The sequence below is a fragment of the Thioalkalivibrio sp. ALJ3 genome, assembly GCF_000377205.1.
In the GTDB taxonomy this organism is placed as follows: Bacteria; Pseudomonadota; Gammaproteobacteria; order Ectothiorhodospirales; family Ectothiorhodospiraceae; genus Thioalkalivibrio.
In genome coordinates, this window is record NZ_KB897905.1 from 526238 (window position 1) to 583908 (window position 57671).

Consider the following 57671-nt stretch of genomic DNA (forward strand, 5'->3'; position numbering starts at 1 on the left):
ACGGATGGACCTGAAGCCAGCGCCGTATCAATGGCACACTATCGGCCTTCATTGCAACGACACCCCGGAACGAACATGCGTTCATGCAAGGCCCAGTGGCTCCTGATTGCGGTCGTGGTCGTGCTTGGCACGATGCAAATGCTCGCCTCCTGCGGACAGAAGGGCGATCTGTACCTGCCCGATGACGACGACGCCACCGAGGAGCGCCGCTGAATGGATTACTTCGACTATCACGGTGACACCCTTTACTGCGAAGGCGTCGCCCTCGACAGCCTCGCGGAACTGGTGGGCACACCCGCCTACGTTTATTCCCGCGCCACGCTGGAGCGGCACTATCGCGCGTTCAGCGAGGCCCTGATCGGCACCCCGCACCAGGTCTGCTTCGCGGTGAAGGCGAACTCCGCGCTGGGGGTGCTGAACGTGCTCGCACGCCTGGGCGCCGGCTTCGACATCGTCTCCGGCGGCGAACTGGAACGCGTGCTGCGCGCCGGCGGCGACCCGGCAAAGGTCGTGTTCTCCGGCGTCGGCAAGACCGCGGCCGAGATGCGCCGCGCGCTGGACGTCGGCATCCACTGCTTCAATGTCGAGTCCGCCTCGGAGCTGGAACGGCTGGAGTCCGTTGCGGCCGAGGTGGGCGCGGCCGCGCCGGTCTCGATCCGCGTCAATCCGGACGTCGATGCCGAGACCCACCCCTATATCGCCACCGGCCTGCGCGAGAACAAGTTCGGCGTCGCCATCGAGGAGGCGCCGGCCCTGTATGCTCGGGTGCGTAACAGCCAGCACCTGGAGGCCACCGGCGTCGATTTCCACATCGGCTCGCAGCTGACCCGCATCGATCCGTTCACCGATGCCCTGAAGCGGGTGCTGGCACTGGTCGACCAGCTGGCGGCAGACGGCATCGAGCTCGAACATATCGATGTCGGCGGCGGGCTGGGCGTGCGCTACCGCGACGAGACGCCACCAGAGCCGGACGCCTGGGCCAGCGCCCTGCGCGAGGTGATGGGCGAGCGCCCGCTGAAGGTATTGCTGGAGCCGGGCCGCGCGATCGCGGCGAACGCCGGCGTGTTCCTGACCCGGGTGGAGTACCTGAAGCATACCGAGGCCCACGACTTCGCGATCGTCGACGGGGCGATGAATGACCTGCTGCGCCCGGCCCTGTACGGCGCCTGGCAGGAGATCATCCCGGTGGTGCAGCGCAAGGACACCGAGACCCGCACCTACGACATCGTCGGCCCGGTCTGCGAGACCGGCGACTTCCTCGGCCGCGAGCGCGAATTGGCGCTGGCCGCCGGTGACCTGCTGGCCGTGCGCTCGGCCGGTGCCTACGGCTATGTCATGGCCGGCAACTACAACTCGCGCCCGCGCCCTCCGGAAATCATGGTCGACGGCGACCACTTCCAGGTCATCAACCGACGCGAGCAGGTCGATCACTTGATGATGCGCGAGAGCATGCTGCCCCAGGACCCGGACGACGACGCCCCGCCCGGGAGGGTGGACCCGTGATCCCGCGCCGGCCCGAACCAGAGCTGATGCTGGAGCAGGAGCAGGCCCGCGCCTATGCCGAGGCCGACTTCGCCACGCCGCACGAAGGCTTCGTGGACGCCTTCGCCGAGGCCTTCCCGGGCCCGATCAGCGGCCCTGTGCTCGATCTCGGCTGCGGGCCGGGCGATGTCTCGCTGCGCTTCGCCGCACGCTACCCGGCCTGCGAGGTCGACGGGCTCGACGGCGCGCCCGCGATGCTGGCCGCCGGTGACGTGCTGATGGCCGACCACCCGGCCGCCCCGCGCGTACACCTGGCCGAGGGCTGCCTGCCCGCGGCGCGCGGCCCGCGCGCCCCGTATGCCACGATCATCAGCAATTCCCTGCTGCATCACCTGCATGACCCGACCGTGCTGTGGCAGGCCATCCGGCGCGATGGCGCGTCCGGCGCAGCCGTGTTCGTCATGGACCTGCGGCGACCCAACTCGGAGACAGCGGTCAAAGCCCTGGTCGCGGAGTACGCAGCCAACGACCCGGACGTGCTGCGCCGCGACTTCGAACACTCCCTGCACGCGGCCTTCACGCCCGACGAGGTACGCGCGCAGCTGGCCGACGCAGGACTCGACGGCTTCACCGTCCGCGCCACCTCGGACCGGCACATGATCATCTTCGGGCAGCTGCCGGAGGCCACCTGATGCGCCTGGAATTCACCAAGATGCACGGGCTGGGCAACGACTTCGTGGTCATCGACGGCACGCGCCAGGACGTCCACCTGGACGAAGCGACGCTGCGTCATCTGGCGGATCGCCACTTCGGCATCGGCTGCGACCAGATCCTGCTGGTGGAGCCCCCGGGCGACCCGGTGCAGGCCCTGTTCCGCTACCGCATCTTCAATGCCGATGGCTCCGAGGTGGAGCAGTGCGGCAACGGTGCGCGCTGCTTCGCCCGCTTCGTGCGCGAGCAGGGCCTGACCGAGGCCCGCGAGATCCCGGTCGAGACCCTGGGCGGACGCATCGTGCTGCATGTGGAGGACGACGAGCGCGTGCGGGTCAACATGGGGCGGCCGGTGTTCACGCCCGAGCAGATCCCGCTGGTCGCCGAACACGAGGCCGATGCCTACACCCTGGACGTGCAGGGCCACGCGATCACGCTGGGCGCGGTGTCCATGGGCAATCCCCATGCGGTGCTGCTGGTCGACAACGTCGCGAGCGCGCCCGTGGCCGAGGTCGGGCCGCTGATCGAACGGCATGAGTGCTTCCCACGCCGCGTGAATGTCGGCTTTGCCGCGCTGCGCGACCGCGGCCATGTGGACCTGCGGGTCTTCGAGCGCGGGGTCGGCGAGACGCTGGCCTGCGGCAGCGGCGCGGCCGCCGCGATGGCCATCCTGCGCCGGCGCGACCTGGTCGACGACGAGGTTGAAGTCTCGCTGCCGGGCGGTACCCTTGTGCTAAGCTGGAACGCACAGGCCGAAGCCCCGGTTTGGCTAACCGGACCGGCCACCACGGTTTTCAACGGCTGGATCGATCTATGACTGGGCAATCCTCCAACGCCTCTGCTACTACGAAGACCCCCAAGCCGCAGGCGACGGACGACAAGAACAACAAAACGCTTACCGCGGCCGACGTCGAGGCCTACCTGCGCGATCACCCCGATTTCTTCCAGGACCACCTGCCACTGCTGGACATCCTGCGCCTGCCGCACCCGGCCGGCGGGGCGGTATCGCTGATGGAGCGCCAGGTCGCCCTGCTGCGCGAGAAGCACCGCGCGATGGAGCAGCACATGGGCGAACTGGTCGAACGCGCCCGCGACAACGAGCGCATGGGCCAGCACCTGCACGAACTGGCCAAGACCCTGATGCGCGCCGAGAACCTGGATGCCGTACTGGCACTAACCCAGGACGCCCTGCGCAACGAGCTGGGCGCCGAGCGCGTCAGCATCCGCCTGGCCGACCGCGAGGTGGACGACCTGCATGCCCTGGAATCCGGCGAACTGAGCACGTTCGACCCGCTGTTCGCGCGCGGCAAGGCTCAGTGCGGTCGCGTTCCGGGCGAGATGCTGGACGTGCTGTTCGACTCGGCCGACGGCATCGGCTCCGCGATCCTGATGCCACTGGGCGACGAGTCCGACCGCATCGGGGTACTGGGGCTGGCCAGCGACTCCCCGGACCGTTTCCAGCCCGACATGGGCATCTATTTCGTCACCCATATCGGCGACCTGCTGGCCGAATCGATCCGCTGCCATGTCGAGCGGACCCACGCCGCCGCCTGAGGCGGCGACCGATTCTATCCCTCCACAGGATGCGGACATCGCGGCCTTTCTGGGGCATTTAAGCGATGTTCGCGGACATTCGCCGCATACCGTCAATGCCTACCGGCGCGACCTGAATCGCCTGCGCAACCTGCACACGGGCCCGTGGGCCGATCTCAAGGCCGCGGACATGCGCCGCATCGCCGGACAGCTCGCCCGCCAGGGCCGCCACCCGCGCTCCATCCAGCGCTTCCTGTCCGCCGCGCGCGGCTTCTTCGCCTATCAGGTCGAACACAACCGCATGCCGGCCAACCCCGCCGCCGGCCTGCGCGGACCGCGCGCAGGACGCGCCCTGCCGCGCGATCTCGACGTCGACCAGACCCAGCAGGCCCTGACCCCGGCCGAGGACCTCGACCCGATCCTGGCCGCCCGCGACCAGGCCATGCTGGAGCTGCTGTACTCCTCCGGGCTGCGCCTGTCCGAGCTGACCGGGCTGGACCTGATGGATCTCGACCTCGATACCGGGCTGGTACGCGTACTCGGCAAGGGCCGGCGCGAGCGCAGCGTCCCGGTGGGGCGGGTGGCACGTGATGCGATCCGCAGCTGGCTCAAGCGCCGGGGCGACTGGGCCGCACCCGACGAACGCGCCCTGTTCGTGACCCGCCGCGGCGCCCGCATCGGCAACCGCGCAGTCCAGCGCCGCGTGGCCGAGGCCGGCCGGCGCGCCGGGCTGGACGTGCGCCTGCATCCGCACCGGTTGCGCCATGCCTTCGCCAGTCATCTGCTGGAATCGAGTGGCGATTTGCGAGCCATTCAGGAACTTCTTGGTCACGCCAACCTTGAAACCACCCAGATCTATACCCATCTCGACTATCAGCACCTGGCACAGGTGTATGATGCCGCCCACCCGCGTGCCCGGAGAGACCGTTCGCCAGGCAAACGCTGAGTCCAGCTTTCTCCGGGCGGGGAACCAACAGCAACGACCGGGACCCAACCGCTTCCGGACCGCAAAAACCCCGGGCGTCGCCACAGCCTGACTCCCTAGTGTTTGCGAGCAGCCCCTGGCGGCCTCGCAGAGCAACGAGGCAGGCGGCCGACCCCCACCGCAGCACAAAGGAGAGCGCCCGTGGAACAGTTTCGCGGCACCACCATCGTCTGCGTCCGCAAGGACGGCGCCGTCACCCTCGGAGGCGACGGCCAGGTATCGCTTGGCAACACCGTGATGAAGGGCAACGCGCGCAAGGTGCGCCGTGTCTACCACGACCGCATCCTGGCCGGCTTTGCCGGCGGCACGGCCGATGCCTTCACCCTGTTCGAGCGCTTCGAGGGCATGCTGGAGAAGCACTCCGGCAACCTCACCCGCTCCGCGGTCGAACTGGCCAAGGACTGGCGCACCGACCGCGCCCTGCGCCGGCTGGAGGCCCTGCTGGCCGTGTCCGACCGCGAGAACTCCTTCGTGATCTCCGGCAACGGCGACGTGATCGAGCCGGAAAACGCGCTGATCGCGATCGGCTCCGGCGGTCCGTACGCCCAGGCCTCCGCCCAGGCCCTGCTGCAGAACACCGACCTGTCGGCCCGCGACATCGTGGAGAAGTCGCTGAACATTGCCGCCGACATCTGCGTGTACACCAACCACAACATCTCACTGGAGAGCCTGGACGCGGAATAACGCGCCCGGCCCCACACGAACGATTCGACCAAGGCCCCTTTTGCCATGACCGACATGACCCCCCGCGAGATCGTCCAGGAACTGGACCGCTACATCATCGGCCAGGACGAGGCCAAGCGCTCCGTCGCCATCGCCCTGCGCAACCGCTGGCGCCGCCGCCAGCTCCCCCCGGAGCTGCAACCGGAGGTCACCCCCAAGAACATCCTGATGATCGGCCCGACCGGCGTCGGCAAGACCGAGATCGCCCGGCGTCTGGCCAAGCTGGCCCGCGCGCCGTTCATCAAGATCGAGGCGACCAAGTTCACCGAGGTCGGCTATGTCGGCCGCGACGTCGAATCGATCATCCGCGACCTCGCCGAGGCCGCGGTGAAGCAGCTGCGCGACGAGGCCATCAAGGAGAACCGCGTCAAGGCCGAAGACGCAGCGGAGGAGCGCATCCTCGATGCCCTGCTGCCCCGCCCGCGCAACGCCGGCTTCACCGAATCCGCGCAGGACGACTCCAACAGCGACACCCGACAGAAGCTGCGCAAGCGCCTGCGCGAGGGCGACCTGGACGAGCGCGAAATCGACATCGAGGTGCAGCAGAACCCGCACGGCGTGGAGATCATGACACCGCCGGGCATGGAGGAGATGGCCAGCCAGCTGCAATCGATGTTCCAGAACATTGGCGGCCAAAAGACCCGCTCGCGCCGGCTGCAGATCGCCGAGGCACGCAAGCTGCTGATCGAGGAAGAGGCCGCGCGCCTGATCAACGAAGAAGAGCTGAAGCTGCAGGCGATCGACCGCGTCGAACAAAGCGGCATCGTCTTTCTCGACGAGATCGACAAGGTCGCCAAGGGCAGCGACAAGGGCAGCAGCGGCGAGGTCTCGCGCGAGGGCGTGCAGCGGGACCTGCTGCCTCTGATCGAGGGCACCACCGTCTCCACCAAGCTGGGCATGGTGCGCACCGACCACATCCTGTTCATCGCCTCCGGCGCCTTCCACCTGTCCAAGCCGTCCGACCTCGTGCCGGAGCTGCAGGGCCGACTCCCGATCCGCGTCGAACTGGGCCCGCTGTCGGTGGACGCCTTCGTGCGCATCCTGACAGAACCCACCGCCTCGCTGACCGAGCAGTACACCGAACTGATGAAGACCGAAGGCGTGGAACTGCGCTTCGAGGAAGACGGCGTGCGCCGCCTCGCCGAGATCGCCTTTGATGTGAACGCGCGCACCGAGAACATCGGCGCCCGCCGCCTGCACACCGTGCTCGAACGCCTGCTGCAGGATGTCGCCTACCGCGCCCCGGACGTCGACGGCGCCGTCGTAGTCGACCGCAGCTTCGTCGACGAACGCCTCGGCGACCTGGTCGAAAACGAAGACCTCTCCCGCTACATCCTCTAAAGCCCGGCCCTGCCGACCGTCCCCTACCCCGAGCGGCAGGGCCAACAAGTTCACGCCGGGGACGCTGGCGAGTTTGGCTCGCCTCCATCCACTCCCCCCGTGGCGTGGGGCCACAGGGCGACACCATCAGCAGAATGGTGGCGGCCTTCAGCGCCCATTTCACGGAATGCTCAACCCCCCCCGAAATAGGCGCGGTCCGTTACGCATAAACCGGCCGGCGAAACACAAACAGGGCACGGACCATATACGGCGCACAAGCGGGAGGTAGAACGCCAACGTCATCTCGAGCCATCGTGGCACGCCTTCGGGCGCATACCAGACACCCAGAGCCCCCAAGAAGAACACCACAAACGGGGCCAGCAAGGTCAGACCTGCGTAGGACATCCGCGCCCCCAGGCCAGCGCGTCTACGGGACCCAAGAATGATCAGGCTGAAAAGGGCCTCCCAGACAAAAAGAAAAGACAGTCATAGCGAAAAACAAGCCACGGTGTACATGGACGATTACCTTCCTGGATCCGCTAGCAAGGGAGGTCAACCAACGCGGGCGGCCCTGAGAAGCCTCGGAATCTCCGCGATCATCGAGAGATGGACCCCGATGAAGGAACCGCAGAACAAGGCCAGCGGCACCCAGACAGTCGCAACACCCATCTCGGTCTCGAAAAACAAACCGTAATGCCGGTACGATCGCTCACTCGGGCTCGAAACCGCCTCCAGATCGGAAGAAAGGACGAAAAAGGCAACGGCGTAGTACACGATGGGCATCGCGACGAGGATAACCCCCTGCCTAAAGATCCCCTCTTGGAGAAAATTGACTGCCATGCCGAAGATCGATCCGCGGCGATTACAGCAGGCTACCAGCGCAGCAGTAGCGACCACCAAGACGAAAAACACCACAAATACGTACGGCATCTGTGCGCGAAGGCCGTAGGAGCTGTTCGTGAACCCACGCGCGGCGGGAACATGCTCCCATAGCCAGCCCGCCGGAGCGGCCAGCCAGAATGGCGGCGCTGCAGGGTCCATGTAATAAAGGATGTAGACGAGGACCCCTTCGGCGAGAAGCGCGAACGCACCCATTGCCATCAGGGCGTACCGCCAACGGCGGGCCTCGGCCTCTGTCGGCCCGGGGTATCTCGTCAGAAGCTCGATGAGCGATTCACGAATGCTCACGGGCCCTCTTCTGCGTTCTCCACGGAGTCCACCTCAAGGCCCAGAATGAGATCGCGCACGGCCACCTTCATTTCGCGCCACGCGACAAGCTTGTCGCGTGGAAACCGAAACGCTACGCGGGCCCCCCATTCAGGAATGGTGAACTTATAGCGGCATGTATGAATAAAATCGGGATTCGCCGCACTTCCGGCCCGGCATTGGAAATAGTCGGTCACAACACCGTCGACGTCACCCTTCCAATAAAGCGTCTGGTTCCATAACTCGAGCTTATCCGTCCCCGGCCCCACAGGCTGCGCCCACTGGAGCCCGGTTTCGGGGTCGCGCCCCCTCATTTCATACCGAACATTTTTCAGATATTTGTAACGCCCCTTCTCATCATCCCACTCATGAGTGATGCGCTCACCCTCGTCGAGTCTCTGCATGACTCCTCGAAGGGCGGGGGCCCAATCACCGCGCTCACGGAGAAGTTCATACGAAAACTGGCCATCGCGACGAAAGTCGGAAATCGCCACCACGCCGATTAACAGCCAGACATCGCCATCAGGGTCATCCCTGGTCCAGAAGCTGGACTGTGTCTCCGGGCTTCTCGGGACCATGTCTGGCCAGCGAACGTATAGGGAGAAGGCCTGCGCATCGTCCTCGAAGGTGAGCTCATCGGGCTTCGGTGTATCCGGACTTCGTGGCGCCCAGGCGCTCTGATCCTTGTACTCGATGCCGACCAGAGCAAGGTAATTGGAGGGAATCGCAATCGGCACGCCGTTGATGTTCGCCTTGCGGATCGAGGCCGTTGAATCGTGGGGACCGACATCAAGGCTCTCCACCACGACATAGCCGTGGAGCCATTGAGTAACACGATTATGGGTCAGCATCACGCCAACGAAGACAAAGGCCGCGATACCCAAGAACAGGATGTGCCGGTGCCAGGCCCCGACGAAAGGGCGGAAACTCCTCAGGTCCCGGTCGGCGGTCCCAGGATGAGGGTGTCGAAGCAGGAAGTGCCAGGCAATCAGCCAGGGAACAACCACGAAGGCCAGCAGGGTCAGTGCGATCATGGCGATTACCGCGGACTCCGGCCCGAAAAAGGCCTTGCCGGCAACCATCAGCGCCGGGGGCGCCGCCAGCACCACTAGCGCGTAGATCATGCGTGTGCGGGACGGTGCCCGGCAGCGCTCGGAGAGGATCCCGACGGCCGTCAAAAAGGCGATGACATAGGGGATCAGCCACACCATGGCAACACCTCGGCAAGTGGGGCGGCATCAGGCAATGTGGTCATCCTTTTCCCTGCCAGATGAAAACACGAACTGAGCCGATCCAGCCGCGCCCAGGGCCGCATGGAGTGGCGACGCCCCGGCAATATATGCACGCGATTCGAGATCAACTGAACCTAATCCGAAGCGTCACCAACGTCAGCAGGCGCCCGGAGTTGGTCGACGAGTTTTTTTACGTCATGATCGATTCGGCGCCAGTCCGAGAGGTAATTATTGGAGTAGCGGTACTCCAGAACCACGGCGTCTCGGAAATTGCTCTTTACCCTACAGCTCGGATATGGCACCTCCCTCGGATCCACGCAGCTAATGGAAAGCTGAGGCGATTTCGTCCGTGGTATGTATCTCACGCCCATTGCGGATGAGAATGCCTTAAGCTCGTGACCGACAGCATCAACACCGTAAGCCTCCGCTTCCACGTTTGACATGCGACGGTCACCTTCTTCATCCAGACGCTGGCGGATCGCCTCATACCAGTTAGGCGCCCTGTTTTTGGTAATCATCACGTCAAGACGATCTCCACGACCGCCCCCGTCGAGATTCCAGAGGTGTTTCTCCTCGGGATCGTAAGGCCTCAGGTCGGGCAGAAGGACGCTGATGCTCAGTACATCAACGTCCACACGCCCTTCCTTTGCCCGGGGCCAGTAGCCGCGTTTGGCATACCCCTCCATGAAGAAATATCTCATCGGGATGTCGAAGTGCTGGCCCGCGACCTCGGCACGGACCACCTCCTGTTCAAGATGGTCCGCACCGATACGGTCGTAGACGAGCTGCGTCAGAGGATTGAGACTCCCCATCACCCCCGCGACCACGAAAGCCAGGATGCCCAGGATCGTGACGTGGCGCGGCCACGCACCGACCGAGAGCCGGAAGCTCTTGAGCCCGGGGTCGGGCGTGCCCGGATGAGGGTGGCGGCGGAGGAAATGCCACGCCAAGGCCAGCGGGGCGACTACAAAAGCCAGCAGAACCACGACGACGAACGCGCCTTCGCCGGGGCTTGACCCCAGAAAAGTGCCGACACCAACCATCAAGGCTGGAGGCGTCACCAAAACCACTGCCGCGTATCTCACCCGAGTGGGGAGTAATGCCCGGCGGCGCTCGGAGAGGATCCCGACGGCCGCCAAAAAGGCGATCACATAGGGGATCAGCCACGCCATGGCAACACCCTGGTAATTGAGAAAGTCTCGCTACTCATCAGTCGCTCTCCGGATGGCCTGAATTGGAAGGTTCCTCGCGTGCATCAACGGGCTTCGCCTCGAAAGCGAGGATGAGTTCGCGCACGCTGCTTCGAATCTCCCGCCACTGCGGCAACTGGTCGCGTGGATAGGTGACTGCGAGCTGCGCGCCCCACTCGGGCAACTTGAATCGGTGCCGGCAAACCGGGCGGCTGTCGGGCCTTGGCATCTGCCCGTTGTAGCAACGAATCATGTCACTCACGTAGCCGTCGAGATCGCCTTTCCAGTGGAGTGTCTGGTTCCAGGTTTCGAAGCACGCCGTTCCCGGCCCCACGGGTTCCGCCCATTGCAGACCGGTGTCGGAGGCCTCTCCTCTCATCTCGAAATGAACTGATACTTCTTCGTGACCGCCGCCGATGCCGCAAACGGGACCATCTGGTGAAGACAAATGACGCCTCTGTGGGCGCTCCTCAAGCCGCCCGATCCTTCCACGCACAACCGGCGCCCAACCAAGATCCCGCCCGATCGCCTCCGGATCGTTGTAGGCACTGAGACCGATCCTTAGCCAGACATCGCCATCCGGATGGTCGCGGTTTCGGTAGCTCTCCAATGTCTCCGGGGTCTGCGGCGTCATGTCTGGCCATCGGACATCAACCGCAAAGGCATGGGCGTCATCCTCGAAGGTGCGTTCGTCTGGCTTCGGCGTATCCGGGCCGCGCGGGGCCCAGGTGCTCTGGTCCTTGTATTCGATGCCGACCAGCGCGAGATAGTTGGACGGGATCGCAATCGGCACACCATTGATGTTGGCCTTGCGGATCGGAGGCGAAAATTCCTGGATCTCGAGCCGTGGCGGTTCGCCATAGATTTCGTGCAGGGCGTCGAACATCCCCAACTCGGAGAGCCAGGGCCGCGCGAGGCCCGACCACAGGGCGGAGCCCGCCAGCCAGATCGCCACCAGGACGACCACAATCAGGGCCAGCCGGCCGGCGCCACTCATGCGCCCCGTCCCCGGTTCTTCCCGCTCGCCGAAAACGAATCGCTCGCCAGGGTTCCCAGCATAAAGAGCCACGCGGAAGCCATCGTCGTGGATAAGTACAGCACGAAAAAGAGGGAGGTCGCCGCGACCGCCGGTATCTCGAACAGAGGATCAAGGTTTTCGGTCATGCGACCCGATGGACCAGGCCCTGCCGCTGGCAGGACGGCATACAGCTGGGCGAAGACGACAAACGCAAAAAACGCAAAGAACCAGGTGAGCGATCCAATCAGCTTCAGAAGCGCCATGCCGGAAGGCCGCTCGGGGCGTACGGATCTGGACATCCTGAAAAGCAGGTAAACGAACAGAAACGGCTGAAATGCGATGGCTGCCGCCACGGCTACCCGGATGCCCTCGGTGTCCCGACGGGATTCAGCGATCGTGTCGATCATGGGAAGCCCGCCGGCAACCCCGTCAGAAAGCCACCGAACGGCCGTAGCGATGCCTGCATCCCCTGCGAGACCCACCTGCGAAACCAGGACCGTCACAACCAGAGGCACCCAGAACACGAGGCCAAAGGCTCCGAGCTTTTGGTAATTGAAAAAGGGCTTGGGCGGCTTCGCCTGACGCGTCATGAGTCCACGCCCCGATTCTGCGCCCGGATCACGAGGACGGGGTCGATAGTGAAACGGGACAGCCGATCACGGGGGATGGAAAAACACGCGAAAGGCCTCATGACGCTTCACCCTCGACTGAAAGGGAGTCCAGGAGCTGTCGGACCTCACGATCTATCCGCTGCCAGTCCGGAAGGTGCTCGAGGCTGAAGCGATAGGTCAATGCGAGATCGTCGCGAAAGGCGGTCATGGCCATGCATTCAGAAGCGGGCTGCTCGCCTGGCGGGGTACACCGGATTACGAGGTCCTTTGATGCGTCCTCGGGCACAAAAAGCGACGACGAACCCGGGCCCTTCGGGTCGGTCTCCTGTGGATCGATCTCGAACATGACGAGGCCATCATCGGATGTCCGGCCGTCCTGAGGCTTCTCCCTGGCGAGCCGTCCCATCGGGGCAATAAATCCGGGAGGCGGCTCGTTCAAGAGCATGATTTCCACCCGGTCTCCGAGGGCGTCGTCATCCCGAACCCAGCGATCCCGGTCTTCGTGGTGAAAAGGCCGCAGATCTGGCAGGAGGGTGCTCAACTGGAGGGTCGCCGGTTCATGTCGCCCCTCTCTGGGTCGCGGCCAGTGCCCCAGCTCTTCATGGACAAAGTAGAAAAACCGCACCGGCACATCGAATTGGTGGCCTGACAAGTCGAAATGCGCCGTTGCGACCTTCAGGTGAATCCGGCCCGCATAGTCATTAAGCATGCGCGAGGCCGGGTTCTCCGTGAAGACGACCAGCACCAGCAGGGCTACGAGGGCCAGCTCCAGCCGCCAGTAGCGAAACGTAAGGCGGAAGCTGCGCGGTGCGGGGTCGGCGGGCGCGCCCGTCTCCAACCGCACTGGGTGACGCCGCCGAAACCACCAGACGACCATCAGCGGGATGCCAATGAACGCGAACAGGGCCAACGGCAGTCCCGTGGACACCTCGCGCGCATACTCTTCCAGAAGGAGCATGAACCCCAGCATCACGGCCACCGGCAGGGCCAGTACGAGCAGGGCATAGCCGATCCTGACAGCGGCCGGCGCGCGACGGACGGCCACCAACATCCCACTGGCCGCAACAATGGCAACCGCCAGGGGAATCAGGGCGATGAGCACTGATCCCATCAGGCCGACAACGTTCACAGGGCAATCCTGGACCGAGGTAGGCACCCGAAACGCGGCCCCAGAACGTCGACGCGCCGAAGACAGACGCGTGCAAACGTGGGCGCACGAAAGACAATGGGGGCTGCGAGATCGAGGTGTGCCGGTGCGGCGAACGCGCCAGTCCGTGGCGAGGTCATGGACATTCCCTTTCCATGAGTAAGGCTGCAGATGCTGAGTGGCCTTTCAATCCGTGTCAAGGCACGCCCTGGTATGTCGCCCCGAAGGACACAACTCACTCCAATCGCAGATGTGTCCAGCCGCACAGTCATCGTGTGGTTCGGTGAGGGCGGCTTCGCTCCTGTGTCCACGACCTTCTCTGGACCATGTATCGTGCATGGGCTGAAGGCAGGATGCGGGAACCTTTTCAGACAACGGTCCGGTTGGGCTCTTGGCCGCCTGCACGTAAATCTCGGCTACGTTTCGTCCCCGATGGCGGCCCGTTCCGTACAACAATCGAAGGGAGATCTTGATGGGCCTGGGTGTGGGACTCGTGGTGCTGGCAGCCTTTTTCTGGGGGCTGTCGGGCGGGATCGGCGGCATCCTGATGGCCGAGGGCTGGGACGCCTTTGTGGTCTCGTTCTACCGCGGCGCCATTGGCCTGTTGTTTGTGCTGATCTGGCTGGCCTGGCGGCCAGGGGGCAGCGGGCTGGGCAGCGCCCGGATGTGGTTCTGGTCGGCCGTGGCCGGCCTGGGTGTGGCCGGCAACTTCGCGTTCTACTTCCTCAGCATCGCGCACGGCAGCGTGGCGGTCGCGGCCACGCTGATGTACTGCGCCCCGGTGTTTGTCTACATCATTTCCTTCGCCCTGAAGCTGGAGACCCCAACCACGCTCAAGCTGGTGGCCATCGCGATGGTCATGGTCGGCATCGTCCTGCTCACCCAGATCTACGACACTGGAGCGGGCGGCGTAACGCTGATCGGTGCCGCTGCCGGCCTGCTGGCGGGCCTGTCCTACGCGATCTTCATCTTCGGCTTCAAGTACGCCGGCCAGCACGGCAGCCCCCAGGCGATTCTCGCGATCGCCTTCGGCGTGCTCGTCATCCTGCTGATGCTGCCCGGCGACAACACCCAGATGGCCGCCGTGCTGACTACCACCGACTGGCCGCTGTTCCTGGCCCTCGGCATCTTCGGCGCCGGCCTGTCGTTCGCCTTCTACATCAACGGACTTCGGACTACCGTCCCCGCCGTCGCCTCGATTGTCGCAATGATCGAGCCGGTCACCGCCACGCTGTTCGGCGTCGTGATCCTGCACGAAAGCCTGGCAATGGTGCAGATCATCGGCATGGCCCTGATCCTGGTCACCGTCACCGCCCTCAGCGTGTCCTCCCGCGCCACCCCGCCCCCCGTCCCCGAGCGGGGCCGCGACGCCGAGTAGCCCGGCATCAGTCCGCGCCGATCGAAGGCGGTTTCCACGGCATCCGAGCGGTATAGCCCGGATGCAGGCTGGCCTCAGCGCTCGTTCAGGCTTTCGCGTGCGGCACGCAGCAGCGGCGCCAGGAAATACTCGATGATCCGGCGATAGCCGGTCTTGATCTCGACGGTGGCCATCATCCCCGGGGCGATGCGGACATCCTCGCCATGAACGTCCACAGTGTCCTTTTCCAGACGCACACGCACCACGAACACGAGGCCCTGGTGTTCATCCTGTACCGCGTCCTGTGATACGTCCGTGACCACACCATCGATCGTGCCGTAGCGGGTGTAGGGGAAGGTCTGCAGTTTCACCTCGGCCTCCTGGCCCGCCCTCACGAACCCGATGTCCTTGTTGGGCAGGGTGGCTTCGACTTCCACTGCGCCATCCTCGGGGACCACGACCATGAGCGGACTGGCCGGCTCGACGACACCACCCACCGTGTGCACGGCCAGTTGTTCCACTGTTCCATCCACGGGGGCGCGCAAGCGTGTCAGGTCATCCAGACGGCGGGCCTTGATCAGTTCCTGGCGCAGGGATTCGGCATCCGATCGTGCCCGGTGCAGGGTGTCCAGTGCCTCGCGGCGGCTCTCCGCCTGCAGGGCCTTACGCTGCTCCCGGACCTCATGCAGTGCCGCTTCGGCCTCGGCGAGACGGGCCCGCTGGGCGGCTAGCTGGTGCGTCGTCTCAATGTAGTTCTGTTCCAGCTCCAGTTGCTCGTGCGCGGCGGCCATGCCCTGGTCCGACAACTGCCGCAGATCCTCGCTGCGGCGCCGGATAATCGGGATGGTGTTTTCCAAGCTGATCACCATCGCCCGCGTGGCTTCCATCTCCTGCTCGCGTCGCGCGGTTTCCGCATTGAGTTGCTGGATGCGCGCCCGGTAGTGATGGACATGCCCGACCAGCACGCGCTCCTCAATCTGCCGGGCGTCTTCCGGGACGGGGTAGTCGGTGTTCAGGAGCGGGATGCCCGCGTCGGTCTCGAGGGCCTCCAGAAAGGCCTCCGACCGGGCGGCCGCCAGACGCGCGGACCGATATTCCACACCCAGGCGTTCCAGGTCGGCACCGGGCAGGGTCGGGTCCAGTTCGATGAGGGTTTCCCCCGCCTGCACGCGTTGCCCGTCACGAACGTGGATGGCATGCACGCTGGCGGTTTCGGTCGCCTGGATGGTCTGGGTGCGGCCATCGGGCACCACACGGCCCTCCGCGACCGCAACGATGTCCATCTGCCCGAGCGTGGCCCAGATCACCGTGAGCACGGCCAGCAGCACGATCACACCCATGATCACCCGCGGTAGCGGGTGGATCGGCGTTTCCTGCAGCGACATCGCCGCGGGCAGGAACTCCTGCTCGTAGGGCTGTCGCCGGGGCGGATCCATTTCCCGGCGACGCGCCCACGCACGCGCGAACACCCGCCGGTAGCGGCCGCCAATGTCACCCCAGGCCTGGCGCAGCATCCCCATCGGTCGCCTCACTCGCGCTGCAGACTCAGCAGGCCGGCATAGATCCCGCCCGGCCGTTGGGCCAGATCGTCGTGCGAGCCCGATTCGACAATCTGCCCATGATCCATCGCGATGATGCGGTCGGCCCTGCGGACGGCGCTCAGGCGGTGGGCAATGATGATGACCGTCCGCCCGCGGGCGATACGCTCCATGTTCTGCTGGATGACCCGTTCCGACTCGTAGTCCAGTGCGCTGGTGGCCTCGTCGAAGATCAGGATGCGCGGGTCATTCATCAGCGCACGGGCAATCGCGATACGCTGGCGCTGTCCGCCGGAGAGGCTCGAGCCGTGCTCGCCAACCGTTGTGTCGTATCCCTCTGGTGTTTCCAGAATGAAGTCATGCGCGCCCGCCAGCCGGGCGGCGGTCATCACCTGCTCCAGCGGGGCGCCGGGGCTGGCCAGGGCGATGTTTTCGCGAATGCTGCGATTGAACAGCATGTTTTCCTGCTGCACGACGCCGATCTGCCGGCGCAGCGAACTGATCTCGGCGACCGCGAGATCAGTGCCATCGACCAGAACACGCCCGCGCTCCGGTACATACATGCGGGCAATCAGCTTCGCCAACGTGCTCTTGCCGGAACCCGAGCGGCCGACCACACCAATCACCTGGCCAGGGGGAATCTCCAGGCTCACGCCACGCAGGACCTCGGGCCCATCGGGGCGATAGCGGAAATGCACCTGATCGAACTCGATCCTTCCCTCCAGTCGCGGCAAGCTGCTGCGGTTGGCAAAGGAGGACTCCGTGGGCGCATTGAGGATGTCGCCCAGACGCTGCATGGAAATCCCGACCTGCTGGAAGTCCGTCCACATATTGGCCAGGCGCATGATCGGCTGGGCGACCCGAGCGGCCAGCATGTTGAAGGCAATCAGCTGACCCACGGTCAGGTCTCCCTCGATCACCAGACGCGCACCCAGCCACAGCGTGCCCACGGTCACCAGTTTGCCCACCAGCGAGATCAACTCGCGCGCGATGGTCGACAGACGGGTCGTGCGAAGTCCGGCGGATACATAGCCGGACAGCTGTTCATCCCACTTCTTGGTGGTCTGCGGCTCCACCGCCATCGACTTGAGCGTGTCGATGCCGTTGATGCTCTCGACCAGAAAGGCCTGATTCTCCGCCCCGCGGTTGAACTTCTCGTGCAGGCGCGCCCGCAGCGGCGGCGTGATCAGCACGGAGATCAGCACGTACAGCGGCAGCGAGGCGAGGACGATCAGTGTCAGCCAGCCGCTGTAAAACAGCATGACCGCGATGAAGACCACGGAGAAGAACAGATCGAGCAATAGCGTGAGCGCGTTGCCCGTCAGGAATTCGCGGATGTTCTCCAGCTCCCGCACGCGCGCCACCGAATCGCCCACCCGCCTCGATTCGAAATACCCCATGGGGAGGTTGATCAGGTGCCGGAACAGACTGGCCCCGAGCTCGACGTCGATGCGGCTGGCCGTGTGCGCCAGCACATAGCTACGCAGGCCGGACAGCACCACCTCGAACACCATGACCGCCAGCAGCCCGATGGCCAAGACGTCCAGCGTGGTCAGGCTGCGGTGCACCAGCACCTTGTCCATCACCACCTGGAAGAACAGGGGTGTGACCAATGCGAAGATCTGCAGGAAGAACGAGGCCAGCAGCACCTCGCCCAGCAGCTTTCGGTGCTTGACCAGCGCGGGCACAAACCAGGTGAAGTCGAACTTGCCAAGCTCGGCCGTCAGCGAGGCCCGCGAGGTGAACAGGATCAGATCCCCCGTCCACAGCTCTTCCAGCGCCTCGCGCGTGATGCGTTCGGCGCGCCCACGACCGGGGTGCTGGACCAGAACGTCCTGTTCCCCGGCGCGCGCCAGCACAAAGAAGCGCCCGTCCACGGCCTGCGCGATGGCGGGCAGCGGCGTGCGATCGAGGCGCGAAAGCGTTGTCCGCACCCGCTTGGACTTCAGGCCGAGATGCCGAGCACCGCGCATGATGTGGTCGCCATCGAACGGCTGGCCATCCGGCGCGAATTCGTGGCGCAGCTGTGCCGGGTTGGCGGCCACGCCATGATACTGCGCCAGCATCGCGAGCGCGGTCAGTCCCGTGTCGATGGCCCCGTTCTCGCTGTGCGAGTCCGGGGCCGCCTTCCCTGGCGAATCCATGCTGCCTCACTGTTATGCCAACGGCATCCTGCCGCTGGCATGCAAAAAGCGGCGGCCCCGAGTCGCGGGCCGCCGGATGTCCTGTGTAGTAAGTGGGGCCGGCGCGTGAGCGCCGCCCCCCACGAAGGGCTACTCGGTCACTGCCATGCGGATGCGACGACGGGCTGTAGCTGCTCCCGGTACGCCTCGGGAATACGGCTCTCGTCGGCCCCCGGCGGGTCGAATGCCGCCATGGCCTGCACCAGGTTGTTCACCTCTGATGCCGTAAGAACCTCGCCACTCGAAAGTTCGACCTGATCCAGGGTCTCGCCCTGCGGCCCGAACCACGAGTCGACCGTGATGCGATCCTCCGTGCCGATAACCTCCACGGACAGATCGCGACCATCCTGCCGGAACCAGAGCTGGTCCGCCGCGATATCCTCGCCCAGGAGCAGCGTGTCCTCGCCCGGGTCGCGGGCGCGCTCCACGATGCGGTCGTGGCCATCGCCGCGTTCGAAGAAGTAGGTATCGCTACCGGCGCCCCCGTGCAGGACATTGTTGCCGCGACCGCCGTGGATGAAGTTGTCGCCGCCTTCACCGCGCAGCACGTTATCACCGTCATTGCCGATCAGGATGTTGTCGAGCTCGTTGCCCCAACCGCGATAATCGCCATCCCCGGTCAGCGTGAGATTCTCGACATGATCGGGCAGGCGGAAATTGGTCTCCGCCTTTACGGTATCGGTGCCCCCATTCTCCTGGGCGATCACCTTGGTGCCCGGATTGCTGACCACATAGGTGTTGTCTCCGTCGCCGCCATACAGGAAGTTGGCGGAGCGCCCGCCCCCGATCAGCACGTTGTTGCCGCTCACGCCATAGAGGTGATTGGGGCGCTCGGTGCCGATGATGATGTTGTCCTCGTCATTGCCACGCCCCACCCGGGCGTCTCCGACCAGCGTCAGGTTCTCCACGTTGTCCGGCAGGGTATAGTCAAACGGGCTGATCACCGTGTCCGTGCCCTGGTTCGGCTTCTCGATGACCACGTCCTCCTCGCTGTTGAGGATGTAGGTGTTGTCACCGCGGCCGCCGGCCATCACGTTCGCGCCGGCCACACCGTTGAGGACATTGTCGCCATTGTTGCCCTGGATGTAGTTGTCCAGCTCGTTGCCGGTGCCGTCGATGTCGGCCGAGCCGGTGAGGATCAGGTCCTCGACGTTGTCGGGCAGGGCATACGTGACCGAGGAACGGATGGTGTCGTGGCCCTCACCGGGCTTCTCGATCACCACGTCGTCCTCGCTGTTGACCACGTAGATGTCATCGCCCGCGCCGCCGATCATGATGTTGGCACCGGCGCGGCCATCGATGTAGTTGTCGCCCTCCACCCCGTTCAGCACGTTGTCCCCGGTGTTGCCGATGATCACGTTGTCGAGTTCGTTGCCCGTACCCTCGAGATCCTCGCCGCCCATCAGCGTCAGGTTGTCCACGTTCTCCGGCAGGGTGTAATCGATGTAGGAGTGGACAGTGTCGTTCCCCTCACCCGGCTTTTCGATCACCACATCCTCATCGCTGCGTACCACGTAGGTATCGTCGCCCGCGCCACCGATCATGATGTTGGCGCCGCCACGGCCGTCGATGTAGTTGTTGCCCTCGACCCCGTTCAGGACGTTGTCGCCGGTGTTGCCGATGAGTTCGTTGTTCAGCTCGTTGCCGGTCCCGTGAAGATTCTCGCTGCCCTGCAGGTGCAGGTTCTCCACGTTATCCGGCAGGACGTAATCGATGTGGGACTCGACCGTGTCGTTGCCTTCGCCGGGTTTTTCGATCACCACGTCATCGGCGCTGTGCACCACGTAGGTGTTGTTGCCGCGGCCTCCGATCATGGTGTTGGCACCCGCCACCCCGTCGAGCCGGTTGTTGCCGGAGTTGCCGATCAGGACATTGTCCAGCTCGTTGCCGGTGGCACTGATCCCGCTGCGGCCCAGCAGCGTCAGATTGTGCAGGTTGTCGGACAGGGCGAACGACACATGCGACTGCACCGTGTTGGTGCCATCCCCCGATTCCGCGATCACCTGATCATCCCGGTGCCGCACCACGAACAGGTTGTCGCCGTCGCCGCCCACCAGCACGTCGGCATCCCGCCCGCCATGCAGCCAGTTGTCGCCGGTCCCGCCGGTCAGGATGTTCTCGCCCTCATTGCCGACCAGGATGGCGTTCTCCTCCCCGCCGGTCAGCTCGTCTCCCTCGGTCGAGCCGAGCTGCAACGCGGACAGGTCGAAGCTATGACCATCGGCGAAACGAAGGGTGTTGATCCGGTGGCGCTCGGAATCGGCGCTACCAAACCAGTTTTCGATGGTGACGCTGTCGCGGCCGTTGCTGTGCGCCAGCACCAGCGAACTGCCCTCCGCACGGATGTCCAGATCGCCGGCGCGGATCTCCGGGCCGAACTCCAGCACGCTGTGACCCTCGTCGCCATGCATCTCGATGATGGTGTTATGACCCTGGCCCACATCGAAGCGGTAGGTGTTGTTACCGGCACCGCCATACAGGATGTCGTCACCCGAACCGGCCCGCAGCACGTCGTCGCCATCACCGCCCAACACCCAGTCGCCACCGGACCCGGCGGTAAGCTCCGCCCCGTCGTTGCTCGCGAACACGATTTCGGACACGGCCGTGCCTTCGCCATCGGCGCGCACCCCGTCCCAGCCGAAGTCGGCCAGGGCCTCCAGCACGGCCGGATCATCACCGGCCTTTGCGAGCCAGTCGCGCAACAGACCATGGGAGTCGAAGCCCATGGGCGAGAGCTGTTCGCCGGTGGCACGCTGCAGTTCCAGAAGATCCGCCACGCCACGGGCCGGGTCGGCATCGAACTGCTGGTTCAGGGCCTCCGTGGTGCCCGCAAAGTCGATAAAGTCGATACGGATGCCGTCTTCATCGAAGACCAGGTCCATCCCTTCCAGATAGGGCGCCAGGTGGGTCTGGCGCATCATCTGTGCATACATAGTGGTCTGCAGGATGTCGAAGCCCGCACGCAGTTCGCGCGAAGCCATGATCCTCGGGTTCGGACTGCCGTGCTGGCGGAACTCCCGCCCCAGGAACGCCTCCAGTGTGGCGACCTTGCGCCCGTCGATATGGGCGCCCCGGCCCTCCGGGTCCACGTCACTGACACCCGCCCACTCGAACAGCAGGTTCTCCATGCGGGCTTCGCGCGCCTTCACGTCGGTTTCGGCCATAAAGGCCTCAACCTCCCCGCGCAACTGTCCGCTCTCGTCCCGCACCAGCGCCTGATGCAGGTCATGCACCTCGCCATAGCCCATCAGGTCGGGCAGGGTGGCAATGTCTTCCGGCACATCCAGGCGCTCACGCGCCTCGGTCTGGGCCGTATCCTGGATGAACCACACGTCCGTCGCCTCGCCTTCGCGGCCGTCGGCCCACTCGAACCGCCCGATCTGGCGGTGCTCGTTGCCGTGCTCGTCCACGTAGGTGGAGTCCGAGTAGCCCAGATCGATGGAGCCGATGCCGACTTCGTCCAGCGTCAGCAGTTCACCCTCGTCCACCACGCCGTTGCCGTTGGCGTCCTGCCACAGGCGCAGGTCGTCCCAGGCCTCGTCGCCCGGGTCGATACGACCATTGCCGTTGGTGTCGTGGATCGCCAGCGCTTCGAATCCGTTCATGGCGGTGACGCCTTCCTCAATCTCACTGGCGTTGCCAAACAGCTCGCTGCCGGTCTCGATCTCCTCGTTCCCGGTCAGGTCCATCGCTAGCAGCGCATCCTCCGGCCCCACCCAGCCGGTGGCCTGCGCAAACCCGTCGCCGTTGTGGTCGAACTGCACCCCGGCATCCAGACCCACCGTAGAAATGCCGTTGCCGTCCAGATCCAGGATGATCGGGGAGGCGTGGGACTCGCCGCGGTTGAAGAAGTCGCGCACGTCGTCGATGAAGTCACCCACGCCTGTGGCAAAATCCCGCAACATCTGCATCGTAGGATCGACCAGCGGCTGAACCAGATCCGCCGCCCAATCCACCAGCGGAGTACTCTCTGGCTGGTCCACTCCGACCATCTCACCGATCACATCGAGATCGGCCAACCGCCCACTCCAGGTTTCGATGCTCTCGGTAGCAGCGTCCAGCTCTTCGCGATTGGTCGCGAATCCTTTAGCAAACTCCAGTGCTTGATGCATCGAAACCATCTTTCCGAGCGTTTCCTTAGCCAACGCAAATTCTCGAGCCGAATCACCTGCAGCATCCAGTGTCCCTTCCCAATAAGCTTGCGCCCCTTCATCGCCCATCAGCTCGAAAGGGATATAAAGCGTCCATGCATCGATCCCGAGATCGTTCTGTTCGAAGGCATGTCTGTGGAAGTCACGCGCCTCAACTGCGGTAATCTCACGATCAACTACAGCTTGATCTGAATCGTCAATAATTCTCTGAAGAGCGTCAAGATACCCTATGGCCATGTCGTTGCGAATCCGATCGACGTCGGCATCCTCATGGGGAACGCCCTCCTCTTCCGCCGCAGCCTGCATATACCTTAAAGCGACCTGACCAGACATCGTGTCGCCCTCTACGACCCCTTTGGCCAACATGGAATACCTGTCACCAAATGAAACCAGGTAGTCATACATGTCCGTCAGCCGACCTTCCGCCTGGAGGCTCCTTGCATAATCCAGATCGCTTTGTGTAAGCGGCGTATGAATCCCTTCAGTGGTCATCAGTCTCTCCCTTTTTGACTGGCCTTATTTATAATTTGGACCCCTGGATTTCGGAATCCCGTTCAAACCCAAGAATAATCCCGCGAACCGCAGCTTTCATTTCACGCCACTCGGAAAGATTGGAACGCGGGTACTCAAAAGAAACCCTCGCGCCCCATTCTGGCAACGTGAACTTGTGGGTGCACCTGCGAACCGAATCGGGATCAGGCATTTCTCCGTTGTAACAACGAACATAATCGGATACGACACCGTTCAGATCGCCTTTCCAATACAAGGCCATGTTCCACGACTTGAACCGCTCGGTTCCCGATCCCGAGGGCTCAGCCCAATAAAGCTCACTCTCGGGATCCACCCCCCGCATCTCATAGCGAATGCCCTTTAGCCGGCGGTACCGGCCCTTTTCTTCATCCCACTCATCAGTGGTCCACCAGCCTTCTTCGAGCCGTTCGATCCTCCCCCGCAATACCGGTGCCCAGTCGCCATGCTCTAGCCTGCGCTCGTGAGAGTACTCGCCTTCATCGGAAAAACCATTGAATGCCGTGACACCAATCAGGAGCCACACATCGCCATCAGGGTCCTCTTTGGTACGGTAACTGGACCGCGTCTCCGGGGTTCTGGGAGCCATGTCTGGCCAGCGAACGTATAGGGAGAAGGCCTGCGCATCGTCCTCGAAGGTACGCTCATCGGGCTTCGGCGTATCCGGGCCGCGCGGGGCCCAGGTGCTCTGGTCCTTGTATTCGATGCCGACCAGCGCGAGATAATTGGACGGGATCGCAATCGGCACACCATTGATGTTGGCCTTGCGGATCGGGACCGGACGCTCCTCGACCAGCGGCGGGGGCTCCCCATAAAGCTGGCGCCAGGCTTCGGGTACGCCATGCTCGATCAGCAACGGTCGGGCGATACCCGACCACAGGGCCGAAGCGACAATCCACAGCAGAACCAAAACCCCGACCAGCAGGCCGACTCGGCCCCAAGCGGTTCCGAGCCAACGAGGACCCCGCTTACCGCTCATGGTAGGTTCCTTCCCGGCAGGGAAAGCCGGAGCCGGCGCCCGTGAACGGGCATGCTGGATCATCCAGGCGGGAACGGAGGGTTGTAGCAAACGCGGTGCCGATCCGAGGCGAAGTCATGGCTTATCCCTGTCCATGAGTGATGGATTGAAAGACTGCCGGCCTCAGGCGACCCTGTCAAAGTTGCTGCCGAAGGTCTGCGCGTTGGCGGCAGGGCGCACCAGCGCCTGATGCAGGTCATGCACCTCGCCATAGCCCATCAGGTCGGGCAGAGTGGCAATTTCCTCCGGCACATCCAGGCGCTCGCGCGCTTCGGTGATGGCCGTATCCTGGATGAACCACACGTCCGTTGCCTCACCTTCGCGGCCGTCGGCCCACTCGAACCGCCCGATCTGGCGATGTTCGTTGCCATGCTCATCCACGTAGGTGGAGTCCGAGTAGCCCAGATCGATGGAGGCAATGCCGACTTCATCCAGGGTCAGCAGTTCACCCTCGTCCACCACGCCGTTGCCGTTGGCGTCCTGCCACAGGCGCAGGTCGCCCCAGGCCTCGTCGCCCGGGTCGATGCGGCCATTGCCGTTGGTGTCGTGGATGGCGAGCGCCTCGAAGCCATTCATGGCCGTCACGCCTTCCTCAATCTCGCTGGCGTTACCGAACAGCTCGCTGCCGGTCTCGATCTCCTCGTTCCCGGTCAGGTCCATCGCCAGCAGCGCATCCTCCGGCCCCACCCAGCCAGTGGCCTGCGCAAACCCGTCACCGTTGTGATCGAACTGCACGCCGGCCTCCAGGCCCAGCGTGGAAATGCCGTTGCCGTCCAGATCCAGAATAATCGGAGAAGCGTGGGACTGCCCACGATCATATCTAGCCTGAACATCATCAACTTTCTTATCCGTGCTACTCCCCGTCACAAAATCGAAGACGGAATCCCACCCCGGGAAGAGCTTTTGTGATATGAGACCAAGGCCAACGGACGCTGCCACTGCCGCCGCAAGGGGGGCCACCATGGCCCCACCCGCGATGCCAAATGCTGTAAGTAACGCCTTCGATCCCGCCAGTCCGACACTCCAACCAGCGACCCCTCCCAAGGCTCCAAATAGCGCCCCCGAAGCCCCATCCACGTCACCGGATGAATACTTCTCATACGCATCACCGGCCGTGTAAACAGTACCTAGCACCCCCGTAGCACGCCCGACTCCCGCTAGTGCGCGAGATTCGACCAAGGCATTGAACTCGCGCGCCGTCATCGTATCTCGGTTCGACGCAAGCTCCGAAAAGGCAGACGCTTGCCGCTGATACAGCTGCGCTTCTCGCGAATGACCCGCCTCTTGAGCAAGATGCGCCCGCTCCAGCGCCGTTTGATGCATTTCGTTTACTGCTCGAGCGCGCTCATCCGCAAGCGCGGTCGAGAATTCCTCAAAAGACTTAGATGCATCCAATGAGAGTGTTTCAGTGAGCCGAGTCGCAGCTGAAAGGGTATGCCCCGAAAGGCTTTCCAGAAACTCTCTATATTCCTTATGATGGACTTCTTCCTTGATTTCACTCACGACAAATCACTCCTTCTTCCAAAAATATCACTGACCAAGAGACCCAACATGACAAACAAAGCGGATGTTAACAAAGAAAGAAAATACAAAACAAAATACAAAAAAGCTGCCGCCACGACTGGAACCCCGAACCAAGGATCAAGCGCCTCCGTCATGCCGCCCGACACCCTGTCCGGATCAGCAGCAGGCAATACGGCATAAAAATAGCTAAAAACTACAAATATAAAAAACATCCAAAACCAGAACGTGCCCCAAATAAGCCTCACAAGAGTAGCCCCATAAACGCGTTCGCGACACAATGATCTCGGCATTCTAAAAATAAAAAAAATAAGCGAAAAAGGGGCGACCACAATAACTGCGGACAAAGCTATTCTTATGCCTATGGCATCTTGACGAGTGTCTGCGATCGTATCGATAAGCGGAACCCAAACTGCGACAACCTCAGAACCTCCCTGAATTGCACGATGGACTGCAGATTCCCCTGAAAAGTCAAAAAGTGATATCAACACAATCACCGCCAATGGCCCCCAGAACACCACACCAAAAGCGCGGAGCTTGCTCGAATCAAAAATTGTTTTTTGTGACTTCGATTGCGCGCTCATGTGTCATATCCCTATGTATCGGGGCCTTCCGGGATCAGGCTTAGCCGTTCTCGCAAGCCGTTTGAGTCAATCCGAGACTTTTCCGCAGTGTCGAGCGAGGCGGAATGAGCGATGCCTCGTGCCCAGTGTTTGGTCCAGAAGGCGGCGACACCTTGCTTCCGGTGTCCAGGGCGCTCTGGGATCCCAGTGGGAGGGCTTCCGAATGAACCGGCGGGCATCGGTTTTCTGGAAACTGTTCGGCAGCCACGTTGCAAACCGCTTCTTACCTTCACGGTCTGACGCGGAAAGATGCGTCGGGGAGATCGATGATCTCTCCGTCGGCAAGACGCACGGCGTGCAGGCTGTGGCGCTTGGGGTGGATGGAGCCAAACCAGTTCTGGATGCGGATGCTGTCCTCGCCGTTGCGGTGGGCGAGGACCAGTTCGTGGCCTTCCACCTGGATATCGAGGTCTTCGGCGCGGATGCCCGGAGCCACTTCGATGACGCTACGGCCGCGGTCTCCGTACATCTCGATCAGGGTGTTGTGGCCGCTGCCGACGCCGAACCGGTAGGTATTGTTGCCGGCTCCGCCGTACAGGAGGTCATCACCGGGACCGGGGTGCAGGGTGTCGTCGCCATACCCGCCGAGCAGCCAGTCCCCACCGGGTCCGGCCTTCAGCGTTGCGCCACCCTCATGCGCCACCACGATCTCGCGCGCCGCCGTTCCCTGCCCGTCCATGCGCACCGCGTCCCAGCCCAGCGCCATTAGCGCGCTCTGTAGAGCAGGGTCGTTCCCGGCCTCGAGCAGCCAGTCGCGCATCAGGCGGTAGGGATCGAAGCCCATTGCCCGCAGGCGCTCGCCGCCAGCCCGTTCAAACTCGAACAGATCGGTCAGCCCCCGGGCCGAGTCACGCACGAAGGTTTCCTGCAGGTTGCTTGTTGTGTCGGAGAAGTCGAAGCCGAGACCGGATGCGTTCACGCGAAAGGCGATCGCATCGAAATAGGGCGCCAAGTGCGTTTGCCGCATGAGCTGGCTGTACATCTCGGTTTTCAGGATGTCGAAGGCCTTGTGCAGCTCAGCGGCACCGCCGGGGCGCGGATTCGGGCTCCCCTGCTGGCGGAAATCCCGCTCCAGAAAGGCCTCCAGAGTGGACAGCTTGCGGCCATCGATGTTGGGCCCGCGGCCTTCCGGGTCGACATCGGCGGCGCCGGCCCACTCGAACAGCAAGCCCTTCATGCGTGCACGACGAGCCTGCACGTCGAGCTCGTCTCGAAAGGCGTCGAGGTGTTCGCGCAAACGCCCGTTCTCGTCATGCTCCAGGGCTTTGCGAAGATCCGGCACGCGACCATAGCCCCGGAGATCCGGCTCGGCTCCGGCGGACTCCAGAAGGTCCCGACCAGAATGATCGCTAAAGGACGACGAATCCAGCTGCCGTTGAGAATCCCCGGATGCAGGTTCCGGCGAGCCGTCACTCGAGGACCGTCCCATCGAGAATGAGCGGCCCGTGGCTGCGGAGTATCCTCGCTCAAACCCGTCGGCAAACTCGACCGCAAACTGGTTCATGCCGTTGCGAACATCGGGCATGTACGCGTACCCGGCGCCCAGTCCGGCCAGCACCAGTAATACGGTAACCAGGGCCGGCTTCATGCGATCGCCTTCCGAGCGACCCAGGCAGTAACAGCCAAGTTCACGTGCGCAGTGGTCGATTGCGAGGGCGACCGGCCAAGGCTGCGGGGCCAAGAAGCCTCAGATCGGTCGTACGCGAGACACCCGAACTCACTAGGGCCTGCCCATGGAATGCTGGCAGGGCCTCCGCAGCCGGATCCTTCTCGAAGTGTGGACGCGCCAATCCGTGGCGAGGTCATGGACAATCCCTTTCCATGAATATGGTTGCGCAGCCTGAAGAGATGCCGGCTGGGTGTCAAGGCAGCGGCGCGTAACCCGCCGTTCCGTCAGGCCTGCGCTGTGCGGGGAGATGCCACGCTGACCTGCAGGGCTGGTATCCTCGCAGTCCGTTTATGGTGGCCGCTTTGGGCGGTCGCGCAAGACCTTTCCGGGCTCGCCCCGACCGAGGATTCTGGAGGCCGCATGAGCAGTAAGCACCGACCCACCGATATCCAGTTGCATCAGAAGTCCCGCATCCTGGAGCTGACCTACTCCGACGGCTCGCATTTCGAGCTGCCCTGCGAATTTCTGCGCGTGTACTCGCCCTCGGCCGAGGTACGCGGGCACGGCCCGGGCCAGGAGGTGCTGCAGGTGGGCAAGGAGGATGTGAACATCACCGGGATCGAGCCGGTCGGTAACTATGCGGTGAAGCTGGAGTTCTCTGACGGCCACGACACCGGCATCTATGATTGGGACTACCTGCACAAGCTCGGCACGGAGCAGGAAAGTCTGTGGCAGGATTACCTGGATCGGCTGAAAGAGGCCGGCCACGAGCGCAAGACGCACTGACGATGAAAGAAGAGCCCGGCAAGACCCACTTCGGCTACCAGAGCGTCCCCGAGTCCGAGAAAGCCTCGCGGGTCGGCGAGGTGTTCCACTCGGTCGCCTCGCACTACGACGTGATGAACGATCTGATGTCGATGGGCATCCACCGCATCTGGAAGCGCTACACCCTGGAGCGCACCGGCGTGCGCCCGGGCATGAAGATCCTGGATCTGGCCGGGGGCACCGGGGACCTGGCCGGGGCCTTTGCCCCGCGCGTCGGGCCGAAGGGGCAGATCGTGGTCTGCGACATCAATGCCTCGATGCTGGAGGCCGGGCGCGACCGCATGCTGGACGAGGGCCACGTGGGCAACCTCGACTTCGTGCAGGCGGATGCGGAACAGCTCCCCTATCCGGATGACTACTTCGACCGCGTGACCATCGCCTTTGGCCTGCGCAACGTGACCCGCAAGGAGCGCGCGCTGGCCGAGATGCGCCGGGTGATCAAGCCGGGCGGGCGCGTGCTGGTGCTGGAGTTCTCGCAGCCGATGGCGCCGCTGCGCCCGATCTACGATGTTTATTCGTTCAAGATGCTGCCGCTGATGGGCAAGCTGGTCGCCAACGATGCGGACAGCTATCGCTACCTGGCGGAGTCCATCCGCATGCATCCGGATCAGGAGACCCTGGCCGGGATGATGCGCGATGCCGGGCTGGAGCGGGTCGAGTATGACAACCTGACCGGCGGCATCGTCGCCCTGCACCGCGGCACGAAACTGTAGCGTTTTCATGGCCGAACCCATCGCACTGCCCAGTCCGTTCACGGCCCTGATCGAGGTCGCGCTGAACGAGCACCTGGCGAGCGCGCCGGAGAAGGACCGGGCGCGCTTGGCCGGGCGCGCGATCGCTATCGTGATCGAGCCCCCGGGGCTGGCCTTTTCACTGGCCGGGGCCGCGGATCGCCTGCAGGTCGTCGGTGGTGTCGAGGACCCGGTAGATGTGCAGCTGGCGGGCTCGCCGCTGTCGCTGGCCGCGGCGCTGGGGCGCGACGACCGCTCCGGGCTGACCATCACCGGTGACGCCACCGTCCTCTCCGATCTGCAGCATGCGCTGCGCGACTCCGGGGTCGACTGGGAGGGGCTGTTCGAGCGCTTTGCCGGCGCCGGGGCCGCCGGGCCGTTGCGCCACCTGCTGGATCAGGCCCGCGGGAGCCTGCGCCACCTCGGCCGCCGCTCCGCGGAGGATACCGCCGACTATCTGCGCGACGAGCTGGAGTGGCTGCCTGCCGGCGGGGCGTTTGAGGCTTTTGCCGAAGACGTCGCCGACCTGCGTGACGGAGTCGCCCGGCTGGATGCGCGGCTGCGCCAGATGGAGACCCAGTCCGTCTCCGATACCGACGACCGGCAGGCCTGATGCGCCGCGCGCTGTACCGGGGGCTGCGGCTGTGGACCATCGCGCGGGTCCTGGTGCGCTATCGCCTCGATGTCATCCTGTTCACGCTGAAGCCGCTGCGGCCACTGAGCTTTCTGCTCTACCTCGCGCCCTGGAACTGGTTTCGCCGCACTGAAGGCACCCGCGGCGAGCGCATCCGCCGCGCGCTGGAGGACCTGGGGCCGATCTTCATCAAGTTCGGGCAGATGCTGTCCACCCGACGCGACCTGCTGCCGGACGACATCGCGATCGAATTGGCGCGGCTGCAGGACCGGGTGCCCCCGTTCCCGTTCGAGCAGGCGCGCGCGCTGATCGAGGCGGAACTGGAACGCCCGATCGAGATCGCCTTCGCCACGTTCGAGGACACCCCGATCGCCTCGGCCTCCATCGCCCAGGTACACGCGGCCACGCTGCAGGACGGGCGCAAGGTGGTGGTCAAGGTCGTGCGCCCCGGCATCCTCAAGACCATCCGCGCGGACCTCGAGGTGATGCACCTGATCGCGGACCTGGCGGATCGCTACTGGTCCGAGGCCAAGCGCCTGCGCCCGCGCGAGGTGGTGGACGAATACGAAAAGACCGTCACCGATGAGCTGGACCTGATCCGCGAGGGCGCGAACGCCGCCGCGATCCACCGCAACTTCGAGGACAGCCACCTGCTGTACATCCCGGAGATCATCTGGGACTACACCCGCCGCAACGTACTGGTGATGGAGCGCATCGGCGGCATCCCGGTGGCGGACATCGCCGCGCTGCGTGAACGCAATGTAGACCTGAAGCTGCTGGCCGAACGCGGGGTGGAAATCTTTTTCACCCAGGTATTCCGGCACAACTTCTTCCACGCCGACATGCACCCGGGCAACATCTTCGTCGATGCCACCCACCCGGACGACCCGACCTACCTGGCGGTGGACTTCGGCATCGTCGGCTCGCTGCTGGACTCCGACCAGCGCTACCTGGCGGAGAATTTCCACGCCTTCTTCAACCGCGACTACCGCCGGGTGGCGGAGCTGCACGTGGAATCCGGCTGGGTGCCGAAGGACACCCGCGTGGACGAGTTCGAGGCGGCCATCCGCACCGTCTGCGAGCCGATCTTCCAGCGCCCGCTGGAGGAGATCTCCTTCGGCCAGGTCCTGCTGCGCCTGTTCCAGACCGCACGGCGCTTCAACATGGAGGTGCAGCCGCAGCTGGTGCTGCTGCAGAAGACCCTGCTGAACATCGAGGGCCTGGGCCGCCAGTTGTATCCACAGCTGGACCTGTGGACCACCGCCAAGCCGTTCATCGAGGACTGGATGCACGAGCGCATGGGCGTGCGCGCATTCATCCGCAATGCGCAGCAGCACCTGCCGCGCCTGCTCGCCCAGCTGCCCGAGATGCCCATGCACCTGGAAAAGGCCCTGACGGTAGAGGAGCAACGCGCCGAACGCGACGCCGCCCTGCGCCAGCAGATCCGTGACCTGGAAGAGGGGCTGCGCCGCCAGAACCGCCGGCGACACGAGGCCTGGGGAGGCGCGGGGCTGCTCGCCCTCGCGGGGCTGGCCACCCAGCTCGACGTGCCCACATGGCTCGGCCTAGCCTGGCCGGCTTGGCCACTCGGCCTGGTCGGCGCCGCCATGCTGCTGTTCGGGCTGCGCCCGGGCCCGTACCGCCGCCCCGTCGACCGTACCTGAACCCCACGAGCCGACTCGCCCGTTCGGCCACGGACCGTGTCGGTGCCGACTGTAGGAGGCCAGCCCTCTGGCCGACAGCGACTTATCCAACACCCCTCGGCCAGAGGGCTGGCCTCCTACAGGGAGCGGCGGGGCGGCCCGGGGCGGCGAGGTCAGACGTCGAGGAGCAGGCGTGCCGGGTCCTCGATTGCGTCCTTGATGGCGACGAGGAAGCGTACGGCGTCGGCGCCGTCGACCAGGCGATGGTCGTAGGAGAGGGCGATATACATCATCGGCCGGATCACCACCTCGCCGTCCACCGCAACGGGGCGTTCCTTGATCGCGTGCATGCCGAGGATGGCGCTTTGCGGCGGGTTCACGATCGGGGTGGAGAACAGCGAGCCGAACACACCGCCGTTGGTGATCGTGAAGGTGCCGCCGCGCAGCTCGTCGATGTCCAGCTTGCCGTCGCTGGCGCGTTCCGCGAAGTCGCGGATGCGTCGCTCGATGTCGGCGACGCTGGCGTTGCCGGTATCGCGCAACACCGGCACCACCAGCCCGCGCGGCGAGGACACGGCGATGCCGATGTCGCTGTAATGGTGGTAGACGATCTCCTCGCCATCCAGCGCGGCGTTGATGATCGGGAAACGCTCCAGCGCGCGACTGGCAGCGGCGACGAACAGACCCATGAAGCCCAGCTTGATCGAGTGGCGTTTCTCGAAGGTTTCCTTGTAGCGGGCGCGCAGGTCCATCGCCGCAGACATGTCGATCTCGTTGAAGGTCGTCAGCATCGCGGTGGACTGCTTGGCCTCCAGCAGCCGCTCGGCGATGCGCGCGCGCAGACGCGTCATCGGGACACGTTCGATACCGCCGGCGGACGGCGCCCGCTCGCGCTCCGGGGCACGCCCCTGGGGCGACGCCGAAGACGGCGCCTCGCTGCGGCGCGACCGGTCCGTCTGCACGCGCTCGACGTCCTCGCGCAGGATGCGGCCGTCCTCGCCGGTGCCCTCGACATCCTCGGCCTGGAGCCCGGCCTCCTGCAGCAGGCGCCGCACGGACGGGCTGGGCGGCGGCGCGGTACCGGAGTCGCGATCCGACGCGCCGCTGGCACTGTCAGGAGTCTGGTCAGCTGTCCCGGCCTCGGCAGTCTGCCCGGACGTCTCCCCTGACTCATCAGAGGATTGCGCGGGCTCCGGAGGCTCCTCCTCTTCGGCATCGACATCGTTTTCAACAGACGTCTCGGCCGCACCCAGATAGCCGATTACCGCATCGGTCTTTACGGTGTCACCTTCGCTGACCTCCAGCGACGTCAAGGTGCCAGCAGAAGGGGCGGAGACCTCGAGCACGACCTTGTCGGTCTCCAGCTCGGCGATCAGCTCATCGCGCTTGACCGCATCGCCCGCCTTCTTGTGCAGGGCGACCACCGTCGCATCGGCGACGGACTCCGGGAGTTCGGGGACCTGGATCGGGGTGGGGTCGGATGCCATCTCTCTTCCTTGTGCCGTGCGTCAGTGTTCAGGGCGTGGGGTGCGGGGTATCGCGCGAGCTGATCGGGCCGAACGCCCGTTCGAGCAGATCCTTCAACTGTGCCTTGTGGACCTCCGGATAACCGACCGCCGGCGCGGCGGCCGGAGGCCGCGCGACCGCGTGCAGCGTCTGGCCGCGCACCGCCAGCATCGGGTTGATGCGCGGGGCCACGAACTCCAGATAGCCCTGGTTCTCGGGCTCGTCCTGCACCCAGACAAACTCCTCCGCGTGCGGATAGCGCCCAAGCAACTCGGTCAGGCGCGCCTCGGGGAACGGGTAGCACTGCTCCAGGCGCAGGATGGCGACATCCCAATGATCGCCCTCGGACTGGCTGGCGGCCAGATCATAGTAGATGCGCCCGCTGGTCAGCAGCACACGCTTGACGGCGTCGGGGTCCTTGATGCGCGCATCGTCGATCACGGTCTGGTACTGCCCGTTCGCCAGGGCGTCGAGATCGGAGACGGCCTCCTGGTGGCGCAGCAGGCTCTTCGGGGTCATCACGACCAGCGGCTTGCGGTACGGACGCACCATCTGCCGCCGCAGCAGATGGAAGATCTGCGCGGGTGTGGTCGGCACACAGACCTGCATGTTCTCCTGCGCGGCCAGTTGCAGGAAGCGCTCGGGGCGTGCCGAGGAATGCTCCGGGCCCTGGCCCTCATAGCCATGCGGCAGCAGCAGCGTCAGCCCGCACAGCCGGCCCCACTTCTGCTCGCCGGAGGAGATGAACTGATCAATCACCACCTGCGCACCGTTCACGAAATCGCCAAACTGCGCCTCCCAGATCACCAGTGCCTCCGGCGCGGCGGTCGCATACCCGTACTCGAACGCCAGCACGCCCTCCTCGGACAGCAGCGAATCGATGATCAAAAAACGCGGATGATCCGGATCCAGTCGCCGCAGGGGTACCAGGGACTTGCCAGTTTCCTGGTCGTGCAGCACCGCATGACGGTGGAAGAATGTCCCACGCCCGGAATCCTGCCCGGACAGACGGATGCGGTAGCCGTCCTGGATCAGCGCCCCATAGGCGAGCGTCTCGGCCGCGCCCCAGTCCAGCGGCTGTTCGCCCGCGGCCATAGCGCGGCGCGCGTCGAGGACCTTTTGTACGCGCGGATGGACCTGGAAGTCCTCCGGCGGTGTGGAGAGCTGGTCCAGCATCCGTGACAGACGGTCGGCCGGGACCCCTGTCTCCACGTCCTGATCCCAGGTCTGATGCAGGTACGGTTCCCAGTTGGTCGTGGTGCCGTGCCCATTCTGGTGCAGCGACAACGCGACCGGCTCGCCGGCATCCAGACGGCCGCGATAGGACTCCATCTCGTCGTCCTGGGACTGCTCATCGGTCAGCCCGGCCTCGATCAGTGTGCGGGCGTAAAGCTCGCGGGTCGTCGGCAGGTCACGGATATGCCGGTACATGTGCGGCTGTGTAGCGGCCGGCTCGTCGGCCTCGTTGTGCCCCTGTCGGCGGTAGCAGACCAGATCGATCACCACGTCCTTGCCGAAGCGCATGCGGTAGTCCAGCGCGACCTGGGTGACGAACACCACGGCCTCGGGGTCGTCGCCGTTCACGTGCAGGATCGGCGCATTCACCATCTTGGCGACATCGGTCGCGTAATGTGTCGAACGCGCGTCCTTGAGCGTGGAAGTGGTAAACCCGATCTGGTTGTTCACCACCACGTGCACCGTTCCCTTGGTGGAGAACCCCCGGGTCTGGGACATGTTCAGGGTCTCCATGACCACGCCCTGTCCGGCGAACGCGGCATCGCCATGGATCACCACGGGCATCACCCGGTTGCCCTTGCGGTCGCCGATACGCACCTGGCGGGCGCGCACCGAGCCCTCGACCACGGGCGTCACGATCTCCAGATGCGAGGGGTTGAACGCCAGTGCCAGATGGACCGGGCCACCGGGTGTCTCGACACCCGAGGAGAAACCCATGTGGTACTTGACGTCCCCGGTGCCACGATCATCACGCGGACGCCCTTCGAACTCGCCGGCCAGTTCCGAGGGGGCCTTGCCGAACAGGTTGACCAGCACATTCAGGCGCCCGCGATGCGCCATGCCGAGCACGATCTCCTGCAGCCCGCGCGCGCCACCGCGCTGGACCAGCGCGTTCAGCAGCGGGATCAAGCTCTCCGCGCCCTCCAGGGAAAAGCGCTTTTGCCCGACATAGCGCCGATGCAGATAACGCTCCAGGCCCTCGGCCGCGACCAGGCGTTCAAGAATGGCCAGCCGCGTATCGTCGTTGAAGTCGAAATGGCCATGGGCCGATTCCAGGCGCTCCTGCAGCCAGCGCTTTTCCTCGGTCGCCGCGATATGCATGTACTCGGCACCGATCGTCGCGCAATAGGTCTCGCGCAGAACCCGCTCGATCGTGTCCAGGGACACCGGTCCCTCGATGAACAGGGAGCCGGGATCGAACAGGATGTCCGGGCCGACTCGATCCAGGCCGTGATACTCCCGGCTCAGCTCCACCGGAGGTTCGGGCGCCTCGCGCTCCAGCGGATCCAGACGCGCCCCGAAGTGGCCCAGGTAGCGATAGGAATTGATGAACTGCAGTACCCGGATCTGCAACTGCTCGTGCGCCAGATCCGGGCGATCGCTGGAACGCCGACGGCGCTCCCGACGCCGCGCCCCCTCCAGCGAACGAAAGTAATCGGCCCAGGCCGGCGGCACGGACTCCGGGTCCTCGCGGTAGCGTTCCAGCAGGGTCTCGGCGAAAAGCAGGTTGTCCGGGTGCAGCTCCTGTCCGGAGACCGGCGTATCCAGCCGGTGCAGCGAGGGCATGTCGTTCATTCGCGATGTTCCGATTACTCTTGCGCGGTGTTGTTACTTGGGACCACTCTCGGCGGCGAGGTTCCCCGCACGGGACCGATGAAGGTTGTGTCCGAGAGTAGCGCGTTTGCGCGGGCGAAGGCACACGTCCCGCATGCGCAACGTGCGATTCCGCCCGGGTTTCCCTACCATTCGCGCATGGATGTCTCTCCCCTGCTCGATTCCCTGAACCCGGCCCAGCGCGAGGCCGTGGCCGCCCCGCCGCAACCGCTGCTGGTGCTGGCCGGTGCCGGCTCCGGCAAGACCCGCGTGCTGGTACACCGCATCGCCTGGCTGATCGGCGTGGAGGGCGTGGCTCCGCACAGCCTGCTGGCGGTCACCTTCACCAACAAGGCGGCGGCCGAGATGCGGGGGCGCATTGAGGCGCTGCTGGGACACCCGGCGACTGGACTGTGGGTCGGCACGTTCCACGGGCTGGCCCACCGCCTGCTGCGCCAGCACTGGCAGGATGCCCGGCTGCCGCAGGGCTTCCAGATCCTCGACTCCGACGACCAGTTGCGCATGGTCAAGCGCGTGCTGCGCGGCCTGGAGCTGGACGAGGCGCGCTGGCCACCGAAACAGGCGCAGTGGTACATCAATGCGCGCAAGGACGAGGGCTCGCGCCCGGAACACCTGCCGGATACCGGCGACCCGGTCGCGCGCCAGTGGGTGCGTATCTACACCACCTACCAGCAGGCCTGCGAGCGCGCCGGGGTGGTGGACTTCGCCGAGCTGATGCTGCGCTCGCTGGAGCTGCTGCGCGACAACAAGGCCCTGCTGGAGCACTACCGCACGCGCTTTCGCCATGTGCTGGTTGACGAGTTCCAGGACACCAACGACATCCAGTACGCCTGGCTGCGCCTGCTGGCCGGCGACAGCCCGGTATTCGCGGTCGGCGACGACGACCAGTCCATCTACGGCTGGCGCGGCGCGAAGATCGAGAACATCCAGCACTTCCAGCAGGACTACCCGGGCACCCAGGTCGTGCGTCTGGAGCAGAACTACCGCTCCAGCGCCAACATCCTGAACGCCGCCAACGCGCTGATCCGCCACAACTCAGGCCGCCTGGGCAAGGAGCTGTGGACCGAGGACAAGGAAGGTGCCCCGGTGCGCCTGTACACCGCGCTGAACGAGCAGGAAGAGGCGCGCTTCGTCGCCGAGACCATCGCCCGCCATGTGGACCAGGGCGGGCTGTACCGCGAGTGCGCGGTCCTGTATCGCTCCAATGCCCAGTCGCGCGTGCTGGAGGAGACCTTCATCGCGCGGCGCATGCCCTATCGCGTCTACGGCGGCCTGCGCTTCTTCGAGCGCCAGGAGATCCGCGACGCCCTGGCCTACCTGCGCCTGGCCGGAAATGGCGATGACGATGCCGCCTTCCTGCGCGTGGTCAACCAGCCGCCGCGCGGGATTGGCGAAAAGACCCTGGAGGGCCTGCGTCAGGCAGCCCAGGCGGCGGACACCAGCCTGCTCCAGGCGGCCGCCCATGCGGTCGACTCCGACGCCATGCCCGGGCGCGCGCGCAACGCGGTCGCCAGCTTCGTACAGCTGATCCACACCCTGCAGCAGGAGCTGCCGCGCCAGCCGCTCGCCGATCAGGTGGAACAGGCGATCGAGCGCGCACAGCTGCGCGAGCACTACAAGAAGGAGAAGGGCGAGCGCGGCGAGGCGCGCCTGGAGAACCTGGACGAACTGGTGGGTGCGGCGCGGGCCTTCGACATGGAATCCACCGCCGAGAGCGAGGAAGGCGAAGGCAACCGCCTGACCGAGTTCCTTGCCCACGCGGCGCTGGAGGCCGGCGAGGGCGCGGCCGACCCGCACGAGGATGCGGTGCAGATGATGACCCTGCACTCCGCCAAGGGCCTGGAGTTCCCGCTGGTCTTCCTGACCGGCATGGAGGAGGGCCTGTTCCCCAACGCGCGCTCGCTGGAGGAGCCGGGACGGCTGGAGGAGGAGCGCCGCCTGGCCTACGTCGGCATGACCCGCGCGGAGCAGGAGCTGTACCTGATCCATGCCGAAACCCGGCGCCTCTATGGCCGCGAGTCCTACAACGTCGCCTCGCGCTTCATCCACGAGATCCCGGAGGACGCGCTGGAGGTGCTGCGCCCGCAGGCCTCGCCGTATGGCGCAGGGCGCTTCGCAGCCAGCCGCCAGCGCAGCGCGGGCTGTGGATCACTGGATACCGCGGATGCCTCCGCCCGCGACAATGGTCTGTCCATCGGGGCCCGCGTGCACCATGCAAAGTTCGGCGAAGGCCTGGTTACCCAGTTCGAGGGTTCCGGCAACTCGGCACGAGTGCAGGTGAACTTCGCCCACGCCGGATCCAAGTGGCTGGTACTCGGCTTCGCCAAGCTCGAGGTCCTGGGCCAGCACTAAAAAGCCCCGCCGAGGCGGGGCTTCGGGTTACGGACTGCAGGACCGATCACTCGATCTTGATGTAGGCGAATCCCTTCTCGTTCTGCAACTCGGCGATGCGTACCACACCCGAGGGCACAAACTCGACGTGGTCGTAAACCTCATCCTGGTCCAGACCGATCTGCGAACGGGTGATCTCGCACAACTCCAGCTTGACGCCATGGGTGCTGGCCAAGCTCATCAGGCGACCGCGCAGGGTATCGCGTTCTTCCTTGAGCTCCTCGTCAGCTTCGAAAGGTGTATCGGCGAGGTCGTCGTCAGTCAGGAAACGGATGCCGTGCGCGACGAACACGATGCGCACGTCCACATCCATGAACTCGTTCTGATAGTGCGTCATCATGTTGTTGATGCTCGTCAGCATCGCGGAAAAACGCCGGGGGTCAGCGAAATCGGCGTGATACACCACCTTGGCCTCGGGCTCCATGGCCTCGGCGCGGGGCGTGAACGCCAGCGCGGCGAACAGCAGGCCCGTCAGCATCAGGGCCATCGCAAAACCGGGCAGGCGTGCCATTCGAACGGCGCGGGAGAGCGGAAACATCGTAGTTCTCCTTGTAGGGTGGTCTTGTCTTATACAGTAGACGTCGCGACCGGGCCACGCCATCCATAACGGGCTCGCCCCAAGGTTGACGCGAACCTGGGCCAGCGGTATGCTCTGCCGCCTTTTCCAGAACCTAGCGCATCAACGCGAGGGAAGTACTTTGGCGAATATTGCTTCTGCCCGTAAGCGGGCCCGTCAGGCGGTCAAGAATCGCGCTCACAACATGGCGCTGCGCTCCCGTTTCCGCACGGCCATGAAGGCTGTGCTGAAACCGTTGCAGCAGGGCGATGCCCAGGCGGCCAGCGAGGCCTACAAAAAGGCCGTGCCGGTCATCGACGCGACCGTGAGCAAGGGGCTGATCCACCGGAACAAGGCGGCCCGCCACAAGAGCCGTCTGAACGCCCGCATCCGCGACCTGGCCCAGGGCTAACGGCCCCGGCCGTTCGGGGCCCTGCTCCGAACCGGATCGCCCGCAAAGCCGCGCCCGGATCATGTCCGGGCGCGGCTTTTTGCGTGGACACTCCAGGGCGTAGCCATACGGGCACGTATTATTCGATCAGTACGCGGGCACGCCCCTCGCCTCGCGGATCGGAGGCGGCCTCCAGCCGTCCCTCGCCGCGATTCCACAGGATCGCCTGCATGTCACCGAACGGCCGCACCTGCGGCACCAGGCGGTGACCACGCGCCACCAATTGTCCACGCGTGTCCATATCGAACACGCTCGTCTCGTGTTCCACGCGGTCCGGCAGGTACTGGTGATGGTAACGCGGCTGTTCGACGATTGCCTCCGCGTCCAGGCCTTCCACCACACCCAGGATACCGTGCAGCACCATGGTGATGATGCGGCTCCCGCCCGGGGTTCCCAGGATCGCCACCCGATCGTCGGTCTCGACAAAGGTCGGGCTCATGCTCGACAGGGGCCGCCGATACGGGGCAATCGCGTTGGCCTCAAACCCGATCAGGCCGTAGGCATTGGGCACGCCCGGCTTGGCCGAGAAGTCGTCCATCTCGTTGTTCAGCAGGACCCCGGTACCGGGCACCACATAGCCGGAACCGAACGGGTAGTTCAGCGTCAACGTGGCGGCCACGCGGTTGCCGTCGGCATCGATCACGGAGAAATGAGTCGTTTCCGGGCTCTCGGTGGCCTGCGCCGGATCCGGAACATCCGCCTGCGGGTCCACCGATAGCGGCAGGTAGCGACTGGGCGTGGCTTCGTCCGGGTGGATGGTCGCACGCAACCCGGCCGCGTAGTCGCGCGACAATAGCCGCTCCAGCGGCATGTCGACATGATCCGGATCACCCAGGTACTCGGCACGATCACGGTAGGCGCGGCGCATCGCCTCGATGGTCAGGTGCGCACGCAGATCCGGGGCCAGCTCTTCGAGGTCGTAGAACGACAGGATGTTGAGGATCTGCCCCAGGGCGACGCCGCCCGAGGACGGCGGCGATGCGGTGGTAATTCGCGCGCCGCGATACTCGATGTGGATCGGGTCGCGCTCGACGACCTTGTAGCCCGCAAGATCCTTCAGCGTCCAGATACCGCCCGCCTCGCGCACGCCTTCCACCAGGCGCTCGGCCAGGGCCCCGGTGTAGAAGCCGTCGCGGCCCTCTTCGGCCAGGCGGCGCAGGGTATCGGCCAGGTCCGGCTGCACCAGGCGCATGCCCGCGTCCGGCACGTCGCCATTATCGAGGAAGATCTGCGCGGCATCAGCGCCATCCCGTAGCGCCTGGTGGCGGAAACTCGCCATCTGGTTGTAGCGGCCGCCCACCTCGACACCATCTTCTGCCAGGCGGATCGCCGGCTCTAGCGTATCGCCAAGCGGCAGGCTGCCGTAGTGGCGGGACAGGTGATCGATACCCGCTGGCATACCGGGGATGCCAGCCGCGAGCACCCCATCGAGCGACAGCCCCTCGACCACCTCGCCATCATCGTCCAGGTACATGTCGCGATGCGCCTCGCCCGGGGCCGTCTCGCGGGCATCCAGCATTACGCTGCGGTCATTTTCCGCGTCGTAAAGCAAAAAGAACCCACCGCCGCCAAGGCCGGAACCGTAGGGCTCGGCCACGCCCAGGGCAGCCGTCACGGCGACGGCGGCATCGAACGCGTTGCCCCCTGCGGCGAGGATGCGCTCGCCCGCCGCGGTGGCCTCCGAATGGGCGGAGGCCACCGCTCCCTGGCCGGGCCCCTCGGCCTGAACGGGCGCCGCCAGCAGGGCGGCAACCAGGGCGACGGGGAGCAGGCGCCCAAGCATCGTTACGCGCCCATCAGCTTCTCGTACTTCGCCTGCAGCTGCTCGCGCGTCTCCCGACGGTCAGGATCCAGCGGGATGCAATCGACCGGGCAGACATCCTGGCACTGCGGTTCGTCGTAATGCCCGACGCACTCGGTGCAGCGCTCCGGGTCGATCTCGTAGATCTCGTCACCGGGATAGATGGCCTCGTTCGGGCACTCGGGCTCGCAGACATCGCAGTTGATGCATTCATCGGTGATCATCAGGGCCATGGGCTTTTCCTCGCATCCAGTCGCGGGCCCAGCCTAGCGGGCCTCGCCGTTTTGTTCGGCCAGCATACGCGCCACGCCGGGGCTTACGAATTTTGAGACGTCTCCGCCCAGACGGGCGATTTCCCGTACCAGACTGGAGGAGACGAAGCTGTATTCCTCCGCCGGGGTCAGGAACAGCGTTTCGACCTCGGGAGCCAGCTGGCGGTTCATTGCTGCCAGCTGAAATTCATGTTCGAAATCCGATACCGCGCGCAGGCCGCGCAGGATCACGTTCGCCCCCTGGGCGTGGACAAACCGAGCCAGCAGGACGTTGAAACCCTGGACCTCGACCCCTTCGATTCCCTTCACCGCCTCCTCGGCCAGCGCGACCCGGGTTTCCAGTGGAAAGGCCGGTCCCTTGTTCGGATTGGCGGCCACCGCGATCACCACGCGATCAAACAGGCGCGCGGCACGGCGCACGATATCGGTGTGCCCGTGGGTAATCGGGTCGAAGGTGCCGGGATAAATCGCGGTGACTTGGGGCATGCCAACAGCCAGCAGAGAACAAGTCCCGTATTAGACCGCAAGGGGTGGGGGCACACCAAACACCCCCACACGGGCATGTTCGGAAAACGCCGGGCCAGGCTTTACACTGCCCCGTCTCGTCCACCGCCGCCTGAGGCTACCGATGACCGATGACTACCGCCCGCCGCTCGCCGATTACTGGGACCAGCTCGAGGCCCGCTACGGGGGCGGGTTCAACTTCCACCAGATCTCGCGCGAGGAACTCGCCCAGCTGATCGAGCACCTGCGCCACGCCGTGAAGGAAGACCCGCAGGTCACGGACGTCGAGAAACAGAACCTGGGGCTGGTCCTCAAGCACGCCGAACAGACTCTGGAAAAGCGCAAGGCCTGACGGGCTTCCCGCTACTCCTGCGGCGCGCGTGCTTCCAGCGCCGCGGGGCAGGACGGCAGGGCGCGACACTGATCGCCGTCGTCAGGCGCCCCGGCCGCAGCCCCCAGGGTCGGGGCATAGCTCCCGGGTCCCGCCAGCTTGCCCGCGCAACTGGCGGCCTCGCGGGCCTGCTCGCCACACTGGCGGGCAATCAGCACATGGGCCAGGTTGTTCCAGCCCTCGTGCCGTTGCGGATCACGGTCGATCAACTGACGCAATGCGTCCTCCGCCGTCGGAAGATCGCCCTGGGCGAAGGCCACGTTCGCGAGTCCGACATAGCCAATCGGGTGCTCCGGCCAGCGTTCCATCGCAGTCTGATAGCCAGTGGCGGCGGGGCCCAGACGTCCCACCTGCTCCAGCTCGTTCACCGCCCGCAGCCAGCGCAGCGGTTCGGCCGTGGCCGGCAACTGGTCCGGTTCGATCACCAGAAAGGCCCAGCGATCACCACGGGCCCAAGTACGCTCGAAGCGGGAAAACGAATTCACATGGCGCTCGATGGGTCCGCTGCGCAGGTACACCTCGCGCTCTTCCAGGTCGTAGCCCATCACCACGGCAAAATGCCATTCGGGGAACATCGCCACCCCGAGGTTCTGGAACACCACCACCGGGTTACCCTGCGCCACTTCGCGCAGTATCGCCTCCAGCTGCGGCTCCACGCGGTAGGCCACCAGGTCACGGGCACGGGCCGCCGCGCGCATCTCCGCCTGCAGGCTGCCCTCGCGGGCCGGGATATAGACCTCGTCGATCAACTCTTCCAGCGAGGCATCGATCCCACGGGCCCCCAGCACCGTGGCCAAGGCTGCCGGACCGCACTGGTAATCCTCCTGCGGGAAGAATGGGGTGTCTTCCAGCTCGACGCGGGTGGGCAGGTCGTCCGGGGTTTCACTGGATAGTTGGGCGCTTTGCGGCGCAGTGGCGCAGCCACTGAGCCAGAGCGCGGCGAACAGGCCGCAAACGAGCGCGGCGAGCCCGGGGGCTCGCCGCCAGAACAAAGGCATCATCAGGTGTCTAGCGTTCGCGGGCAGGGCCCACAAACGCAAAGATATCGGTCACACCGACCGCATCCAGGATCACCAGCACGATGAACACGATCGCGACCACACCCACTACACCGGCGGCGCCGGCCGGATCGGTCTCCATGCGGGCCTCAAGCTGGGCCAGCTCGTCCGGCGTCAGGCGGGCTACACGCTCCTGGGCACGGTCGGGGTCCACCCCCATCTCGACCAGCTTTTCGCGAACAGCCTGATCATCCAGCTGCTTGAGCAGTTGAGCGCGGGTGTCATCAGCGCTCGTCTGCTGGATCATGGATCCAGTATCCACCATCCCTACGCCGGCGAAAGCTGGGGTCGCGGGCAACAAGGCCAGCGCCATCGCAACCAGGAAAGCGGCAGGGGCGGACAACCAACGGCGATGCGGTGCGTGGGACATGGTCGAACTCCTTTTTCGATTGAACAGGCCCGACAATCCGCCGGGAAAGCTATTTCAGTGTACCCGCCGGCTCGGATGCGCCAAGCCCTGAATCGCTCATTTTTTTAATACCCGTCACGCAATTGAGCGCCATGCCGGACACTCGGACCGCGACACGCGGATGCAATCAGGTCTCCTCGGCCGGGTCAACCTTCTCGATCTCGTACTCCAGCACCTCGACCGAGCGGGCCCAGGCACCGCCACAGACGCTGTCGTCGCGCGTGCGCTCGCGCATGTCGCCGGGAGCAATCGTGCCAAAGCGACGCACCGTCGTACGAACGTCGTCATCGAGTTCGCCCGGGCAGGTGTAGGCCGTCTTGGTCACGGTCACATCGACGTAATCATCGCTCTCGTTCACCACGCGCCATTCACCACGCACGTTGTCGCAGCCATGGTCGCGCAGGCGGTATTCGACCTTGATATTGTCAGGTGAACCGTCGGCCGGCAGCCAGTAGGCGCCCTGCGCCGCCACGGTACCGGGCGCGGCGAACGCGAGGCTCATCAAGGCTGCGGCTGAAAAGCCCACCAATGTCCGGTTCAAAATCTGGCTTGTCATGATGTCCTCCACAATCTCTGGACCTTGGCTGGCCCTCTTGCGTGGCCTTTATCACACATTAGACGCCGGAATTACGCCGTATATGCCGTTTCCGGGCGCCACAAAGGGTTTTTCCTCACCGGAAAAACCCGTACGTTGACACATGATCGCACCTTCGCCTGAAACTCGGATGAATGAAATCGTCCTGGATTCGACTCTGACCTGCCCCGAGTGCGGGCACGAGAAGACAGAAACGATGCCTGTCGACGCCTGCCAGTGGTTCTACGAGTGCACGGGCTGCGGCGTTTTGCTGCGCCCGCTTCCAGGCAATTGCTGCGTGTTCTGTTCCTTTGGAACCGTGCCCTGCCCGCCCCTTCAGCAGAAAGGCCCGGGCGGCTGCTGTACACCCGCGAGACCTTCGGGCCGATGACCTGGGTGCCTACTCCGTCTTGACCTCGAACGGGGGGCAGCGTTTTGGCAGCAACTCACCACGAATGCGTGGATAGCAGGGGAGGCCGCGCTCGAATGGCGGCGCGTCCTCGCCCTGGATCAACGGCCGCAGATAGTCCCGCGCGGCCTGGGTAATGCCGTAGCCATCCGGGGTGATGTAGTTGCGTGGCATGCCCTGTTCGATATCGGCCACGGTCTCCAGCGAGGTGAATCCGATACTCCAGCGGTACGGCTTGCTGGAGTCACGCCGGATGATCGGCATGAAGGCATCCTCCCCCGCTACCACACCTTCCACCGCCGCCCGACCACAGGCATAGGCCTGCTCCACATCCACCTTCGACGCAATATGGCGCGCGGCTCGCTGGATGTAGTCCACCACGGCCCAGTGCAGCTTGTGGCCCGTCTTGTCGCGGATCAGTTCGGCCAGGCGCGGAGCGGCGCCCCCAAGCTGGGTGTAGGCATAGACATCGTGGTTCTGCGCCACCGAGAACAGGCCCCCGTCGGGATTCTTGAGCCCCTCAGAGACCACCACCACGCAGTAGCCGTGGCGCTCGATGGTGCGGTTCAGGTGTTCGAGGAAATCCTCCTGGTCGAACGGGATCTCGGCGAACAGAATCAGCATCGGCGGCTGGCCGTCGAACTCCTGCGCCAGCGCCGCTGCGGCCGCCAGCCAGCCGGCATGGCGCCCCATCACCTCCATCACGAACACCTTGGTGGAACTGGTATGCATGGATTCGACGTCCAGGCTGGCCTCGCGTACCGCCGTGGCGATGAACTTGGCGGCGGAGCCAAACCCCGGGCTGGAATCAGTGACGGCCAAATCGTTGTCGATCGTCTTCGGCACGCCGATGGCCTTGATCGGAAAGCCCATGCGTTCACCCATCTTCGCGATCTTCAGCGCCGTATCCATGGAGCCGCCACCGCCGTTGTAGAAGAAGGTGCCGATGTCGTGGGCGCGAAAGACCTCGACCAGACGCTCGTACTGCTCCGGGTCCTTGTCCGGGTCGCCCAGGTCAAAGCGGCAGGAGCCAAACGCCCCACCCGGTGTATGGCGCAGGGCCGCCAGGGTCAGCGGGTCTTCATGATCGAGGTCGATGATCTCTTCGCGCAGGACACCCAGGATGCCGTCGCGCGCCGCATAGACCTTGCCGAAATGGGCGGGATGGGCGCGCACCGCCTCGATAACTCCCCAGGCGCTGGCGTTGATGACGGCGGTGACCCCGCCCGACTGGGCATACAGCGCGTTCTGCGGCATATAAATCCTCCATTTTTGTTGGGGGTCCCGGATGGCGAGCAAACGCAGTGCCAGGGCCGTCGCTCCGCCATCAGTGCTACAGATCGGCCACAAAGGGTGCTTTTGCTACACTATGCCGCCTTTGACACCCGGCGCGCCGGGGCCGTTCGCCCCGCGATGGGGCTGGTGTGCCCCATTTCGCGCTGTGTCGCCCGATTCACAACAGCATCAGGATTGCATCATGCATATCGGCACCACTCTGACCAACTGCATCATCGAAACCCAGCGCGGCATCCAGGGCGCAACCGGCGAATTCACCGGTCTGCTGAACGACATCTCCGTGGCGTGCAAGAAGATCTCCAACCTCGTCGACAAGGGCGATCTGGTTGGCGTGCTTGGCTCCGCCGGCTCCGAGAACGTGCAGGGCGAGACGCAGAAGAAACTCGACATCATCACCAACGAGGTGTTTATCGAGAGCCTGAGCCACAACGGCCATGCGGCCGGCCTGGCTTCCGAGGAGATGGACGAGATCTGCGAGATGCCGGCCGGTGAGCCGCGTGGTCATTACCTCGTGCTGTTCGATCCGCTGGACGGCTCCTCCAACATCGATGTGAACGTCTCCGTCGGCACGATTTTCTCGATCCTGAAGGCCCCCGAGGGCGTGACCGACCCCAAGACCGAGGACTTCCTGCAGCCGGGCACCAAGCAGGTCGCCGCCGGCTACTGCCTGTACGGCCCATCCACCATGATGGTGATGGCCACCGGCCAGGGCGTGAAGATGTTCACCCTGGACAAGGACTTTGGCGAGTTCCTGCTGACCAAGGACAGTGTGAAAATCCCCGAGGACACCCAGGAGTTCGCGATCAACATGTCCAACAGCCGCTTCTGGGAGGCGCCGATCAAGCGCTACATCGACGAGTGCCTGGCCGGCAAGGAAGGCCCGCGCGGCAAGGACTTCAACATGCGCTGGGTCGCCTCCATGGTCGCCGAGGTGCACCGTATCCTGTGCCGTGGCGGGGTGTTCATGTACCCGATGGACACGAAGATGCAGGCCAAGGGCACGACCGGCAAGCTGCGCCTGATGTACGAGGCCAACCCGATGAGCTTCATCGTCGAACAGGCCGGCGGCGCCGCCACCACCGGCCGCGAGCGCATCATGGACATCAGCCCCGAAGGCATCCACCAGCGTGTGCCGGTGGTCCTGGGCGCGAAGAACGAAGTGGAGCGCATCACCGGCTACCACAACGAGGGCTGATCCCCACGCCCTTTGTAGCGCAAGCCCGGCCCCGCAAGGCGCCGGGCTTTTTCGTGCCCGAAAGCCTGTTCTTGTAACACCCGTAACGTTACTGCTATATCTGTAACATGGAACCATCGGATACCGACTGGCAACTGCTCATCCTCGCCTTTCAGAGCGGGCAGGACTCGACCCGGGTCAGGCTCTGGCGGGCGCTGAAGGCGCTGGGCGCCGCCACGCTGCGCGACGGGGTCTACCTCCTGCCCAATCGCTCCGATCTGCGCGATGCCCTGCTGGAGCTGGCGGAATCCGCCCGGGCGGCAGGCAACCAGGCCTACCACCTGCCGGTCGCCGCCAGCGCCCAGGAACAGGTGCATTACCGCAGCCTGTTCGACCGCGAGGCCGAGTACCGCGCGCTGCAGACCAGCGCCGAGACCCTCCTGGGCCAGCTGCCCGGGCTGGGCGAGGCCGAACTGCTCAAGCGCCTGCGCCAGATCCACCGCGAGGCGGACCAGCTGCGCCGCACCGACTACTTCCCGGGCCCCGGACGCGACCCATTGGAGGTCCAGTTGTCCCGGCTCGAGTCCGCGGCCCAGTCGATGCTCTCGCCGGACGAACCTTCGCCCGCACCGGATTCCGGAATCCCGCGGCTGGACTTGGCGGACTACCGGGGCCGGCTGTGGGCTACGCGCGCGGCCATGTGGGTGGACCGGGTCGCCAGTGCCTGGCTGATCCGCGAATTCATCGACCCGGAAGCCCGCTTCGTCTGGCTTTCCACCCCGGCCGATTGCCCGGCCGAGGCCCTGGGGTTCGACTTCGACGGGGCCGCCTTCACCCACGTCGGCGACCGCGTCACCTTCGAGGTACTGCTGGCTGCCTTCGGCCTGGAGCAAGACAGCGGCCTCGCCGGCCTGGCCGAGATGGTGCACTTCCTGGATGTCGGCGGCCGCCCCATCCCCGAAGCGCCGGGCTTCGAGAGCATCCTGACCGGAGCCAAACAGCAGTGCGCGGACGACGATGCCCTGCTGGCCCGGGTGACCCCGGTGCTGCACGACCTCCGCCAGGCCTATGAACAACAATCCGGAGGGGCCTCCAGATGACGGATCCCGAGCAGGCGACAACACAACGACCCGACCCGCCCACTCGAGGCGAGGCCTTTCGTTACTGGCTGAAACTCGGCTTCATCAGCTTCGGTGGCGCCGCCGGGCAGATCGGCATGATGCATGACGAGCTGGTGGAACGGCGTCGCTGGGTCTCCGAGAAACGCTTTCTGCATGCGCTGAACTACACCATGGTGCTGCCAGGACCCGAGGCCCAGCAGCTGGCGACCTATCTCGGCTGGCTGCTGCACGGCACCTTCGGCGGACTGATGGCCGGGCTGCTGTTCATCCTGCCGTCGCTGTTTCTGATGAGCGGTCTTTCCTGGGCGTATCTGGTCTTTGGCGACGTTCCCACGGTGGAGGCCGTGTTCTACGGCATCAAGCCGGCGGTGGTCGCGATCATCGTCTATGCCGGCTGGCGCATCGGCGGGCGGGTACTCAACAACGGCCTGCTGTGGCTGATGGCCATCGCGGCCTTTCTGGCGATATTTGCGCTCAACATCCCGTTCCCGTACATCATCATCACTGCGGGTATCCTCGGCTGGCTGGGCAGCCGCGTCTGGCCGGAGCGCTTCCAGAGCGGCGAATCGCACGGCACCGGCAGTGCCGAGTCCCATGGCCCGGCAGTAGTGGACGACGACACGCCACCCGCCCCCTGGATGCAGTTCCGCTGGGCACGGGTGATCCGCTTTCTGGTGGTTGGCCTGGGCCTGTGGGCCGTTGTGTTCGGGACCCTGCTCGCCGTGTTCGGCTGGGATGCCACGCTGACCCGCATGGGGCAATTCTTCACCCAGACCGCACTGGTCACCTTTGGCGGGGCTTATGCGGTACTGCCCTACGTGTACCAGGGCGGGGTCGAGACCTATGGCTGGCTCAGTCCGACGCAGATGATCGACGGCCTGGCCCTGGGCGAATCCACACCCGGCCCGCTGATCATGGTCGTCACCTTTGTCGGCTTCATCGGTGGCTGGACGCAGGCCTTTCTGGGGCCGGACCAGATCGTGCTGGCCGCCCTGCTGGGTGCGCTGGTCGCGACCTTCTTTACCTTCCTGCCTTCGTTTCTGTTCATCCTGGTCGGCGCACCGCTGGTCGAGCGCACCCGCGGGGACCTGCACTTTACGGGGCCGCTGACCGGCATCACCGCCGCCGTCGTCGGCGTGATCACGAACCTGGCTGTGTTCTTCACCTGGCACGTGCTGTGGCCAGACGGATTCGAAGGTGCATTCGAATGGTTCTCGGCACTGATGGTCATTGCCGCCTTCATCGCCCTGGCCCGTTTCCGGGTCGGGATCATCCCGCTGATCGCTGTCTGTGCCGCCCTCGGTGCGGGCTATCAGCTTCTGCTCTAGGAGTACGTGACATGCTGAAAAAAACCCGCAACAGGGCCCTGCTCGTTCTGGCCCTGGCGGCTTTGGCTTTAAGCCCGATGCTCGCGGCCAAGGAAGCGCCCATCCTGCCGGAGCCCGAGGCGGTCTCGGATCATGCCCATGCGTGGGTCGGGCCGTACGGCGGGCCGGACACCGAAAACCAGGGCTTTCGCATGAACCTGGGTTACGTGGTCGGCGAAGACGCCGTGGCCGTGATCGATTCTGGCCATACCCCGGAGATGGCCAAAGAGATGCTGGAGCATATCCGCGCCACGACAGACAAGCCGGTGCGTTACGTGATCAACACCAATTCGCAGCCGCACCGCTTCATGGGCAATGACGTCTTTCGCGAGGCCGGCGCCGACATCCTGGCCGCTCCCGAGGCCGCTGATCGCATGCAGGGGAACGCCTCGATGTTCGCCATGCAACTCGAGAACGCACTGGATCGGCCGGAAGGCTCCACCGAGCAGCCCGAACCACCGAACGTGATGGTCGAGGATCGCGAGGAGCTGGACCTGGGGGGCATCACCCTGGACGTTCGCCATGTGGGCAGCGCCCACACCCACGGCAGTCTGATCGCGGTGGTCGAGCCCGACAACGTCGTGTTTGCCGGCGACGTGCTCTACGGGGGCCGCCTGCTGGCCATCCTGCCCGACGGCAGCATGGAGGGCTGGCTGGAGGCCTATGAACTCCTGCAGGATGAATACGCGGATGCGAAATTCATCCCGGGCCACGGTGAGCCGGGCGCACTGTCGACCTTCGACCACCCGACCCACGACTACCTGCGCGCGCTGTGGGACCACATGTACGAGGCGGTGGACATGGGCACCGACATGCAGTCCGCGATCCGCGCCTTTGACGACTCGCCCTGGCAGGATCTGGCCGACTTCGACGACCTGGCCCCGCGCAATACGAATATCGCCTATCAGGAAGCCGAAAGCGCCCTGTTCTAGCGACCAGCCACGTCCGGCGCCCGCCGGCGCCGGACGTTTCGCTCGACCGCTTTACGATCCGCCCTATACGATCCGCCCATCGAGTTGCGCGCCCGCACTCGGGTCATCGAGCATCGTGCGCAGATTGTTGCTGGTCTGCTGCGCAATACTTTCCAGAGCTTCGCGGGTCAGAAAGGCCTGATGGCCGGTCACCAGCACGTCGTCGCGCTGCATCAGCCGCGCCAGACGGGCGTCCGGAAGCCCCTGCGCCGACCAGTCATAGAAGAACAGGCCGGCTTCATCTTCATAGACATCGAGCCCCAGCCCGCCCAGTTGCCCCGAATCGAGCGCCGCTTCGGCTGCGTCGGTATCGAGCAAGCCGCCTCGCCCGGTATTGATCAACAACGCACCACGCGGCAACCGTGCAATGCGTTCGGCATTCATCAGATAGCGTGTCTCGGGGGTAAGCGGGCAATGCAGACTCACCACCTCGGAGGCCGCCAGCAGATTGTCCAGCGCACAGTACTCGACCCCAGCGGCCTGCAGATCCGGATTGGGGTAGGGGTCGTACGCCAGCACATGCGCCCCGATGCCCTGAAGCGCACGCGCGAAGGCGGAGCCGATATTGCCTGTGCCAATCACGCCGACGGCGCGCCGCGCCAGATCGAAACCCACCAGGCCCGTCAGGGCGAAATTGCCGCGCCGCACGCGCTCCCAGGCCTGCGGGATATGGCGGTTCAGAGCCAGCAACAACGCCAGTGCATGTTCGGCGACGGCATTGGGGGAGTAGGCGGGCACACGGGCACACTGCATGTCCAGCCCCTGGGCGTGCGCTCGATCCAGGTTGTCGCAACCAGCGCAACGCAATGCAATCACCCGAATACCAAAGTCACGAAGCCGGTCGAGTACAGCCGGCCCCAGGTCGTCGTTCACGAATGCACAGATCGCACCCGCGCCCTCTGCCTCGCTCACCGTCCTGGCGTCGAGCTTGGCTTCGATGAAGCGGGGTTCAAGACCGACCTGTCGAAAAGCCGGGGTCAAAAACTCGCGATCATGGCTCTGCGTACTGAATACGGCGACTTGCATCAATATCGGCTCCACACGAAACAATCGCACCCATCTTCGCGGCAGGCGAGCCACGAGCCAAGTCGCCCGCACTTCGACGACCGCATATGTCGTGGCATGGTTGCATCACCAGCACACACTGTGCCAGCACGCCCCTGGCGCCACGCCATCGTCCAGTCGCCGGTGCATGCCTGCAGGCACAGTTCCTGCTAAATACCGACAGCGTCAGTAACACGCGAACGCCCGGAGGCCCGTCACGACAGTGCCATCCATGATCGGGGATAATCACGCTGCACTGAGAAGAGGCGACAGCGCACCATGACGGAACTGAAAAAGGCAATCGAGCACCAGCGCGAATACCTGGAGGCCCGACTACAGGAGCCGCTGGCCGACATTGCAACGCGCCTGAGCGCAGCCTGGCCACAACGCGAGACGCTGGATTCGATCCTGGAGGAGGCGATCCGGCAAATCCCCGAGGCCACCTTCGTGTATGCGCTGAATACCGAGGGTATCCAGCTGTCCGACAACATCTCGCGCAGCGGCGTGCTGCCGGAACATTTCGGTCGCGACCGCTCGCAGCGTCCCTACATGAAGGAAGCCGTGCCGGCCGAGGGCTTTCTGCTCTCGGAGGCGTACATCAGCCTGCTCGGTCGCCGCCCGTCACTGACTGCGCTGCAGCTGGTGCGCGACAAGAACGGCACGGCACTCGGCTTCCTGGGTGCGGACTTCGACCTGCGCAACCTGCCGGATCTGTCGGAGGACCTCTACGAGGAGCCCAGCGAGTGGCGTCAGATCAAGGGCGATCCGTCCATCCGTGGAACGCTGTTTCTGCAAAGCCGCACCGAGAGTCTGATGGACCAGAACATGGACACCGCGCTGGCCATCCTGGACGAACTGTTTACCGAACGCGGCGTGTTCCAGGGGGTGTTCCACTTTTCCAGTTCGCGGGCGACGCTCTGGACCACCGAGGACCCTTACCGCTACCGCATCCTGACCCACGAGTCGCTGGCCGATCCGGATGTCTGCCTCGCCTTCCCTCACGAACCGTATCCGGAGGAGGCCCTGATCCCGAAGGAGGCCGTTGGCCGCGTACTGCAGGGGCTGAAGGCCCTGCGCTTTGCCGACGAAACCATCTACCTGCGCTCGGCTTCGATAAACCTGTTCAACGGCATGGTCAGCCTGACCTTCTCCTGCGACGGCTCCCACTACATGACCTGGGACGACTTCCTCGGCCGCTCCATCGACTTCTGGATCGGCGCCACGGGTTAAAGGACGCCCGTCGCACTGACAGTAGCCCGTCCTCTGGGCCATGATGGGCACGACATCAGGCAGGGGCCCGGTATGGAGACCGCAGTAGCCAAGGAGATCGGTGGGCGCCGCGAACAACAGGACGCGGCCTGTGTATTGACCTGTCCGGACAACCAGCATGCGCTGCTGGTGGTGGCCGATGGTATGGGCGGGCACGCCGACGGGGCGTTTGCGGCGCGCACGGCGATCACTACCGCCGAGCGCCTGTGGGACGACTGCGCTGCCCACCCGCAGGATCCGCCGGCACTGCTGGAGAATCTCTTTCGCCAGACGCAGGCCGCTCTCCATGATCCCGGAGCCGCGCCCGACAAACAACCAGGCACCACGCTGGTGGCGCTGTATGTCGGGCCAGAGCGGGCCTGGTGGGCGCACTGCGGCGACAGCCGTCTGTATCACTTCGAGGGGGAGCGCCTGATGACGCGCACCCGGGACCACACCCGCGTGCAGGCGCTGGTCGATGCCGGCGAGATCCGCGAAGAAGACATGGCAACACACCCCGAACAGAACCAGCTCCTGCAGGCCCTGGGCGTAGTGGATCCGTTACGGGTGGACCATGGCGATGCCCCGCTGACATCCGACAGCCGCTTCCTGCTGTGCTCCGATGGATACTGGGAACAGCTGGGTCCCGAGGAGAGCGCTCGATGGATGAGTCACCCGGATCTTCAGGCAGCCTGTACACAGGCGGCCGCCCGCGCGGCACAGCGCGGCGGCGCGCATGGCGACAATGTGTCCATCACCGTATGGCGTGCACAGGCCATGACCACCCCCGATCGGCACCACCTGCGTGCCGCCATCCGGCCGATGCTGCTGGGAGGTCTGCTACTGCTCGCCGTCCTTGCCATCCTCTTCTGGCCCCTGGACTGAACATGACGCGTCTTGTTGTCGGGGCAGCAATTCCCCTCGTCGCCCTACTAGCCGGCTGCGCGATACTGGGAGTCGAAGGGGATGAACCGGTCACCGAGGTACCCGAGGTTTCAGAAGAGGCCCCTGCAGAAGGATCCGCGCCGGCGGAGGACCTGGCCATCGCGGAGATCATCGAGGCCCTGCAGGAAGGGGACATAAAACGGGCAGATCCCGCGCTGGACCGATTCCTGGAGGAAGAGCCCGAGCACAGGGTCGCGCGCAGCCTGCGCGCGCAGCTGGATGCGGACCCACGCGAGGAACTGGGCTCGGCCTACTTTTCGCACACCGTGGAGCCGGGTGAGACACTGGGCCAGCTGGCCCGACGGTACCTGGGCGACGCCAATCGCTTCCTGATCCTCGCACGCTACAACGATATCGATCGCCCGTCGCGGCTACTGGCGGGCCAACGCCTGCGCATACCGGAGACTGCCGCGCGCGAGGCACCCGCCGCCAATGCAGAGGGGCTCGACGAGCAGTTGGCGGCCCTTGGCGGAAGGGACGACGAAGATGCCTACCTGCGCGCGATCGAGGCCGACCTGGAGGCGGGTCGTTACGGAGAGGCGCGCGATGGGGTGCGGCAGGCGCGTGCACAGGCCGATAATGGCCTTCGGGGGCAGCGACTCGACGAGCTGGAACGCGCGGTGGAGGGCCGCTACTGGGAGCAGCGCGGGCACGAGGCCCGGGATGCGGGTGACGCCGAGGCCGCGTTGGCCGCCTACGACCGCGCACTGGAGGCCGACTCCAGCCGTGACGCGGCCCGGGAGGCGCGCGAGAAACTGCGTGAACAGCGCAAGGACGAGCTGCATTCAGCGGCCATCCAGCGTTACCGCAATCAGGACCTGGAAGAGGCGATTGCCCTGTGGGACGAGGCGCTAAAGCTGGACCCCGAGTTCGAGGCCGCACGCGGATACCGCCTGCGGGCCTTGGAACTGCAGCGCCGCCTGGAGCGGCTGGGACGCTCGGAAGAAGGCGCTTCCTGAGCCGGTCAGACCCCGTATTCGGCGCGGTAGGCGCGCAGGGCCTCGAGGTGCTCGGGGGCGCGGCCGGTCTGCTCCAGCATCTGCACCAGGTCCCCCAGCCGAGCCACGCGCACGACCTCCATTCCCAGATCGTCCTCGACCTCCTGAATCGCCGAGCGCTCGCCACGGCCGCGCTCTTCGCGATCCAGGGCAATGGCCACCGCCACTGGCGTGGCGCCCGCCGCGCGGATCAAGTCCACCGATTCACGGATCGCGGTGCCGGCGGTGATCACGTCGTCCACGATGAGTACGCGCCCGGCCAGTGGTGCGCCCACGATGTTGCCGCCCTCGCCATGGTCCTTGGCCTCCTTGCGGTTGAAGGCCCAGGGACGGTCCATGTCGTGATCGCGATACAGTGCTTCGGTGACGGCCGCGGCCAGCGGGATGCCCTTGTACGCAGGGCCAAAGACCAGGTCAAAGGCGACCCCGGAATCGACGATTGCCTGCGCATAGAACTCGCCCAGGCGCACGAGATCGGAGCCCCGGTTGAACAGGCCGGCATTGAAGAAATACGGGCTCACCCGCCCCGACTTCAGTGTGAACTCGCCAAAGCGCAGTACGTCGCGTTCCAGGGCATAGTCGAGAAAGGCATGGGCGGTCATCGTGGGGCTCCGGTCGGAAAACGCCGTATTCTGACACAGCCGTGGCCGTAATCATCGGGCCAGCCCTTTCCTGCACCGGCGCGCGCCGGTATTGTTCCCCGCCATGCGCATACTCTCGATGAACGCCAACGGCATCCGTGCCGCCGCCCGCAAGGGCTTCTTCGACTGGCTCCCGGCGACCGAGGCCGACGTGGTCTGCATCCAGGAGACCAAGGCTCAGATCCACCAGATTCAGGGCGAGCCTTTCCATCCCCCCGGCTACCACAGCGCCTACGTGGATGCGGTAAAGCCCGGCTACAGTGGCGTGGCCCTGTACAGCCGACGCCAGCCGGACGAGGTGATCACGCGCATCGGCTTCGAGGAGGCGGACAACGAGGGCCGCTATGTGGAGATGCGCTTCGGGGAACTTTCCGTGGTGTCGCTCTACCTGCCATCGGGTTCCTCGGGGGACCACCGGCAGGATTCCAAATGGCGGTTTCTGGACTTCTTCCGGCCGTGGCTGGCCGAGCGCATGCAGGACGGGCGCGAGTGGGTGATCTGCGGCGACTGGAACATCGCCCACAGGGAGATCGACCTGCGCAATTGGAAATCCAACCAGAAGAACTCGGGCTTCCTGCCCGAGGAACGCGCCTGGCTGGATCACCTGTTCGACGAGATCGGCATGGTGGATGTATTCCGCCGGCTGGACGACCGTCCCGAGCAGTACACCTGGTGGTCCAATCGTGGCCAGGCCTGGGCAAAGAACGTGGGCTGGCGCATCGATTACCAGATCGCCACCCCCGGCATCGCGGAGACCGCCCGGGACCCGTACATCCATACGGATGATCGCTACTCCGATCACGCCCCGTTCTGGATCGACTATGACTACACGCCCTGATTACGCACAGGCGTCCGCATGAGCACGGCCGCCGAGTCGCAGAACCGCCCGGACCGCGACTGGCGAGCGGCGCTGGCCGTCTACCGCCACCCGCGGGTGGTGGGCATGCTGTTCCTCGGTTTTGCCGCCGGACTTCCGCTACTGCTGACGGGTGGCACCTTTACCGCCTGGCTGCGCGATCTCGGGGTCGAACTCGCCTCCATCGGTTTCCTCTCCTGGGTGGGCATGGCGTACAGCATCAAGGTGCTGTGGGCCCCGATCGTGGACCGGATGCGACTCCCGTTGCTAACCCGGATCTTCGGGCGCCGGCGCGCCTGGATGCTGGCCGCGCAGGCCACCATCATGCTGGGGCTGTTCGGGATTGCCTTCACCGACCCCACCGAGCAGCTGTGGCTGGTCGCGGTATGGGCGGTGCTCACGGCCTTTGGGGCCGCCACCCAGGATATTGCGATTGATGCCTACCGCATCGAGGCGGTCAGCCAGGAGCGGCAGGGGGCAATGGCGGCCGCCTACGTCTTCGGCTATCGCGTGGCCCTGCTGACCGCCGGTGCGGGGGCATTGCATATCGCAGCCGCCGGCAACTGGAGCCTTTCCTACGCTGCGATGGCCACGCTGATGCTGGTCGGGGTCGTCTGCACCCTGATCGTGCGCGAGCCGGAAGTCGCGACGCGCGACGCGAAGACCACGCAACTGGAAGAGCGCGTGGTGCATTACATCAACAACACCGCGGACACCGGCCTCTGGCGGGACTTCAAGGCCTGGTTCATCGGCGCAGTCGTGTGTCCGTTCGTGGAGTTCTGGCAGCGCTTCGGAAAGATCGCCCTGCTGGTGATCGCGTTCATCGCCATCTTCCGCATCAGCGACATCTTCATGGGCGTGATGGCCAATCCGTTCTATCTGGACCTGGGCTTTACCAAAGACGAGATCGCCAATATCGCGGCGGCCTTCGGGCTGGCGATGACCCTGACGGGAGCCGCCCTTGGCGGATTGCTGGTGGTGCGTTTCGGGATCATGCGCATGCTGATCGCCACCGCCATCCTGGCCCCGGCCACCAATCTGACGTTCTCCTGGCTGGCCACGCTGGGGCCGGAGCTCTATGGCCTCGTATTCGCGATCATGGCGGACAACCTCTCCGGCGGGATGGCGATCTCGGTTTTCATCGCCTATCTCTCCAGCCTGACGAATTCGGCTTACACCGCCACGCAATATGCCTTGTTCAGCTCGATCATGACCCTACCGGGCCAGTTCCTGGCCGGCTTTACCGGCATATTCGCCGAGCATCTTGGTTGGTTCTGGTTCTTCGCGAGTTCTGCGCTCATTGGTATTCCCACCATCCT

At 64.9% G+C, this 57671-nt stretch carries 50 protein-coding genes and 2 pseudogenes (1 of these 52 cut by a window edge); 26 read left to right on the forward strand and 26 right to left on the reverse strand.

Translation table 11 applies throughout. The features are described from left to right. The first annotated feature begins 75 nt into the window (after nt 1–75). The 8 genes from C935_RS12905 (at nt 76) to hslU (ending at nt 6775) form a co-directional block, all read left to right on the forward strand. Nucleotides 76–213: a lipoprotein gene (locus C935_RS12905; RefSeq protein WP_018860947.1), complete on the forward strand. Its 138-nt coding sequence runs from the start codon at nt 76–78 to the stop codon at nt 211–213. After that, nucleotides 214–1503 (forward strand): diaminopimelate decarboxylase, encoded by a 1290-nt coding sequence (gene lysA / locus C935_RS0102570; RefSeq protein ID WP_018860948.1) that lies wholly within the window; start codon nt 214–216, stop codon nt 1501–1503. Continuing rightward, nucleotides 1500–2174, forward strand: coding sequence for a trans-aconitate 2-methyltransferase (locus tag C935_RS0102575; RefSeq protein ID WP_018860949.1), 675 nt, complete (start codon nt 1500–1502; stop codon nt 2172–2174). The genes lysA and C935_RS0102575 overlap by 4 nt, the downstream gene beginning before the upstream one ends. Further along, nucleotides 2174–3010, forward strand: coding sequence for a diaminopimelate epimerase (gene dapF / locus C935_RS0102580; RefSeq protein WP_018860950.1), 837 nt, complete (start codon nt 2174–2176; stop codon nt 3008–3010). The genes C935_RS0102575 and dapF overlap by 1 nt, the downstream gene beginning before the upstream one ends. Further along, entirely contained in the window at nt 3007–3747 is a 741-nt protein-coding gene (locus C935_RS0102585) for a DUF484 family protein (RefSeq protein WP_018860951.1), read from the forward strand. The genes dapF and C935_RS0102585 overlap by 4 nt, the downstream gene beginning before the upstream one ends. Then, nucleotides 3719–4672, forward strand: a complete 954-nt coding sequence (gene xerC / locus C935_RS0102590; RefSeq protein WP_018860952.1) for a tyrosine recombinase XerC — start codon at nt 3719–3721, stop codon at nt 4670–4672. Before C935_RS0102585 ends, xerC begins: the two co-directional genes overlap by 29 nt. 180 nt (nt 4673–4852) lie before the next feature. Next, complete coding sequence (gene hslV, locus C935_RS0102595) at nt 4853–5395, forward strand: ATP-dependent protease subunit HslV (RefSeq protein WP_018860953.1); 543 nt, start codon at nt 4853–4855, stop codon at nt 5393–5395. 45 nt (nt 5396–5440) lie between these two features. After that, nucleotides 5441–6775: an ATP-dependent protease ATPase subunit HslU gene (gene hslU / locus C935_RS0102600; RefSeq protein WP_018860954.1), complete on the forward strand. Its 1335-nt coding sequence runs from the start codon at nt 5441–5443 to the stop codon at nt 6773–6775. A gap of 199 nt (nt 6776–6974) precedes the next feature. Here hslU and C935_RS13465 read toward each other — a convergent pair. The 7 genes and pseudogenes from C935_RS13465 to C935_RS0102630 form a co-directional block, all read right to left on the reverse strand. Then, a pseudogene (locus C935_RS13465) lies at nt 6975–7240 on the reverse strand (hypothetical protein). A gap of 66 nt (nt 7241–7306) precedes the next feature. Then, nucleotides 7307–7942 carry a hypothetical protein gene (locus C935_RS0102605; protein ID WP_018860955.1) on the reverse strand — a complete coding sequence of 212 codons (636 nt, stop codon included), beginning with the start codon at nt 7940–7942 and terminating at the stop codon, nt 7307–7309. Then, nucleotides 7939–9171 (reverse strand): hypothetical protein, encoded by a 1233-nt coding sequence (locus C935_RS0102610; protein ID WP_018860956.1) that lies wholly within the window; start codon nt 9169–9171, stop codon nt 7939–7941. The genes C935_RS0102605 and C935_RS0102610 overlap by 4 nt, the downstream gene beginning before the upstream one ends. A gap of 155 nt (nt 9172–9326) precedes the next feature. Further along, the gene (locus C935_RS0102615; protein ID WP_018860957.1) at nt 9327–10364 is read right to left on the reverse strand and encodes a hypothetical protein; all 1038 of its coding nucleotides are present in this window, start codon (nt 10362–10364) and stop codon (nt 9327–9329) included. A 37-nt stretch (nt 10365–10401) separates the two neighbouring features. Beyond that, nucleotides 10402–11379, reverse strand: coding sequence for a hypothetical protein (locus tag C935_RS0102620; RefSeq protein WP_018860958.1), 978 nt, complete (start codon nt 11377–11379; stop codon nt 10402–10404). Further along, nucleotides 11376–11990, reverse strand: coding sequence for a hypothetical protein (locus tag C935_RS0102625; protein ID WP_018860959.1), 615 nt, complete (start codon nt 11988–11990; stop codon nt 11376–11378). Before C935_RS0102625 ends, C935_RS0102620 begins: the two co-directional genes overlap by 4 nt. A 97-nt stretch (nt 11991–12087) precedes the next feature. After that, nucleotides 12088–13140 carry a hypothetical protein gene (locus C935_RS0102630; RefSeq protein WP_018860960.1) on the reverse strand — a complete coding sequence of 351 codons (1053 nt, stop codon included), beginning with the start codon at nt 13138–13140 and terminating at the stop codon, nt 12088–12090. A gap of 490 nt (nt 13141–13630) precedes the next feature. Between C935_RS0102630 and C935_RS0102635 the strand changes: the two genes are divergently transcribed. After that, the gene (locus tag C935_RS0102635; RefSeq protein ID WP_018860961.1) at nt 13631–14536 is read left to right on the forward strand and encodes a DMT family transporter; all 906 of its coding nucleotides are present in this window, start codon (nt 13631–13633) and stop codon (nt 14534–14536) included. A gap of 74 nt (nt 14537–14610) precedes the next feature. Here C935_RS0102635 and C935_RS0102640 read toward each other — a convergent pair whose 3' ends face one another. The 7 genes and pseudogenes from C935_RS0102640 to C935_RS0102670 form a co-directional block, all read right to left on the reverse strand. Then, the gene (locus C935_RS0102640; RefSeq protein ID WP_018860962.1) at nt 14611–16035 is read right to left on the reverse strand and encodes an HlyD family type I secretion periplasmic adaptor subunit; all 1425 of its coding nucleotides are present in this window, start codon (nt 16033–16035) and stop codon (nt 14611–14613) included. A gap of 8 nt (nt 16036–16043) precedes the next feature. Beyond that, nucleotides 16044–18197 carry a type I secretion system permease/ATPase gene (locus tag C935_RS0102645; protein ID WP_018860963.1) on the reverse strand — a complete coding sequence of 718 codons (2154 nt, stop codon included), beginning with the start codon at nt 18195–18197 and terminating at the stop codon, nt 16044–16046. Between the two features lie 137 nt (nt 18198–18334). Beyond that, nucleotides 18335–22147 (reverse strand): calcium-binding protein, encoded by a 3813-nt coding sequence (locus tag C935_RS0102650; RefSeq protein WP_369771388.1) that lies wholly within the window; start codon nt 22145–22147, stop codon nt 18335–18337. A gap of 760 nt (nt 22148–22907) precedes the next feature. Then, on the reverse strand, nt 22908–23894 hold the full coding sequence (locus C935_RS0102660; RefSeq protein ID WP_018860965.1) for a hypothetical protein: 987 nt from the start codon (nt 23892–23894) through the stop codon (nt 22908–22910). A gap of 213 nt (nt 23895–24107) precedes the next feature. Further along, nucleotides 24108–24800, reverse strand: a pseudogene (locus C935_RS0102665) (calcium-binding protein); the annotation flags it as partial. Between the two features lie 632 nt (nt 24801–25432). Continuing rightward, complete coding sequence (locus C935_RS12915) at nt 25433–26038, reverse strand: hypothetical protein (RefSeq protein ID WP_155984188.1); 606 nt, start codon at nt 26036–26038, stop codon at nt 25433–25435. Nucleotides 26039–26306: 268 nt separating this feature from the next. After that, nucleotides 26307–27665, reverse strand: a complete 1359-nt coding sequence (locus tag C935_RS0102670) for a calcium-binding protein (protein ID WP_018860967.1) — start codon at nt 27663–27665, stop codon at nt 26307–26309. 441 nt (nt 27666–28106) lie between these two features. On the opposite strand from C935_RS0102670, the gene C935_RS0102675 reads away from it, so the two are divergent. Genes C935_RS0102675 through ubiB form a run of 4 tightly spaced genes read left to right on the forward strand, consistent with a single transcriptional unit; the run spans nt 28107 to nt 31540 of the window. Beyond that, entirely contained in the window at nt 28107–28472 is a 366-nt protein-coding gene (locus C935_RS0102675) for a gamma-butyrobetaine hydroxylase-like domain-containing protein (RefSeq protein ID WP_018860968.1), read from the forward strand. Between the two features lie 2 nt (nt 28473–28474). Further along, nucleotides 28475–29224 carry a bifunctional demethylmenaquinone methyltransferase/2-methoxy-6-polyprenyl-1,4-benzoquinol methylase UbiE gene (gene ubiE, locus C935_RS0102680; RefSeq protein ID WP_018860969.1) on the forward strand — a complete coding sequence of 250 codons (750 nt, stop codon included), beginning with the start codon at nt 28475–28477 and terminating at the stop codon, nt 29222–29224. Nucleotides 29225–29231: 7 nt separating this feature from the next. Then, entirely contained in the window at nt 29232–29855 is a 624-nt protein-coding gene (locus tag C935_RS0102685; RefSeq protein WP_018860970.1) for an SCP2 domain-containing protein, read from the forward strand. Further along, entirely contained in the window at nt 29855–31540 is a 1686-nt protein-coding gene (gene ubiB, locus C935_RS0102690) for a ubiquinone biosynthesis regulatory protein kinase UbiB (RefSeq protein ID WP_018860971.1), read from the forward strand. Before C935_RS0102685 ends, ubiB begins: the two co-directional genes overlap by 1 nt. 152 nt (nt 31541–31692) lie before the next feature. Here ubiB and odhB read toward each other — a convergent pair whose 3' ends face one another. Next, nucleotides 31693–33006, reverse strand: coding sequence for a 2-oxoglutarate dehydrogenase complex dihydrolipoyllysine-residue succinyltransferase (gene odhB / locus C935_RS0102695; RefSeq protein ID WP_018860972.1), 1314 nt, complete (start codon nt 33004–33006; stop codon nt 31693–31695). Nucleotides 33007–33034: 28 nt separating this feature from the next. Next, nucleotides 33035–35836 (reverse strand): 2-oxoglutarate dehydrogenase E1 component, encoded by a 2802-nt coding sequence (locus tag C935_RS0102700; RefSeq protein ID WP_018860973.1) that lies wholly within the window; start codon nt 35834–35836, stop codon nt 33035–33037. Nucleotides 35837–36013: 177 nt separating this feature from the next. Between C935_RS0102700 and uvrD the strand changes: the two genes are divergently transcribed. Beyond that, nucleotides 36014–38227, forward strand: coding sequence for a DNA helicase II (gene uvrD, locus C935_RS0102705; RefSeq protein WP_026278604.1), 2214 nt, complete (start codon nt 36014–36016; stop codon nt 38225–38227). 46 nt (nt 38228–38273) lie between these two features. Here uvrD and C935_RS0102710 read toward each other — a convergent pair whose 3' ends face one another. Further along, the gene (locus tag C935_RS0102710; RefSeq protein ID WP_018860975.1) at nt 38274–38804 is read right to left on the reverse strand and encodes a DsrE family protein; all 531 of its coding nucleotides are present in this window, start codon (nt 38802–38804) and stop codon (nt 38274–38276) included. A 160-nt stretch (nt 38805–38964) separates the two neighbouring features. Here C935_RS0102710 and rpsT point away from each other — a divergent pair, with 160 nt between their 5' ends. Then, nucleotides 38965–39234: a 30S ribosomal protein S20 gene (gene rpsT, locus C935_RS0102715; RefSeq protein ID WP_012981510.1), complete on the forward strand. Its 270-nt coding sequence runs from the start codon at nt 38965–38967 to the stop codon at nt 39232–39234. Nucleotides 39235–39352: 118 nt separating this feature from the next. On the opposite strand, the gene ggt is transcribed toward rpsT, so the two are convergent. The 3 genes from ggt to coaD are packed head-to-tail and all read right to left on the reverse strand — an operon-like array spanning nt 39353 to nt 41832. After that, on the reverse strand, nt 39353–41056 hold the full coding sequence (ggt, locus tag C935_RS0102720; RefSeq protein ID WP_018860976.1) for a gamma-glutamyltransferase: 1704 nt from the start codon (nt 41054–41056) through the stop codon (nt 39353–39355). A gap of 2 nt (nt 41057–41058) precedes the next feature. Further along, a complete protein-coding gene (locus C935_RS0102725; protein ID WP_018860977.1) occupies nt 41059–41307 on the reverse strand; it encodes a YfhL family 4Fe-4S dicluster ferredoxin in 249 nt (82 codons plus the stop codon). A gap of 33 nt (nt 41308–41340) precedes the next feature. Beyond that, nucleotides 41341–41832 (reverse strand): pantetheine-phosphate adenylyltransferase, encoded by a 492-nt coding sequence (gene coaD / locus C935_RS0102730; protein ID WP_018860978.1) that lies wholly within the window; start codon nt 41830–41832, stop codon nt 41341–41343. A gap of 142 nt (nt 41833–41974) precedes the next feature. Between coaD and C935_RS0102735 the strand changes: the two genes are divergently transcribed. After that, the gene (locus C935_RS0102735; RefSeq protein ID WP_018860979.1) at nt 41975–42202 is read left to right on the forward strand and encodes a hypothetical protein; all 228 of its coding nucleotides are present in this window, start codon (nt 41975–41977) and stop codon (nt 42200–42202) included. 11 nt (nt 42203–42213) lie between these two features. Here the strand turns inward: C935_RS0102735 and C935_RS0102740 are convergent, their stop codons facing one another. From C935_RS0102740 to C935_RS0102750, 3 genes are all read right to left on the reverse strand, one after another. After that, complete coding sequence (locus tag C935_RS0102740) at nt 42214–43242, reverse strand: PA2778 family cysteine peptidase (protein WP_018860980.1); 1029 nt, start codon at nt 43240–43242, stop codon at nt 42214–42216. 7 nt (nt 43243–43249) lie between these two features. Then, nucleotides 43250–43669: a PA2779 family protein gene (locus tag C935_RS0102745; RefSeq protein ID WP_018860981.1), complete on the reverse strand. Its 420-nt coding sequence runs from the start codon at nt 43667–43669 to the stop codon at nt 43250–43252. Nucleotides 43670–43835: 166 nt separating this feature from the next. Further along, nucleotides 43836–44276, reverse strand: coding sequence for a hypothetical protein (locus C935_RS0102750; protein WP_026278605.1), 441 nt, complete (start codon nt 44274–44276; stop codon nt 43836–43838). 157 nt (nt 44277–44433) lie between these two features. On the opposite strand from C935_RS0102750, the gene C935_RS12920 reads away from it, so the two are divergent. Continuing rightward, nucleotides 44434–44673 (forward strand): GDCCVxC domain-containing (seleno)protein, encoded by a 240-nt coding sequence (locus tag C935_RS12920; protein WP_081616571.1) that lies wholly within the window; start codon nt 44434–44436, stop codon nt 44671–44673. A gap of 9 nt (nt 44674–44682) precedes the next feature. Here C935_RS12920 and C935_RS0102755 read toward each other — a convergent pair whose 3' ends face one another. Continuing rightward, a complete protein-coding gene (locus tag C935_RS0102755) occupies nt 44683–45948 on the reverse strand; it encodes a 6-phosphofructokinase (protein ID WP_018860983.1) in 1266 nt (421 codons plus the stop codon). A gap of 220 nt (nt 45949–46168) precedes the next feature. On the opposite strand from C935_RS0102755, the gene C935_RS0102760 reads away from it, so the two are divergent. The 4 genes from C935_RS0102760 to C935_RS0102775 all read left to right on the forward strand — a co-directional run bounded on the left by C935_RS0102760 (nt 46169) and on the right by C935_RS0102775 (nt 50581). Beyond that, nucleotides 46169–47182: a class 1 fructose-bisphosphatase gene (locus C935_RS0102760; protein ID WP_018860984.1), complete on the forward strand. Its 1014-nt coding sequence runs from the start codon at nt 46169–46171 to the stop codon at nt 47180–47182. Nucleotides 47183–47289: 107 nt separating this feature from the next. After that, nucleotides 47290–48261 carry a chromate resistance protein ChrB domain-containing protein gene (locus C935_RS0102765; protein ID WP_018860985.1) on the forward strand — a complete coding sequence of 324 codons (972 nt, stop codon included), beginning with the start codon at nt 47290–47292 and terminating at the stop codon, nt 48259–48261. Continuing rightward, nucleotides 48258–49610, forward strand: a complete 1353-nt coding sequence (chrA, locus tag C935_RS0102770) for a chromate efflux transporter (RefSeq protein ID WP_018860986.1) — start codon at nt 48258–48260, stop codon at nt 49608–49610. Before C935_RS0102765 ends, chrA begins: the two co-directional genes overlap by 4 nt. A gap of 11 nt (nt 49611–49621) precedes the next feature. Further along, nucleotides 49622–50581: an MBL fold metallo-hydrolase gene (locus tag C935_RS0102775; RefSeq protein ID WP_018860987.1), complete on the forward strand. Its 960-nt coding sequence runs from the start codon at nt 49622–49624 to the stop codon at nt 50579–50581. A gap of 63 nt (nt 50582–50644) precedes the next feature. Here C935_RS0102775 and C935_RS0102780 read toward each other — a convergent pair whose 3' ends face one another. Further along, nucleotides 50645–51646 (reverse strand): 2-hydroxyacid dehydrogenase, encoded by a 1002-nt coding sequence (locus C935_RS0102780; protein ID WP_018860988.1) that lies wholly within the window; start codon nt 51644–51646, stop codon nt 50645–50647. A 297-nt stretch (nt 51647–51943) separates the two neighbouring features. Here C935_RS0102780 and C935_RS0102785 point away from each other — a divergent pair, with 297 nt between their 5' ends. The 3 genes from C935_RS0102785 (at nt 51944) to C935_RS0102795 (ending at nt 54816) form a co-directional block, all read left to right on the forward strand. Then, entirely contained in the window at nt 51944–52894 is a 951-nt protein-coding gene (locus C935_RS0102785; RefSeq protein ID WP_018860989.1) for a PDC sensor domain-containing protein, read from the forward strand. Between the two features lie 72 nt (nt 52895–52966). Further along, nucleotides 52967–53797: a PP2C family serine/threonine-protein phosphatase gene (locus tag C935_RS0102790; protein WP_018860990.1), complete on the forward strand. Its 831-nt coding sequence runs from the start codon at nt 52967–52969 to the stop codon at nt 53795–53797. A gap of 2 nt (nt 53798–53799) precedes the next feature. Further along, the gene (locus C935_RS0102795) at nt 53800–54816 is read left to right on the forward strand and encodes a LysM domain-containing protein (RefSeq protein WP_018860991.1); all 1017 of its coding nucleotides are present in this window, start codon (nt 53800–53802) and stop codon (nt 54814–54816) included. Nucleotides 54817–54821: 5 nt separating this feature from the next. Here C935_RS0102795 and pyrE read toward each other — a convergent pair whose 3' ends face one another. Further along, entirely contained in the window at nt 54822–55457 is a 636-nt protein-coding gene (gene pyrE, locus C935_RS0102800; RefSeq protein WP_018860992.1) for an orotate phosphoribosyltransferase, read from the reverse strand. A gap of 103 nt (nt 55458–55560) precedes the next feature. Here pyrE and C935_RS0102805 point away from each other — a divergent pair, with 103 nt between their 5' ends. Together C935_RS0102805 and C935_RS0102810 are read left to right on the forward strand one after the other, a co-directional pair. Further along, entirely contained in the window at nt 55561–56334 is a 774-nt protein-coding gene (locus tag C935_RS0102805) for an exodeoxyribonuclease III (protein ID WP_018860993.1), read from the forward strand. An 18-nt stretch (nt 56335–56352) separates the two neighbouring features. Beyond that, nucleotides 56353–57671: the 5' portion of an AmpG family muropeptide MFS transporter gene (locus tag C935_RS0102810; RefSeq protein ID WP_018860994.1), read on the forward strand. It continues 109 nt past the right edge of the window; 1319 of the gene's 1428 nt are visible here — the first part of the coding sequence; its start codon is at nt 56353–56355; its stop codon lies off the right edge, out of view.

What these genes read in the sequence shown, in the direction of transcription:
- hslU (WP_018860954.1), top strand. Translation starts at nt 5,441, where the DNA reads ATGACCGACATGACCCCCCGCGAGATCGTCCAGGAACTGGACCGCTAC.
- C935_RS0102790 (WP_018860990.1), top strand. Translation starts at nt 52,967, where the DNA reads ATGGAGACCGCAGTAGCCAAGGAGATCGGTGGGCGCCGCGAACAACAG.
- lysA (WP_018860948.1), top strand. Translation starts at nt 214, where the DNA reads ATGGATTACTTCGACTATCACGGTGACACCCTTTACTGCGAAGGCGTC.
- uvrD (WP_026278604.1), top strand. Translation starts at nt 36,014, where the DNA reads ATGGATGTCTCTCCCCTGCTCGATTCCCTGAACCCGGCCCAGCGCGAG.
- C935_RS0102585 (WP_018860951.1), top strand. Translation starts at nt 3,007, where the DNA reads ATGACTGGGCAATCCTCCAACGCCTCTGCTACTACGAAGACCCCCAAG.
- C935_RS0102755 (WP_018860983.1), bottom strand. Translation starts at nt 45,948, where the DNA reads ATGCCGCAGAACGCGCTGTATGCCCAGTCGGGCGGGGTCACCGCCGTC.
- C935_RS0102615 (WP_018860957.1), bottom strand. Translation starts at nt 10,364, where the DNA reads ATGGCGTGGCTGATCCCCTATGTGATCGCCTTTTTGGCGGCCGTCGGG.
- C935_RS0102805 (WP_018860993.1), top strand. Translation starts at nt 55,561, where the DNA reads ATGCGCATACTCTCGATGAACGCCAACGGCATCCGTGCCGCCGCCCGC.
- C935_RS0102740 (WP_018860980.1), bottom strand. Translation starts at nt 43,242, where the DNA reads ATGATGCCTTTGTTCTGGCGGCGAGCCCCCGGGCTCGCCGCGCTCGTT.
- C935_RS0102685 (WP_018860970.1), top strand. Translation starts at nt 29,232, where the DNA reads ATGGCCGAACCCATCGCACTGCCCAGTCCGTTCACGGCCCTGATCGAG.
- C935_RS0102635 (WP_018860961.1), top strand. Translation starts at nt 13,631, where the DNA reads ATGGGCCTGGGTGTGGGACTCGTGGTGCTGGCAGCCTTTTTCTGGGGG.
- xerC (WP_018860952.1), top strand. Translation starts at nt 3,719, where the DNA reads ATGTCGAGCGGACCCACGCCGCCGCCTGAGGCGGCGACCGATTCTATC.
- C935_RS12920 (WP_081616571.1), top strand. Translation starts at nt 44,434, where the DNA reads ATGAATGAAATCGTCCTGGATTCGACTCTGACCTGCCCCGAGTGCGGG.
- C935_RS0102645 (WP_018860963.1), bottom strand. Translation starts at nt 18,197, where the DNA reads ATGGATTCGCCAGGGAAGGCGGCCCCGGACTCGCACAGCGAGAACGGG.
- C935_RS0102610 (WP_018860956.1), bottom strand. Translation starts at nt 9,171, where the DNA reads ATGGTGTGGCTGATCCCCTATGTCATCGCCTTTTTGACGGCCGTCGGG.
- C935_RS0102760 (WP_018860984.1), top strand. Translation starts at nt 46,169, where the DNA reads ATGCATATCGGCACCACTCTGACCAACTGCATCATCGAAACCCAGCGC.
- ubiE (WP_018860969.1), top strand. Translation starts at nt 28,475, where the DNA reads ATGAAAGAAGAGCCCGGCAAGACCCACTTCGGCTACCAGAGCGTCCCC.
- dapF (WP_018860950.1), top strand. Translation starts at nt 2,174, where the DNA reads ATGCGCCTGGAATTCACCAAGATGCACGGGCTGGGCAACGACTTCGTG.
- C935_RS0102765 (WP_018860985.1), top strand. Translation starts at nt 47,290, where the DNA reads ATGGAACCATCGGATACCGACTGGCAACTGCTCATCCTCGCCTTTCAG.
- C935_RS0102640 (WP_018860962.1), bottom strand. Translation starts at nt 16,035, where the DNA reads ATGGGGATGCTGCGCCAGGCCTGGGGTGACATTGGCGGCCGCTACCGG.
- chrA (WP_018860986.1), top strand. Translation starts at nt 48,258, where the DNA reads ATGACGGATCCCGAGCAGGCGACAACACAACGACCCGACCCGCCCACT.
- C935_RS0102650 (WP_369771388.1), bottom strand. Translation starts at nt 22,147, where the DNA reads ATGCAGATGTTGCGGGATTTTGCCACAGGCGTGGGTGACTTCATCGAC.
- C935_RS0102670 (WP_018860967.1), bottom strand. Translation starts at nt 27,665, where the DNA reads ATGAAGCCGGCCCTGGTTACCGTATTACTGGTGCTGGCCGGACTGGGC.
- C935_RS0102795 (WP_018860991.1), top strand. Translation starts at nt 53,800, where the DNA reads ATGACGCGTCTTGTTGTCGGGGCAGCAATTCCCCTCGTCGCCCTACTA.
- pyrE (WP_018860992.1), bottom strand. Translation starts at nt 55,457, where the DNA reads ATGACCGCCCATGCCTTTCTCGACTATGCCCTGGAACGCGACGTACTG.
- coaD (WP_018860978.1), bottom strand. Translation starts at nt 41,832, where the DNA reads ATGCCCCAAGTCACCGCGATTTATCCCGGCACCTTCGACCCGATTACC.
- C935_RS0102675 (WP_018860968.1), top strand. Translation starts at nt 28,107, where the DNA reads ATGAGCAGTAAGCACCGACCCACCGATATCCAGTTGCATCAGAAGTCC.
- ubiB (WP_018860971.1), top strand. Translation starts at nt 29,855, where the DNA reads ATGCGCCGCGCGCTGTACCGGGGGCTGCGGCTGTGGACCATCGCGCGG.
- odhB (WP_018860972.1), bottom strand. Translation starts at nt 33,006, where the DNA reads ATGGCATCCGACCCCACCCCGATCCAGGTCCCCGAACTCCCGGAGTCC.
- ggt (WP_018860976.1), bottom strand. Translation starts at nt 41,056, where the DNA reads ATGCTTGGGCGCCTGCTCCCCGTCGCCCTGGTTGCCGCCCTGCTGGCG.
- C935_RS0102700 (WP_018860973.1), bottom strand. Translation starts at nt 35,836, where the DNA reads ATGAACGACATGCCCTCGCTGCACCGGCTGGATACGCCGGTCTCCGGA.
- C935_RS0102725 (WP_018860977.1), bottom strand. Translation starts at nt 41,307, where the DNA reads ATGGCCCTGATGATCACCGATGAATGCATCAACTGCGATGTCTGCGAG.
- C935_RS0102745 (WP_018860981.1), bottom strand. Translation starts at nt 43,669, where the DNA reads ATGTCCCACGCACCGCATCGCCGTTGGTTGTCCGCCCCTGCCGCTTTC.
- C935_RS0102785 (WP_018860989.1), top strand. Translation starts at nt 51,944, where the DNA reads ATGACGGAACTGAAAAAGGCAATCGAGCACCAGCGCGAATACCTGGAG.
- C935_RS0102660 (WP_018860965.1), bottom strand. Translation starts at nt 23,894, where the DNA reads ATGAGCGGTAAGCGGGGTCCTCGTTGGCTCGGAACCGCTTGGGGCCGA.
- C935_RS0102735 (WP_018860979.1), top strand. Translation starts at nt 41,975, where the DNA reads ATGACCGATGACTACCGCCCGCCGCTCGCCGATTACTGGGACCAGCTC.
- C935_RS0102625 (WP_018860959.1), bottom strand. Translation starts at nt 11,990, where the DNA reads ATGACGCGTCAGGCGAAGCCGCCCAAGCCCTTTTTCAATTACCAAAAG.
- C935_RS0102620 (WP_018860958.1), bottom strand. Translation starts at nt 11,379, where the DNA reads ATGAGTGGCGCCGGCCGGCTGGCCCTGATTGTGGTCGTCCTGGTGGCG.
- C935_RS12905 (WP_018860947.1), top strand. Translation starts at nt 76, where the DNA reads ATGCGTTCATGCAAGGCCCAGTGGCTCCTGATTGCGGTCGTGGTCGTG.
- C935_RS0102775 (WP_018860987.1), top strand. Translation starts at nt 49,622, where the DNA reads ATGCTGAAAAAAACCCGCAACAGGGCCCTGCTCGTTCTGGCCCTGGCG.
- C935_RS0102780 (WP_018860988.1), bottom strand. Translation starts at nt 51,646, where the DNA reads ATGCAAGTCGCCGTATTCAGTACGCAGAGCCATGATCGCGAGTTTTTG.
- C935_RS0102710 (WP_018860975.1), bottom strand. Translation starts at nt 38,804, where the DNA reads ATGTTTCCGCTCTCCCGCGCCGTTCGAATGGCACGCCTGCCCGGTTTT.
- C935_RS12915 (WP_155984188.1), bottom strand. Translation starts at nt 26,038, where the DNA reads ATGAGCGCGCAATCGAAGTCACAAAAAACAATTTTTGATTCGAGCAAG.